The following is a 57,671-nucleotide window of genomic DNA, read 5'->3' on the forward strand; positions in this document are numbered from 1 at the left end:
CCGCTTCTGCACTGCCCAACCGCGCGCTGAGAATGAAGCCCGCCAGTCCTGCCAGACAGCCAATTAACACGTAGACGCTCACCAGCACGCGCTTCACGTTAACCCCTGCCAGACGCGCCGCCTCCGGGTTGCCGCCGATGGCGTACACGAAGCGCCCCCAGCGGGTTTTATGCAGCGCCAGATAACCGCCTACCGCCACCAGCGCGAATATCCAGATTGGAATGGAGATACCGAGCAGTTCGCCGCGTCCCCACCAGCGGTATCCCGCGTCGAAACCGGCAATTGGCGCGCCGTCGTTAATCACCAGCGTCAGGCCGCGCCAGATAGTCATCCCGCCGAGGGTGACGATAAACGGCGGCAGACGCAGGCGGGTCACGCCGAGGCCATGCAGAAAACCAATCGCGGTGCCCATCGCCATACAGATACCAAGGCCAATCAGCCAGCTCATGCCGCCCCAAGCGTTCGGGTCGACGGTGGTGAAGTTGTCGCCCTTAATCACATACGCGGCGGTCATGGCGCACACTGCCAGAATAGAACCTACGGAGAGGTCGATCCCGGCGGTCAGAATGACAAACGTCATACCGACGGCCATGATCCCGTAGATGGAGACTTCGGTCAGAATGTTGAAAATATTGCGTTCAGAAAGAAAATTGCTGTTCTGCAACTGAAAGAAAATCAGCAGCAGGATCATGAAAATCAGTACCCCAAAGCGCTCAAAAAAGGCAATGGGATCAAGACGTCCGCCGCGTTTGGCTGGAACCTGCGTTTTAGAAATAATCTGCGTCATGAATCACTCCGTTATGCCGCATTCAGGGCGTTGTGGTTGATGGCCATCATCGTCATTAGCCGCTCTTCGTTGGCGTCGTCGCCGTGGATCTCGCCGGTCACCCGGCCTTCACTTAGCGTGATGATCCGATCGGAAACCGCCATCACTTCCGGCAGATCGGAGGAGATCACGATCACCGCCACGCCCTTTTTCGCCATATCAAACAGCACCTGATGGACTTCTGATTTGGTGCCAACATCGATGCCGCGCGTTGGTTCATCCACGATCAACACTCGCGGATTAAGCGCCATGCAGCGCGCGAGGATCACTTTTTGCTGGTTCCCGCCGGAGAGCTTGCGCACCTCTTGCGCGCTGTTGACCATTTTGATCTGCAGCGCCTGGCGGTATGACTCGATCAGGGCATCCTCTTTGCGGGTATTCACGAACCAGCGCCAGTGCAGTAGTGACGAGAGGCTGGAGAGCGACAGGTTGTCGCGGATCGACAGCCCAAGCACCGCGCCCTCTTTTTTACGATCTTCCGGTACCAGCGCCAGCCCCTGATCCAGCGCAAACAGCGGATCGCGCGGCTGATATGGCACGCCATCAAGTTCAAAGCTGCCGGAAGTAAAACTGTCGGCGCCAAACAGGCAGCGGGCCACTTCGGTGCGCCCGGCACCCACCAGTCCGGCAATGCCTAACACTTCGCCAGCATGCACGTGGAAGCTAATGTCGTGCAGCGCGATACCATGCGGATCCAGCGGCGGTTTTTCGCGGCTAAGCCCCTTCACCGCCAGACGCACAGGTTTATCTTCATGGTGAGTTTCGCTGGCCGGACGGCGATTAAAGGCCACATCGCGCCCCACCATCAGGCGGATCAGCTGTTCTACGGTGGTCTGTGCAACTGCGCCATTCCCGGTGAATCGTCCATCCTGGAAAACAGTGAACTGGTCGCAGAGTTGAAAAACTTCATGCAGGCGATGGGTGACGTAGATAATGCTCACGCCACGCCCTTTAAGTTCCCGCACCACACGGTGTAGGCTTTCTACTTCGCTGTCGCTCAGCGCGGCGGAAGGTTCATCCATAATGATCAGCTTTGCGTTCAGCGTCAGCGCCCGCGCAATTTCCACCATTTGCTGCTGCGCCACGCTCAGTCGGGCCACGGCCGTGGTTGGCGCAACGTTCAGTTGCAGGTAATCCAGAATCACCTGCGCTTCCTGATTTACCGCCTTTTCGTCAACAATCAGATTGCGTTTGCGCGGTTCGCGACCGAGGAACATATTCTCGGCGACGGTCATATTGGGCAGCAGATTAAATTCCTGATAAATCGTGATAATGCCCTTGTTCTGCCGCTCAACCGGAGAGTCTTCTACCGGCAATGTTTCGCCGTTGAACCAAATATCCCCGCGTGTTTGCGGCTGTGCGCCCGCCAGTGCTTTCAGCAGGGTCGATTTTCCGGCACCGTTCTCACCTAACAGCGCATGAATTTCGCCTGCTCCGACGGTCAGCTGTGCGCTGCTCAGCGCCCAAACGCCGGAAAAGCTTTTCGCCAGGTCGGTCACTTTTAGTAAGGGTTGCGACATCGGTCTGCTCCTCCTCATAGAGAGCCGCCACTTGTGCGGCGGCTGCGGACATATCAGTTACCGGCCTCACTAATACGCTCGGCCTGCTGCAGGTTCTCTTTGGTGATAAGCGTTGGCGGGTAGTCAGCCCCGGTGATCGCCGTCTTCTCACGGACGTTATTCACCAACTGGCTCATGGCCGTTTTCACCGCAAAGCCAGGACGCTGATCCGCCGTCACTGCCAGCCAGCCGTCGCGCACACGCGCCAGTGCTTCCGGCACGGCATCGAAGCCCGTGACCAGAACTTCACCCGGTTTCAGTCCTTGTCCCTGTAACGCTTCAATCGCGCCCAACGCCATATCGTCGTTAGCGGAGAGGATCACCTGCGGACGCTTCGGCAAAGAAGGCAGAACGCTTTCGACAATGCGCATCCCTTCAGAACGCATCCAGTTACCGGTCTGATCAGCAACGATCTTGTACTTTTCACCACCCGCCTTCAGGCTGTCGCGAATGCCTTTAGTACGTTCAATGTTGGAGGAGGAGCCTGGCTGGCCGGTCAGCAGAATAATGTCTGCCCCGTCAGGGAATTTGGTTTTGACAAAGTCGCCAATCGCCTGGCCGCCTTTGTAGTTGTTCGCGCCGAAGTGCGGCACTTTTTTCTGGCTGTCAACGGAGCGGTCGAGGGTAACAACGGGCAGTTTCGCATCCTGAATTTCATCTACCGCGCTGGACACCGCGTTGACATCGTTTGGTGAAACAATAAAGCCCTGTGCACCACGAGTTATGGCGTTTTCCAGGTCAGCGACCTGTTTTGGCGAGCTACCCTGCCCGTCCAGGACCTGTAAATTCACGCCCATCTCTTTTGCGGCTTTCACCGCCGTGCGCTGCATGTGAACTTCAAATGGCATCGCCAGGTTTGGCGTACTGAAAACAATTTGCTCGTTTTCAGCAATGGCTGCCCCGGATGTCATGGCGATGAGGACAGCTAAGATCAGTTTTTTCATTATTATGTCTCTCTGTGTAGGGTAGGTTGTGGTGACAATCAGAGGAGAACTTCACGCTGGCTATGCAGTGACTCCAGCGCTTTATCCGCCAGATACAGCGCACGCTCGCCATCGTCCCCGCTGCAATCAGGGACCGCTTCGCCGCGCAGTACCGCAACAAAGTGTTCCCATTCCGCGGCATAGGCCGATTTATAACGCTGCAGGAAGAAATGTTCAGGTAACGCGCTGGTGCAGCCGGTCTTCGCGTAGTGCTGCACCTGATTTTCGAGAATGTTGCCCGCGCACAGCAGCCCTTCAGAGCCGTGCAGCTCAAGGCGCTGATCGTATCCGTAAGAAGAACGGCGGCTGTTGACGATGGTCGCCATCGCACCGGATGAATATTTCAGTACGATGAACGCGGTATCGATATCGCCCGCTTCGCCAATCGCCGGATCCACCAGATTGCTGCCCTGGGCATACACCGAAACCGGCTCTTCGCCCATGATAAAGCGCGCCATATCAAAATCGTGGATGGTCATATCGCGGAACATACCGCCGGACACACGCACGTATTCCGCAGGAGGCGGAGACGGGTCGCGGGAGATGATCAGCAGCGATTCCGGCTTTCCGATACGCCCGGCCAGTGCGTCAGTTTTCACACGGCGAAACTGTGGATCGAAGCGGCGGTTGAAACCGATAAACAACGGTACGTCGTACTCTTTGACCACTTTCAGGCAGTCGCGTACACGGGCCAGATCCAGGTGGACCGGCTTTTCACAGAAGATGGCTTTGCCGTGGCGGGCGGCCATTTCAATCAGATCCGCGTGGGTATCGGTCGCGGAGGCAATCAGCACGGCGTGAACGTTAGGGTCCGTCATCGCCTCATCCAGGCTTTGCAAACGAGTCTGGTACTGTGTGGCAAGACGGGTGGCAAATTCCTGATTCGGGTCGACGACGGACCAGAGGGTAGTGGCACTGTGACTGGCAATGTTAGCTGCATGTACCTGGCCAATTCGGCCAGCGCCCAGTAAAGCAATGTTAAACATAACGGCTCCCGGTGTTGGTGAATGCGATGAACTAACGACCCTTTAAATAAAACATTTATTTCATTTTTATAAATAGTGAAAATTATATTTTTGGGTGCAAGTTAACACTTTTGAGATGAGTGAGATAAAATTTGTTATCAATATCACAACATAACAACAGGAAAGATGCAGGAATTGGCCCCCTTCCGTTCAGGAAGGAGGCGATGGATGAAGAGAAAGGAAAAATGAAATGAAAATTTCGTTGTCGCAGGTTGCCGGATGACGGCGCTAGCGCCTTATCAGGCCAGAGGGGTGGAATCCGCTGTAGGCCGGATAAGCGCAGCGCCATCCGGCATTAATCGCTTTTAGTACTGACGTGCGTTTTTCACCTGCTCAAACGTCTGCTCAGCCGCTTTTCGCACCGACGGAGATTCTGCCACCTGCGCATCGCCAGTGCGCCACCAGGAGGCATAGTCGTGGGTCATGGTTTTCGGCAGGACTTTGATATCCAGCAGCACAGGCCCCGAATGCGCACGCGAGGCTTCCAGCGCCGCCAGCAGGCTTTGCTCGTCATGTACACGCCATGCCCGACAGCCGTAGCTTTCCGCGTTTTTAGCAAAATCGACCTTCACCAACGGCCCATCCAACCGTCCGGTTTGCGGATTACGGTGACGGTTTTCCGTACCGAAGCTCCCCATCCCATGCCCCATCTGAAGGTTGTTAATACACCCGAAGCTGGCGTTATCAAACAGCAGGATAGTGACTTTTATCCCCTCCTGGACGGCGGTTTGTAGTTCGGAATGCAGCATCATGTACGAGCCATCCCCCACCATGGCATATACCGGCTGCTGCGGCTTCGCCAGCCTGGCTCCAATAGCAGCCGCAATCTCATAGCCCATACAGGAGTAACCGTATTCCAGGTGATAGCTGTCCGGGGTTTTGACCTGCCAGATACGCTGTAAATCGCCAGGTAGCGATCCGGCGGCCCCTACGACGATAGCGTTATCTTCAATGTGCTGATTGATAAGCCCCAGCACCTTCGTCTGGGTCAACCGGGTGTTTAGCGTGTCGCCATATTCCGCCAGTTGAGCGTCAAGATGCCCAGCCACTTCGGGTTCGTCATCGGGACGCCAGTCGCGCTCCCATAAACGTTGGCACTCATCGCGCCAGGCCTCTTGCGCCTGCGCGACCTCCTTCCCCCAATCGCTGCGGTAGTCTTTCAGTGTTTCAGTTAATGCCGTAAGCCCGGTACGGGCGTCGGCGATAAGCGCAGTGGCATCAAGCTTCAGTGCGTCAAACTCCGCCACGTTCAGCAGCAGGAACTCAACCTCCGGATGAGAAAACAGCGCTTTCGAACCGGTGGTAAAGTCGGTGAGGCGCGTACCAATGCCGATCACCAGATCGGCTTGCGGTGCGAGCTGATTCGCTGCCATCCCGCCAGTCACCCCAATGCCTCCGAGGTTAAGTGGGTGGTCACTAACCAGCGCTCCCTTTCCGGCCTGAGTTTCGGCAAATGGCAGTTGCAGCGTTTCAACAAACGTACGAAACGCCTCATGCGCGCCGGAATATCGTACCCCGCCGCCGCATACCACCAGCGGACGGCGTTTGCGGGCAATCAGCGCCCGCGCCATCGCCAGACGCTGCGGGTCGGGTGGTCGACGTTCGATCAAATGAACGCGGCGCGCAAAGAAGCTCTGCGGATAGTCCCAGGCTTCCCCCTGCACATCCTGTGGCAGGCAAATAGTTACGGCACCAGTATCTGCGGGGTCAGTAAGCGTTCGCATCGCGTTTAGCATCGCGCTCATTAACTGCTCCGGTCGGTTAATCCGGTCCCAGTAACGCGAGACCGGGCGGAAGCAGTCGTTGGTACTGATGCCAAGGTCATGGTATTGCTCAATTTGCTGCAATACCGGGTCCGGCTGACGACTGGCGTAGACATCGCCAGGCAACAGCAGCAGCGGAATACGGTTCGCCGTCGCGGTTGCCGCTGCGGTGACCATGTTTGCCGCTCCCGGCCCAACCGATGACGTCACGGCAAAAATACGCTGGCGCCGATGCTGTTTGGCGAATCCGGTCGCCATGTGCGCAATTCCCTGCTCATTACATCCCTGCATCACCTGCAAATGACCGGGTGCCTGCTCCAGCGCCTGGCCAATGCCAAGCACGTTACCATGACCAAAGATGGTGGCGACGCCCTCGACAAAGGGCGTTTCCACGCCATCGACACAGATATATTGTTGATTAAGGAATTTGACCAGCGCCTGAGCCATGGTCATACGTTCGGTTTGCATAAACCCTCCTGTCAGCCCAGCGTTGGCATGGAGAACGCGGCCCCTGTGTCCTGCAGCATCTCCGGCCAGCGTGCGGTGACGGTTTTCATCCGGGTGTAGAAGCGCACGCCATCGTTACCATGAACGTTCAGCGCACCAAAAATGGACCGCTTCCAGCCGCCAAAACTGTGGAACGCCATCGGCACCGGAATAGGCACGTTTACGCCCACCATGCCCGCCTGCACTTCTTCACAGAAGCGACGCGCACAGCCGCCGTCACGTGTGAAAATTGCCGTGCCATTACCATATTCATGACGGTTAATCAGTTCCACCGCGCTGCTGTAATCTGCTACGCGCACCACAGAAAGCACCGGTCCAAAAATCTCTTCTTTATAGATGGTCATCTCCGGCGTGACGTTATCAAACAGGGTCGGCCCGACAAAATAACCCTGCTCATGGCCTTTAACGCTAAAACGTCGACCGTCCACGCGCAGGCTGGCCCCCTGCGATTCCCCACTGTCGATATAACCGAGCACTTTATTACGGTGTACCGAGGAGATAAGCGGCCCCATTTCATTTTCAGGTGTCTGATCAAGCCCCGGCCCGACACGCAACACCGCAATCTGTTTTTCCAGTCGCGAGCACAGCTCGTCTGCCGTTTTGTCTCCTACCGCCAGCACGACCGAAAGCGCCATGCAGCGTTCACCCGCCGCGCCGTAAGCGGCCCCCATAATGGCGTTGGTTGCCATATCCATGTCGGCATCCGGCATTAAAATGCAGTGATTTTTAGCGCCACCTAACGCCTGACAACGCTTACCGTGGGCCGATGCCGTCTGATAAATGTATTCCGCAATCGGCGTAGAGCCGACAAAGCTCACGGCCTGCACGCGCGGGTCAGTTAACAGCACGTCAACGGACTCTTTGTCCCCCTGCACGACGTTGAACACGCCGTCCGGCAATCCGGCTTCTTGCAGCAGTTTCGCCAGTGCCAGAGCGAGAGAAGGGTCTTTTTCTGAGGGTTTCAGCACGAAGGTATTCCCGGTTGCCAGCGCGATGGGGAACATCCACATCGGTACCATTGCCGGAAAGTTAAACGGCGTGATCCCGACGCAAACCCCGAGCGGTTGCATCAGCGAATGGCTATCGACGCCGGTACCTACGTTGGCTGAGTGTTCGCCCTTTTGCAGATGTGGGATGCCACAGGCAAACTCCACCACTTCCAGGCCGCGGGTCAGTTCACCAACTGCGTCAGAGAATACCTTGCCATGCTCTTCGCTGATGATGCGAGCCAGCCTCTCCATGTTTTCTTCCAACAGCGCCTTAAAGCGGAACATCACTCGCGCACGTTTTAACGGAGAATGGCGCGCCCACCCGGGGAATGCGTCGTGCGCTGCCGCAATGGCTTGCTCGGTTTCCTGTGTCGTACTCATCACCACCTGGCGGATCTTCTCGCCGGTGGCCGGGTTGAAGATTGCCTGAACGCGCTGGCCTGAACCGGTGACACATTCGCCGTGGATAAAATTCGCTACTGTCTCCATCCTTAACCTCTCGCTGTTGATACGTGACTGTTACCTGAACACTGTTATCTGTGTACTATATATGAAACAAACATTCCATTTTAAGTTGAAATAAAATAAATAATGATTAATGTGATCAAGGATGGGTTTTTATGTTAACAAGCGGAATCGCATGATTAGCGTGCACTGGCATAACGTTTCAGCGGACGACAAGCCTGAAGCTTTTGTTTCGTTTTTACAGCCAGATGAATGAGTGACATTTCAAAGACGCGGTTTTGCGTTTAGAATCATAAAACTATGTACCAGGAGGTAAAATGACAACAGCAACCAGCCTGAACGAGCTGCAGCAGCAAATCCGCGATCGCTACGATAGCCTGAGTAAGAGGCTGCAGCAGGTGTCCCGCTATGTGCTGGATAATACCAATAGCGTGGCCTTTGATACGGTTGCCGTCATTGCTGAACGTGCCGGAGTGCCGCCCTCTACGCTGATCCGCTTCGCCAACGCCTTTGACTTCACCGGCTTCAACGAAATGAAACAGCTGTTTCGTATGAACCTGGTAGAGGAAACCGCCAGCTACAGCGACCGCGCGCGCATGTTCCGTGAGATGGAAAGCGAAGCCGTACCGGAAACCCCGCTCGATATCCTGCAGGAGTTCGCCCGTTCGAATACCCAGGCGCTCCAGCAGCTGGCAGCCCGTGCCGAACCTGAAATGTTGGAACGCGCCGTACAATTGCTGGCAGAAGCCGACACCATTTACATCGCTGGTCTGCGTCGTTCGTTTAGCGTAGCGGCCTATCTCACCTACGCCCTGAGCCATCTTGAGTGTCGCCCTATTCTGCTCGACGGAATGGGCGGAATGCTGCGCGAGCAGATTAACCGCATCAAAGCGCACGATATTGTGGTGTCGATTAGCTTCTCGCCTTATGCGGAAGAAACCGTGATGGTCAGCGAAACTGCGGCCAATGCCGGCGCGCGCCAGATAGTGATTACCGACAGTCAGATAAGCCCGCTGGCCACGTTCAGCGATCTCTGCTTTGTGGTGAAAGAGGCGCAGGTTGACGCGTTTCGATCCCAGTCTGCGACGCTGTGCCTGGTGCAGTCGCTAGTGGTGGCGCTGGCTTACCGTCTGGGTGACGGGAGTAATGAACGCGGTCATTCTGTCGGGTGATGAGCACCGCAAAAATTGACGATCCGCTTTATTACATTCCCGCCAGCGTGACGTGAAACCGTGATGTCTGCCGTTACTTTTATGGTCGTTGAAAATATCGCCCTTATTCAGCGACCAGATAAAATACAATCCGTTATTACCATAAGCTACAATTATATTAATATTAGATAATCAACAATGCGCATGCTGACAATAATACGCAAAGGTTTACTATAGACCTGTCTTTTTTAAGCAGGAAAGTAAAATGAAAAATACAAAAGGGTTGATGATTATTGCCCTTGCTTTCACCCTGGCATCATGTGCTTCCATTCCTGAGAATATCAAAGGTAATAATCAACCCGATATCCAAAAAAACTTTATCTCCGTGCATAACCAGCCCGGTTTATATACCGGACAGCAGGCCCGCTTTGGCGGTAAAGTCATCAATGTGATTAACACCAAAAAAGATACGTTGCTGGAAATCGCCGTTTTGCCACTGAATGACTCTGCTAAGCCACAAATAGAAGCGAGCTATCAGGGACGTATTCTTGCCCAGCAGAAAGGTTTCCTCGATCCGGTAAACTACAGAAACCATTTCGTGACTATTTTGGGAACAATTCAAGGAGATGAGTCAGGATTCATCAACAAAGTCCCGTACAATTTTGTTAAAGTTGATTTACAAGGAATCCAGGTTTGGCATTTAACTGAGTCTGTCAACACCACCTATAACATGTGGGATTATGGTTACGGCGCATTCTGGCCTGAGCCGATGTGGGGAGCGCCTTACTACGCCAGTACAGTCACTCAGGTAACTCCGGAGCTAGTGAAATAATCCCAGAGGTAAGATGGCGTGACTATATTCCGGAGTCAGGTGTTGGCAAACAACCCTTCTCATCACCCCGCGTTTATCTTATTGCGCCATCCTGCTTCATGGGATCCTACGCTTAACATGCATTCTTCCTGTTACATATAATTTTTAACCGCTAATTCTTTAGCGAAGAAATGGGCTTTACCCTTCTCATGCCTGACCATCTTTTGTTATTTACCGACAACTCCCCCACCCTGCATGCAATAAAAGAACATTTGTGTTTACACATTATTCAGGGATTACTATGAACAGAAAATACTTACTGTTGATACCATTATTCTTTAGCAGCATCATCATCACCGCCTGCGATAATAAACCTGCAGTAAAAACAGCCATGGAGCCCGAGGTCGGCGTTGTTACCTTAGCGCCCTCCTCAGTAAATATTAAAAGTGAACTTCCGGGTCGCGCGCTTGCGTTCGAGATCGCCGAAATCCGCCCTCAGGTTGGTGGGATCATCATAAAACGCAACTTTGTTGAAGGCGATAAAGTCAGCAAAGGAGAATCACTGTATCAAATTGATCCTGCCCCGCTGCAGGCACGACTGGACTCAGCTAAAGGCGCGTTGGCAAAGGCACAGGCTACCGCCAATAATGTTCGTCTGACACTCAATCGGCAGTCAGCATTAATAAAATCTAATTACGTCAGCCGCCAGGACTATGACACGACGCGTTCACAGCTTAATGAAGCGCAAGCCAATGTTGCCGTCGCTAAAGCGGATCTTGAACAAGCCACCATCAATCTTCGATACGCCAATGTTACCTCGCCCATTGATGGCATTAGCGGCAAATCTTCCGTGACCGTGGGTGCCCTGGTTACTGCCAATCAGGAAAACGCGCTGGTCACCGTTCAGAGATTAGATCCGATTTATGTTGATTTAACCCAGTCAGTACAGGACTTCTTACGCCTGAAAGAAGAGAAAGCCAACGGCCAAATCGCCCAGCAACAAGGCAAAATTCCGGTTGAGCTGATGCTGGAAAACGGCAAGCCCTATCGCCATACCGGTACGCTTGAGTTTTCCGATCCCGCTGTTGATGAGACCACCGGTTCGGTAACCCTGCGCGCCGTATTTCCCAATCCTGAAGGTGAAATTTTACCCGGTATGTATGTCACGGCGTTGCTGGACGAAGGCAGTCAACAAAACGTGTTGATGGTCCCCCAGCAAGGAATTACGCATAACGAGCAAGGAAAAGCCACCGCGCTGATCCTTGACCAGGAGAACGTAGTGCAACTGCGTGAAATAGACGCAGTGAAGGCCGTTGGTAATCAATGGTTAGTGACCGCGGGATTACGTCCTGGCGATCGGGTCATTGTGTCCGGATTACAAAGAATTCGTCCGGGAATCAAAGCCCGGGTCCTCCCTTCAAAACTGAACACACCTGACACGGTAGCTGAACAGTAATATTTCAGGCATTAAGGACACTTTCTTCATGGCCAACTTTTTTATTGAGCGCCCGGTTTTCGCCTGGGTGCTCGCTATTATCATGATGTTTACGGGCGGTATCGCGATAATGAACCTGCCTGTCGCCCAATATCCACAAATTGCGCCCCCAACCATTACCATCAGCGCTGCCTACCCAGGGGCTGATGCAAAGACCGTTGAAGACTCCGTCACCCAGGTGATTGAACAGAATATGAATGGTCTTGATGGCCTGATGTATATGTCATCCACCAGCGATGCGGCAGGTAATGCCTCGATTATCCTGACCTTCAAAACGGGTACGTCACCCGATATTGCGCAGGTTCAGGTACAGAATAAACTGCAGCTGGCGATGCCTTCCTTGCCACAGGAAGTACAACAGCAAGGGATCAGCGTTGATAAATCCAGCAGCAATATCTTAATGGTCGCCGGTTTTATCTCTGATAATAACAGCCTGAGCCAATATGATATTGCCGACTATGTGGCCTCGAACATTAAAGATCCGCTAAGCCGCACTGCCGGGGTGGGGAGCGTACAGTTATTCGGTTCGCAATACGCCATGCGCATCTGGTTGGATCCACAAAAGCTCGACAAGTATAACCTCACTCCCGAGGACGTCATTACCCAACTCAAAGTGCAGAATAATCAGATATCTGGCGGGCAGTTGGGGGGCATGCCTCAGTCAGCCGATCAGCAGTTAAATGCGTCGATAATCGTCCAGACGCGTCTGCAAACAACCGATGAATTTGGCAAGATCTTCCTTAAAGTTCAGCAAGATGGTTCTCAGGTTCTGCTGCGCGATGTCGCGCGCATTGAGCTGGGTGCGGAAAATTATGCAACGGTTGCACGTTACAACGGCAAACCCGCCGCCGGGATTGCGATTAAACTTGCCGCTGGCGCCAATGCCCTGGCAACGTCCCAGGCGGTCAAGCAAGAGCTGAACAGATTATCGGCCTGGTTTCCGGCCAGTATGAAAACCGTTTATCCCTATGACACCACGCCGTTTATCGAGATTTCGATTCAGGGTGTTTTTCATACTTTGATCGAGGCAATCATTCTGGTATTCCTCGTCATGTATCTGTTTTTGCAGAGTTTCCGTGCGACGCTTATCCCCACTATCGCCGTTCCGGTGGTTATCCTCGGAACCTTTGCAATACTCGACGTTGCCGGTTTTTCGATTAACACGCTCACGATGTTTGGCATGGTGCTGGCGATAGGGCTGTTAGTCGATGATGCCATCGTGGTGGTTGAGAACGTAGAACGTATTATTGCTGAAGAGCACTTGTCTCCAAAAGCGGCAACGCATAAAGCAATGGGCCAGCTCCAGAGGGCGCTGGTTGGTATTGCCGTCGTGTTATCCGCCGTATTTATGCCGATGGCGTTTATGAGCGGGGCAACGGGTGAAATTTTCCGTCAGTTTTCCATCACCTTGATCTCCTCCATGCTGCTGTCGGTATTTGTGGCAATGAGCCTGACGCCTGCACTTTGCGCTATGTTGTTGAAATCCCACGAAGGAGAAAAGGCAAACACACATTTTCTGTTTACTCGTTTCAATCACTTCATGGAGAAATGCACCCATCACTACACGGACAGCACCCGTAGGCTGTTACGTTGCACCGGCCGTTATATGGTCGTCTATTTAGTCATTGGCGCTGGCATGATGGTGCTGTTTCTCCGTACTCCTACCTCCTTTTTGCCTGAAGAAGATCAGGGCGTATTCATGACCACGGCGCAATTACCTTCCGGTTCAACGATGGTAAACACCAGCAAAGTGCTTGGGGAAATAACGGATTACTATCTGACAAAAGAACAGAAAAATGTCGCGTCTGTTTTTACCGTTGGCGGATTTGGCTTCAGCGGACAGGGGCAAAATAACGGTCTGGCGTTTATCAGCCTGAAACCGTGGTCAGAACGTGTTGGCGAAGAAAACTCGGTTACCGCCATCATTCGCCGGGCAATGATGGCTTTAAGCACCATTAATAATGCCGTCGTTTATCCGTTCAATTTACCCGCAGTCGCGGAATTGGGTACCGCTTCAGGTTTTGATATGGAGCTGCTGGATAACGGTAATCTTGGGCATGAAAAAATGATGCAGGCCCGCAACCAGCTCCTGGCTTTGGCCAGCCAGTCACCCGATGAAGTTAACGGAGTGCGCCCAAATGGGCTGGAAGATACGCCGATGTTCCGCATTCACGTCAACGCCAAAAAGGCTGAAGCTATGGGCGTTGCGTTATCGGATATTAATCAGACCATCTCCACCGCGTTTGGTAGTCGCTATGTCAATGATTTCCTGAACCAAGGGCGCGTAAAAAAAGTGTATGTCCAGGCCGATACACCGTTCCGTATGTTGCCGGACAATATCAACCACTGGTACGTACGTAACGCCTCCGGTTCCATGACGCCGCTCTCCGCCTACTCATCCACCGAGTGGACCTACGGTTCTCCTCGCCTTGAACGCTACAACGGTCAACCAGCAATGGAAATTCTGGGCCAGCCGGTTGAAGGGAAAAGCAGCGGTGATGCGATGAAATTTATGGCATCGCTGATTAATAAACTGCCCGCAGGCGTCGGCTATGCCTGGACCGGTCTGTCTTATCAGGAGGCGCTATCCACAAACCAGGCACCAATGCTGTACGGCATTTCGCTGATCGTCGTGTTTCTGGCGCTGGCGGCACTGTATGAAAGCTGGTCGATCCCGTTCTCGGTGATGCTGGTTGTGCCAATCGGGGTGGTCGGCGCTTTGCTGGCTACCGATCTGCGTGGCCTGAGCAATGATGTTTATTTCCAGGTCGGCCTGCTCACCACCATGGGGCTGTCGGCTAAAAACGCCATTCTGATCGTCGAGTTTGCCGTCGAGATTATGCAGAAAGAAGGGAAAACGCCGCTTGAAGCTGCGGTGGAAGCCGCGCAAATGCGCTTGCGTCCTATTCTGATGACCTCACTGGCCTTCATCCTGGGGGTTATTCCGCTGGCAATAAGCGACGGCGCAGGCTCTGGTGCGCAAAATGCCGTCGGTACGGGGGTTATCGGTGGGATGCTGGCCGCGACGGTACTGGCAATCTATTTTGTTCCTGTGTTCTTTGTCCTCGTTGAAAATACGTTAGCGCGATTTAAAGCTCGACGCTGATCCCCTGCCCTATCCCTGGGTTTAGATTATTAAATTCCCAGGGATGGGGCTTCGTTTGTCAGGTCTACGGTTATTAGCGGGCACGGCTATCCAGCGAGTTTCTCGTGGATAGCAGGGTAAGCATTACGCGGATTTTTTGTAGGGAACAACTGATGGTAGGAACAGAGGTTGTCAATTCTAACTAAAGCCAGGCTATCAAAACGGTTAATCAATAGTGCAGACCGGAACCTTTCAGATTTACAGCCAGTTCACCCAGTTTAGTATTCGGATGCTGATGGCACATTTTAACCATTTTCGGTACAGCTTCCGTTTCCACCTCATGCAGGGGAACATAATCATCGCCTTTAAAGTCAGAATTTTTATTAACAATCACAAAGGCAATTGCCGTCTTGTATTGCTGACTCATATCAACAAATTCTTTACAGGTCATATCTTGTGGCGCAGCTTCCGTTGCCTGAGTAGCCAAAGCACTGGTCATTGGTGCCATAACAGAGGTCACAAGAATAGCCGCAGAAACCATCATTTTAATATTCACTATGCGCTCCAGAGTTAGCATTAATTTTTATCGGCGAGCTTATCAGTTTTAACCAGCGTCGCATTTCTACGCAGGCTGATAAAAGCTAAAGAACTAAAGATCATCTCGACACCAATAAAGATTGAGGTAAATACATACGATCTGTCGGGATCCATATTCAGCCATACGCCGGCAATAAGCAGGTCAAAAATACCAATGAAAATGTTCCATCCATAACCCGGACTACGGAACAGTTTGACCCCAGAGGCGATACGAAAAATCCCCCCCAGAATAAACAGGCAGCAAAATACCATTGCCAGTGAATTCATGCCTATCACAGGATTCACGAGGAAACAGTACCCCAGCAGTAACCACGCGATAGCAAAAAAGGCATAGGTAAATTTGGCTTTCAATTGCTTTTTACCTGAACTAAACAGGCTATAAATAGAATAGAAACCACATACCAGGAACATAAAACCGGTTGCATAGCTTAAATAAACACCTGCAGCAATCGGATAAATCAAGCAGCAGATGCCACAAATCAACATCAACACCGCCATAATCGTCGCGTGCTTTTTATAATGAACGAGTGTTTTTTCATTAAACGCTCTCAGGCTACGCTGATTAAAAACAAACATACATCCTCCGTTATATATAAACGCAATGTAACCTGTTGACACAAGAATTATTACTCACTCAACATATGTTACTTACAGTGGAATGATAAGACTTCCACTAAGGAAGCGTATATAAGAACAAGAGAATGTCGCTATGCGTATATTCCTACACATGTCAGACATCTGACACTTGTAGGATTAAACGGTCATTATTCTATCTTGGCTCTGATTCCTCTCTTTAACATTATTTAATATGCTTATTGCGTTTGGTGACATATACCAAATTTATTCAGGAGAAAGTAATGAAAAAGATTATTCTTGCGGGTGTGCTTGCAACCATGATGGGTTCAGCACCAGTGATGGCTGCTACTGCTACCACAACCACTCCGGCGCAAGCTGCTACCGCAAATGTACAAAAAGAAGCTGCCGATGTTATGCAGGTCGCAGTGCAAGGCGCAAATGCGATGCGTGATATTCAGCTTGCTCGTCTGGCCCTGTTTCATGGACAGCCTGACAGCGCTAAAAAATTAACCGATGACGCGGCTTCCCTGCTGGCAGGCGACAGCAAAGATTGGGCGAAATTTGTAAAAGCTGCGCCTAAAGCCAAGATGATTGACGATCAGTACGTGGTTATTAACGCTACGGTCGCGCTGTCAGAAGACTATATTGCGACTCCGGCCAAAGAATCCGCTATCAAAACAGCGAATGGCAAAATGGCCAAAGGCGACTGGAAAGGTGCAGTGGATACTCTGCAACTGGCTGGTATCAGCGTGCTTCAGACCCAATACCTGATGCCTCTGAATCAGACTCGTAAAGCCGTTGCCAGCGCGCAAAAACTGCTGACTTCCGGTAAATACTATGAAGCAAACCTTGTGTTAAAAGGCGCTGAAGATGGCATTGTGGTCGATAGCGAGATGATCGGCGCAGGCCAGTAGTACTCAGCACTACGGAGTGTTGAACCAGGACTTTCTCTCCTGATCGGGCAGCTACGGCTACCCGATCAGGGGGATTAATGGCTAATCAGACTGTCTATCTCAATCTCAATTTCCCGCATAACAGCAATAATCTTCTGCAATGCCTCCTCGCGTACTGCCAGAGGAAGATCGTCATGTCGTCTGGATTCGAAAGGTTCGCACAGGTTCTGTAGCGCAGTGATACCCAGAATTTGCGCCGAGCCATGCAACCGGTGAAGAGCTCGCAAAAACAGCTGAGGTTCATCTTGCAGAACGGCTTTCTCAGCCGCTTGTATATCATTCAGCGTTGCCTCGCGAAATGTCTCGAGAATCTCGTTCATCAGTGCGCGATCGCCGCCGGTATTTTCCGTCAACACATTGAATTTCAAATGCCGGATTGTACAAGGAGACGAATAACCGGTTTCGATTTTACTCAATTCATGGGTCAGTGTCTGAATCGACACAGGCTTGAACAGGCACAAGTTCATACCATTTTGCAGGCATCGATCGCGTGACTGTGGAAGTGCGCTGGCCGTCAGTCCCCATATTTGTAAATTCGGCTGTTGACGACGTAGCGAAGCCGCGAGATCAAACCCGTCTTTTTTCGGCATATTTACATCGGTTATCAGCAGATCGTACGATTTCTTCGCTAGTTTGGCTTCTGCTTCCTCCCCATCACACGCTTCATCCACGCTGTAGCCAATGGCATTCAACTGTCGCTTGAGCAGCAGGCGATTGGTTGGATTATCGTCAGCTATCAAAATAGACAGACACGGAAGCGGTAACAGAGTACCGGGCGCATCGCCATCCGATACAATCGACTGTCGAGCTGTTTCAACCGGCAGCGTTATGGTAAACGTAGTTCCTTGCAACGGGACGCTCATCAACTCCAGCGTCCCGCCCATCAACGTCACCAATTCTTTGCAGATAAATAACCCCAGTCCAGAACCGGTTTGTTGACGCCCGCAGCGTCCCTGAGCGTAACGCTGGAAGAGCCCCGCCTGCTCCTCTTCACTAATCCCGCAACCGGTGTCGCTAATGGCGATGGTCAGGGTACCGTGATTCTCCCCCTCAGGCATCAAACGGGCCGTCACATGAATGCTGCCCTGCTCGGTAAACTTCAACGCATTACCCACCAGGTTGGTGAGAATTTGCCGCAAAGCCTGCTGATCGACAAATACCCGCTCGTTCGCCGGCAACTGACTAACGCAGGCAAGCGTAATGCCTTTCTGTCTGGCTAAGGCATCGAAAGAGTGGCATTGCAATTCAATGAGCTGCGAGAGATCCGTCCATTGAGGAACTACCTGGTATTTACCAGACTCAATCTTATCCACATCCAGAATCTTACCGATCAGCCCAAGCAATGACTGGGCCGTCGCCCCGGTAAGGGCAATCGCCTCTTTTCGCTGTGCCGGGCTGAGTTCTGAACTCGACAGTAATTCCACAAAGCCAACAATCGAACTTACCGGAGTACGTAACTCATGGCTCATACTCGCCAGAAAGCGGCTTTTGGCCTTGGTTGCTTCAATCGCTTTATTCTTTTCGTTTTCCAGTTCTTGAGATAATGCTTCTTTGAGATGAAGCTGCTCTTCCAGTAGCCGCTGCGATTGTTTCCTTTTATTTACCTCACGGGAGAGTGAGATCCCCCAGATCAGGCTAATTGCTATCAGCAGCAGCGCGAATATCCCCAGTTGATAGAACTGTTTGCTATATCGACTCCAGAAATCGACCTGCGTATTGGAAATTTTCGACCACCTCTCCGTCATCTGCAAAATTTCACGTGGCGGTATGGCCTGAAGCGCTTTATCCATAACAGACTTCAACACCGGCTCGCGGGGAGAGATTGCAAAACTTACCGACGCACCAGGCATATCTGGAAGCCTAAAAAAGTGCATATTTTTCTGGTAGTAATGATCGACCATAAATCTTGCCGACAATTCGGTAGCGATTGCCGCATCAACGCTGCCCTCCTTGACCATGGCCATCGCAACACTGCCAGTATCCGCATTCACCCAGGTGGCCTGCGGATAGCGTTGCTTAAGCTCACTTTCCAGCACATGCCCGGCAGGCAAAGCAATGCGTATCGGCTTCTCCAGTAGCGATTCGGCGGTTTCCTCACGGGAAGTGATCATCACAAATGCCACATTCATCAGCGGATCGCTAAAGGCCGAATTGGGCGGGTTTTGATGAGTTAGCGTGATAGTGGGATACATATCCCACTGTTCGCCGCTTATTTGCTTTGTCTGCTCACTTTTAGAGCTAGCTAAAATGGGTTCAAAATCGAGCCCCGTTTGCAGATGAATAATATTCAGCAAATCACCAATAATACCGCGTAACTCACCACTGCGATCGACCAGCGTATAGGGCGAGTAATCTGGGTTGATTAAAATGCGGATAACATGCTTTTTCTTCAACCACGCTTTTTCCTGATCGGTGAAAGGAATAGGCGCATTCAGATAGGCAAGGTTGCCGCGGTTCAGCCAGTTCTGCATGACTTGCATATGAATTTCATTACTGATTGACGTAATGAAACCATCAAGAATATTTCTTAATACAGGCTGATCTTCGTTAACGACAAAATAATTATATTGTTCTTGCTTATCAAAGTAGTGCGTAATAACCAGTGATTGTGAGAAGTATCGAGAGATACAATGACTGCTGGTGATATTGTTACCAATATAATATTGGTTATCGCCATTCACTACCGACGCCATAGCCTGATACTCGTCGTCATAAAATGAGACTTTAGCCTCAGGAAAAGCCCCCTGGATAACATCGAGAAAAGGGCAATCCCGTACACACGCGACGCTAACCTGATGGTTCGAGGTCAGCGGCAGCAGAGTGTTTTTTAGCGATGTTACAAGCGTCGGCCACGTGGTCAGCAATGCCGAAGTGCGCAACAGATTTCCGCCAACATCCTGGCGTCGGGACAGTTGGGTTATCAGCGTATCAACATCGTTATTGGCGAGCGCGGCCAGCGCCTCTTGCTCATTATCATACTGCTTTATAATGATTTTTAGATTGAGGTTCTTTTGCATTAACGCAAGGTAATCCGCGTTGACGCCTCGATAATATTCACCGCTATTTTGATAAACAATGGGGGAGACTTCCGGTAACCAGGTGCCAACAACCAAGGTTTTTTTATGCGCTAACCAGTTTGTTTCTTCCCTGTTCAAGCCGATATTTTGCACTGAGGTATTATAGTTACTTTTTAGCTCAACTTGCCGAGCTGAGCTTACACCCGTAGACAACCCGATGGTAAAGATGACCATCAAAAAAATAAAAAAGCGTTCCAGCATTACTCTATCCTATTTTATTTCTCTGCGCATAATCATAAATTTCCATTAATGATGAACAATCTAATTTTTCCATCAACCGGCTTTTATAGGTACTTACCGTTTTATTACTGATATTCATTCTGCTGGCAATTGTGCTGTAATCCATGCCATTAAGGATATAACGCAATACTCTCATTTCCTGGTTCGACAACGTATCAAGCTTATCCTGCTCGCTGACGGATGAACCAGTAAAATGCTCAAGGGAAAAGGGAAAATAGCTATAGCCATTTTTTGCTGCTTCGATTGCGGCAAGAATATTATTCATACCTTCTTTTTTACTCACAAATCCGTTAGCACCGTATTCGGCGCTACGTTTGCCGTAAAAAAATTCATTTTTGGCTGAAATGATAATGATTACACCAGCATAGTGCCGCTTTCTCAGCTGCTCCAGCACTTCGATGCCACTGATACCCGGAATATCCACATCGATAATCAACAGCTCCGGTTTGGTTTTTTCAACGGTTTGAACCACTTGATCTCCACTGTCGAGTTCGGTGGTCACAGCGATACCATTGGTATCGAGTAAGTTGCGGATGGCAATGCGAGCCAATGGGTGATCGTCAACGATTATCGCGTTCATTGCGTATAAGAATCCCGATAAATAAAGAGAGGCGATGGCTATAGAGCAGATGAGTCTTCAATATTATGTTTTATAAACGCAAGACTTTAAGAGGAAAATTCTAGCATAGCCACGCGTATATTTTATTATTTTTTCATAATCCGAATGAATAAATCATAAAAATAACATTTCGATTTACAAAAATTAAACTTTAAACCTTTGTAAATCTCAAATCATTAACACAACGTAAAGGAAAATTCCTACACATGTAGGACAGGTCTTTCATTTATTAGGGGTCATTCTTAACAAAGCTATTAATATCAATAGGGTAGTAAGCATTAGAACCGTAAAAATACAAAAAATACCCCTCATCTGACGATCATTCCGTTAGGGTGGCATGGTGGAAAGCCGCTATCAAATAGCCGCTTACGTTGAACATTCCCATGCACATTTCTATGCCAGCAACTTTACATTACAAACAAATATTATTTTTCAATACGTTGCCTACGACCGTTTTTTGTTAATTTTATTTCTATATGAAATTATCCTACACTTGTCTTTATGCTTAAATAAAGCAGAAACAGCGCATTTTCAAATTTCCAGGTTACATCGATGCGCTGCTAAAAAAATAAGATAGAGAATTTTTCATACTTTCGGGTGATAACAATTTTACTAACCTGACTTTTGGAGAAACTGTAAATCCAGAGGGATCGTACACTGGCACAACCTGGCGGGAAGAAAAACCGGCCAACGTTAAAAGCATCACTTTCACATTCTAAGGAGAAAAATAGGTTACCAGAACAGCAAGTTACGCTTCTCTTCTGGTAGTAAGCAAAGCAATTGATTGATGGCGTATAGCAAAATGAATCAAATACGAGAATCATTAAACAATGTTGTATTCCCTGACACAATGCCTGACGTCTGGCCTTATCAATCCTGGTGTTCACCTGAAAATATTGATACCGATATTACATGGTATTCATTTACTGAGCTGGATTTGACGATCGAAGCCTGGCTGGGTAAAGACTCACTCATCCCGGTGAACAAAACCGTATGGGGTTTTGTGAACGAAAATGAACCATTAATCCAGATAGTTATCCACGAAGATATTGCATATATTGCAATTAATCACAGATTCTATTCATGGGTAATTATTGTTGCGGGAGCATACAACTTAAACATCAGTCTCGATCTTGCCTCCATATTTAAACACACAGCCTTAGCCGATACAGCACTATGCATTATAGCCAATCGCGTTGACATACATTCAGTAGAGGTATCTCTTAACACCGCCCGATCTTTTATGAACTTTGTTTTCTTTCATGAATTGGTTCATTTGATGTGTTGCCAGCATCAATACATCAAGATGAATGGCAACCAACTTCCGTATATCAGGACCATGGAGTTTATTGCCGACTTTCTTGCGTACGAACATTCACTCATGCCTGTAACTTACGAATATACCGTACAAAAAGACAACTGGGATCTGCAGATGAGTACCGCTCGATGCCTTGGCTTTGTCATCGCGTCCTATTTCATCATTAAGACGAAACAGATCAACAAGTTAAATCTATATCCATCCATAAATGAAAGAACCACCTTGTTGCTGAGTTATATATTATCGCCATCTTTAACGCGGAGTGAACGGGAGGGATTACTGCTAAAATATGAAGCCAGTGGAATAATGGATGCTTATATCCGGCGAGGAAAGCTAGGATTTAATATTGGCAATAATGATTCCCTCACCTCGACTGAATATTCTGCATGTCGTTGTAATTGCAGCAAATGCAGCGCATTCGCCAACGAGATATGTAACAAGGCCAAACCATTGAACAGCGAAGTATTAAACCATATGAGCATTTATACAGAATGCTTCCCTAAAAATAAGGTTTTTTACCCCTTTCCTGTTATAGATAAAAGAGATAACAAAACATCTCATTTTTGTAGTTTACAAAATCCTATACTGTTTTCCTTAGAGAAAACGATTAAAAGATCCTCTGCATTTCTATCAAACCGATTCCTGAGTTTCTACTAAGAGCCTAATGGGATAGGCTCTTAATCACTTATTTCCGTCATCCTTAATGTGGCTCTGGAACAGCAGAGCCACAAGAGAGAGACATTAATCAGGCTTTACTGGGCAACGCTCCCACTGCGTGCGAGCTTTTGACTGTCAGCGTAACGACAGCTGAGCACAACAGTGCAGCAATCATAAAGATAAAGGCGCTGTTATAGCTTCCGCCACTACTTTGGATAAGCCAGCCGATGATAGGCGCTGATACAACCCCCGCCATCTGGCCGCCAAAGTTAACAATACCGGATGCCCGCCCCATGATGTTGCTCGGGATCGTATCCATCAGAATGCCCCAGAACGTCGCCATGGCAAAGAACATGAACAGGGCTGAGACACACTGATAAACCACCGCCATATCTGCACTGCTCACGCTGAAAGTCAGATACAGGAATCCCGCGGCAATAACAGAGGTTACAACATACAGCGTTTTACGCTGGGGTTTGAATTTGTCTGAGCAATAACCGCCTAATAATGTTCCGCCTGCCCCGAACAGGAAGGGAATGGCTGCCATGACCCCGGTCTTTGCCAGAGAAAACTCTCGTACGGTAATCAGATAGCTTGGTAGCCAGGTTGAAAAACCCCAGAAGGTGATATCAAACAAAAACCAGATGCTGGCCATTTGCCAGAGCACCGGCATTTTGAGTACGTCTTTAAACGCGATAGCACTGGTGTTTTGCAGGCTCCCCTGATCGTCAGCAGCCAGCTCAGCCAGGTCTTGCTGCGTAATGGCAGGGTGATCTTTCGGGTTGTCACGTGTAAATAAGTAGATACCTGCCGCGATAAACAGACCGGGAATACCCAGCACGATAAAAACCATGTGCCAGCCAAATGCCCCGATGATGCTTGCCGCCACAACTACCGCCAGCGCTGGGCCTAAGGTGTTAACCGTTGACTGAATCGCCGTGGCGCGACCACGCTCTTTCGACGGGAAATAGGTTGATATCATCTTCCATGAGGCCGACGGGAAACATCCCTCACCGATACCAAAGAAGAATCGTACTGCTAACATCAGCGGCAGCGTCAGCACAGCGCCGGTTAAGCTGGTGAACACAGACCACCATGCAATACCAATGGCCATGATTTTGCGCGAGCCAAATTTATCCGCCAGTAATCCACCGGGAATTTGAAACGCAGCATAACCAATAAAAAAGGCGCTAATAATTAAACCTTGTTGAGTCGTATCAAGATTTAAATCTTTGCCAATATAAGGGAGCGAAACGCTCATCACCATTCTGTCGAGAAAAGAGAGCAGCCACGCCAGCCAGATCAGGGTCAGGACGGTATATCTTGCTTTCCAGGTCTTGGGTTTACCTGAAGGTAAAGACGTTTGTAGGTTCATTGTGATGTCCTTAGGGTGTAGTGATCTACCGCGGCCATAAATAGTCGCGATAGATCCATGCGTGTTTAGCGTTATTTATTAATATTGTTTTCTAATAACCGTACCGCTACAGGCATAACTTTCCGTGCCATTGATTAAGGCAATGCGCCCATTAACCATGACAATTTCAATCCCTTCCGGGTACTGATTGGGTTCCACAAAAGTACCTTTATCCGTAATTGTGTTCGGATCGAACATCACAATATCCGCTGCATAACCCACCTTCAGCAGTCCGCGATCCTGCAAACCCAATACTTCAGCAGGTTTTCCCGTCATCTTGCGGATTGCCGCTTCCCAGCTCAGACATCCCTCTTCACGGACATATTTACCGAGTACGCGAGGGAATGCGCCAAACACGCGCGGGTGCGGTTTGCCAGCCCCCATTAAGCCGTCGGTACAGACGTTTTGCTCAGGTCGACAGAGAAACTTAATCACGTGCTCTTCGGTACCGTAGAAGTCGACCATCCCCACGGCGTTTTCCTCTTCAAAGAGCAGATCGAAGGTGGCGTTGTACGGATCTTTTCCGCGCAGCTCGCCCAACTGGACGAGGTTCAAACCGACAGCATCCTGATTTTTTGCCGTTTTTACGCTGGTGACAAAAATCTGGTCCAAACCGGCAAAATCGATAAAGTTATCCCAGCCAGGAATACCCTGCTGAATATCATCAATCATTTTGGCGCGCAGTTCGGGCGAGGCGAGACGCTCAAGTAATTTGTCCGTACCACCGGAGTGAACCCAGGGCGGTAGGATCACGCCAAGCATCGTACTGCCCGCCACATACGGATACTGGTCGAAAGAGATACGAATTCCCTCTTCCTGCGCCTGTTCCAGCATGCCCAGCATCTGGTCGATCAGCCCCCAGTTTTTCTTGCCGCAAACCTTCATATGCGAAATATGTAGCCAGACGCCGGTGGCTTTGGCGATATCAATCAGTTCCTGGGTTGAGTTGATAATATCGTCAGCTTCACTGCGCTGATGCACCACAAAGATCCCGTCATATTTCGCAGTGACCTTACACAGTTCAATCATTTCGGCAGTATCACCAAAGGCGCAAGGCATATAGATAAGTCCAGTGGAAAGTCCAAATGCCCCAGCCTTTAGCTCCCGCTCAAGGACTTCACACATCTTCGCCACGTCTTCACGGGTTGAAGGACGCCCATCCAGACCCATCGCTTCCATGCGCACGTTGCCATGAGGAACTAAATACGCGAGGTTTGTCGCCGGATGACGTGATGCCAGCAGATTGAGATAACCGTCTGTATTTTTATACTTCCAGTCAATTTTGTCGGTGTCACCGTCCAGTCCGGCGATATTTTTACGCCAGGCTGGAATATATTCTTCAGGTAGCGGTGCTAAGGCGACGCCGTCCTGGCCCAACAGTTCGGTGGTGATACCCTGACGAATTTTTGCTGACAGCGCGGGGTTAATAATGGCCGACAGGTCAGAGTGCGTATGGGTATCAATAAAGCCAGGGCAAATAATTTTTCCTGTTGCATCAATTACCTGTTCATTGATGCCAACTTCAATTTGACCGATTTCGACAATACGTCCTTCATCAACCATCACATCGGCAATTCTGCCTTCACTGCCTGTCCCATCGATTACATTTCCGTTTTTGAAAATGGTTTTCATCGTTATTCTCCATGGCGGTGCTGCTGAGCGACACCGCCTGTAAGGTAAGAGGTGGTTATCTTTATTTTTATTGGCGATAGAGTGTCTGGATGATGCTGTAATAGCCGCTGGCCGAGCCGGTTAACTGATCGATCTCGATATACTCATCAATGGTGTGTGCCAGGTTTTCTCGTGAAGGACCGAAGCCGATGGTTTTGATTCCCGCTTCGCCCGCATAGTGGCTACCGTTGGTACAAAATGAGTACTGCGTAATGGTTGGATTAAAGCCAGCCTCGCGAACGCCCGCCAACGCTGCCTGCACGAATTCGTCTGACTCGTCGTACACCCAGCCAGGGAAGAAACGCTCTCCCTCAATCGTGGCGCCGGTATAGCAAGACTCCTGACCCACCGCGTAGGACACTCGGGCCTTAAACTGCGGACCCTGAGCAATAAGTTCGGCAAGCGCATTTTCCAGCGGAGCAATCACGCTTTCTTTGGTTTCACCCACCAGCAAACGGCGATCGTAGGTTGCGCGACAGTAATCCGGTACCACCGAGGCTCCCGGGTACGGCGAAGATTTAATGTCGGTCAGTTCCAGAATGCCAGGCCCCAGAACCGGATGCGTCGGCGGCGTGATCGTGCGAATTTTGTCGATCAATTGCGCCATTTTGTACACCGCGTTAATCCCCGCCTGTGGGTTAGCGGAGTGCGCGGGCTTACCAAAGGTTTCGACCACAATCTCAGCACGGCCACGCTGACCAATTTTCAGGTTTAACTCGGAAGCTTCACCGATGATCACGTAGTCTGGCTTATAGCGCTCGCTGACCAGGCGGGCAGCAATACCTTCAAAACACTCTTCGTGCACAATGCACGCAACGTAGATTTTCCCGGCAAAATTTCGCTGATTGTCCTGACCGAAAAAGCCCACGGCGGAGATCATCGCCGCCACGGCGCCTTTCATGTCTGTTGTGCCGCGACCATAAATTTTGCCATCTTCAATATCGCCGCCGTATGGATTGCGGGACCACTTCTCTTCGTTCACCGGCACGGTATCGATATGTCCATCGAGAACCAGCGTTTTCCCCGGCTGGGTGCCGACAATGCCGCCAACAATGTTGCCGTACTTATCAACGTGGATGTCATCGAATTGGTAATGCTGCATCATTGTTTTTATGGCATTAACCACTTCCCCTTCCTGACCGGAATAACTTTTTTGTTGGATCAGCGCCTGACAGTTTTTAATGACTTCTTCAATGCGGTTTGCAGATAACATGGGTTTCTCCGTTATATCTCTCAATCAGGGAATTATTTGTTGATGCCCGGGTACTGACCGCCCCAGACAATATCCAGATATTGTTGCGGGTCGGTATCCCCTTCGGTGCTGACTAACAACACACGAGAGTGCGCATCCAACCCCAGTTGCTCACGCGTTTGCGCCAGTTCAGGCGAGGTCATCAACAGCGCCAGCAGACCGGTAGTAACCGCACCTGACTCACCCGAAATAATCTGTGGATCGCCTGCCAGCGGGTTGCCCAACATGCGCATGCCCAACGCTGCAACTTCATCAGGACAGGAGGCAAATGCGTTGGCATAATCGCGCAGCAGTTTCCAGCCGATACTGTTCGCCTCACCGCAGGCGAGACCGGCCATCACGGTTTGTAAATCACCGCCCACCGCAATGGCATCTCCCTCTTTCGAACGGGCTGAGCGGTAGAGGCAATCGGCAATTAACGCTTCGGCGACGATCACTTTCGGGCGATTCTCCCCCCAGGCTGCCGTCACCATTCCCTGAACCATTCCGGCAAACGAGCCGACGCCTGCCTGCACAAAAATGTGCGTCGGCGCAACCTGATGCAGCTGATCTATCGCCTCCAGCATTAGCGTGCCGTAGCCCTGCATAATCCACTGCGGGATCTTTTCGTATCCTTCCCACGCGGTATCCTGCACCACAATCCAGCCATACTTTTCGGCCTGTTCTGCGGTCATACGAACCGCATCGTCATAGTTCATATCGACGATCTCAGCGGTAGCGCCTTCGTTACGAATAGAGGTCAGACGTTGCTGCGAAGAGCCCTTCGGCATATACACCACGGCGTTTTGCTTCAGTTGGCGCGCCATCCATGCCACGCCGCGACCGTGGTTGCCATCAGTAGTGGTGGCAAACGTGACGGTTTGCAGATCGTGGCGTACCTCTTCGCTGGTCATCACGTCAAACGGCAGTTCGCTGATATCCTTACCAACTAATTCAGCGATATGGCACGCCATCGCATAGGAGCCACCCAGCGCTTTAAAGGCTTTCAGGCCAAAACGCTGAGATTCATCTTTGAGGTAGATATTTTTTACGCCCAGTTTTTGTGAAAGCGCCGGTAGCGTATACAGCGGCGTCGGCGCGTAACCCGGAATAGACCGATGAAAATTCAACGCTTTTACCAGTTCCTGGCGGCTAAACGGTGCCAACGGCGCGTTCGGATGTTCGGTAAACGGTGTCTGGTTAATAAAAAATGATAAGTTTTCCTGCATCATAAAACCTCATTGTCCTGGTATTTCATTCCCTGTAATCGGTGCAATACAGAGATATTTCCGTTATCGGTATTGGCAATAGAGCAAAATGCTTACCAGCTTTTTATTAACCGAGTAAATTCTTATGAATATTTTAATAAAGGCTTTAATTTCAATAAATTAAATAGAAATAAAAATTGACACCAAAAAATATCACTGCGTCAGTTTATCGCCTCATTTTGATAAATTCTCATTATTGATAAATAGTGTGATCGCTGAAGATAAAATAAGAAAAACATCCAAAAACAGCGTGATAGATTGATTTTTCGCAAATCATTTTTGCATTGCTTCGCCTATTTATCATTTTCCTTGAGAAATGCGACACACTGCCGGAGAAGTACCATGATTTCAGTACTCAGCAATATTCAGGATGATATATGCAATTATGCCGACGCTATTTCTGGCATAACGGGCACGGACGTTGAAATCATTGATGAATCTTTAATGCGCATCGCGGGTACCGGGAAATACCGGCATATGCTCAATGAGAACGTGGCCAAAAATGGCTACATCTATCGTCACGTATTGCAGGTGAGAGAAACGGTACTGATCAAAAATCCCGGCGAGCATCCGCTGTGTCAGTTATGTGAAAAACACCACTACTGTTCTGAAATGCTGGATTTGAACGCACCCATTTTTCTCAATAATCGCGTGATTGGCGTGATCGGGATTATTTGCTCAACCCAGGCACAGCGTGACACGTTACTGAGCCAGATTGATAAATTTGTCACCTTTATTGAGCAAATCGCCGTAATGATCTCCAGTAAGGTCTTTGAATGCCTGGAGCGTTTACGCGCGCAGGAAACGCTTGGCGCATTTCGGCGTCTGATCGATGCTATGGACCGCGGCGTGGTGGCAATTGATGGCAAGGGTCTTATCTGGCATGCCAATCATTCAGCCGATCGCATCCTCAACCGTGAGGTTCAGGGATTACCACTGACCATTGAAACAACCGGAGACAGCCTGTACGGCGATGAAGAAGCGTGGCTGACGCTTGAAGGTCAGAAACATCATGTACTGTGCAAACAAATTTCGCTCTCCTCGCAGGATAACGATCGCTTAACCATGGTTATCTTTCGTGATGCACACGACTACCTGAGTAACCTTACTCCATCCCCTTATGAGTCCGATATGCAGGTGCGACTGATTGGTCACTCTCCCTCAATGGAGCAACTCAGAAGCACCATCGGTAAAATCGCCAACAGTTACGCCAGCGTGCTCATCACCGGGGAAAGCGGCTCGGGGAAAGAGGTCGTGGCTTTTGCCATTCACCAAAGCAGTCCACGTAAAGCCGCGCCTTTCGTGACAATCAACTGTGCGGCTATCCCCGAACAACTGCTGGAAAGCGAACTGTTTGGTTATGTTCGTGGCGCATTCAGCGGGGCCGATCCCAAAGGACGAATGGGAAAATTTGAACTGGCCAACGGCGGCAGCCTGTTTCTGGATGAAATTGGCGATATGCCGTTGCACCTGCAGGCCAAGCTGCTCAGGGTATTACAGGAAAAGGCGATCACCCGCGTTGGCTCTAATAACACCATCAATATTGATGTGCGCATTATTGCCGCGACCAACAAAAACATTAATGCGATGGTGGAGAATAATCAGTTTCGCGAAGATCTTTTCTATCGCCTGAACGTGGTCCCTCTGGTACTTCCTTCCCTGCGTGAACGCCGGGCTGATATTGCGGTCCTCGCACAGTATTTTGCCGATGAGTTCTCGGTCAGTTACCAGCGACCACCGCAAAAACTGCCTGATGACGTTATTAACCGCCTTTATGCCTGGCACTGGCCGGGCAACATTCGTGAATTACGCAACGTGATCGAATACATTTTTGTGATGCGCGGAGAAGCCGCCGGGATCAACGCCAGCCATCTTCCCCCTTACCTGCTCACCGCCGCTGACGGTAGGAAAACGACGATGACCGCGCAACCCTGTCAGCTTGCCAGCAAAGGAAAACAGGCGGAAAGAGAAGCTATCGAAAACGTCATCCAGCGGTTCGGCTCAAGCGTTGAGGGGAAAAAACAAGCCGCGACAGAACTGGGGATCAGCATTGCCACGCTCTATAGAAAAATAAAACTGTACGGTTTGTGAGCCCCCCCTCTTAGCGAAGAGGCTCACGTAAAACCATACTGTGCAACCGAATGCGTTACAGGGCCGATTGATTTCGATGCTGCTCGAAATAGCGTCTGGCCTTGTCGTCAGCTTCTTTCAGGTCTGTCGGATTCAGGTTCTTCTGCGCGATATCCAGTCCATTTTGCGCATCAGAATTCCCATTAGCGAAGGCCACCGCACTCCAGATATACGCCTGAGCATAATCCTGAGTTACCCCTTTGCCTTCAAGGTACATGGTTCCCAGCATCCCCTGAGCTTCCGCATTTCCCTTTCTTGCGGCCTGTTCAAACCACTCAGCGGCTTTTTTTTCATCCTGAGCGACGCCATTACCTTCTAAATACATCAAGCCAAGATCTTTCTGCGAGCCTGCATCTCCCTGGGCCGCGGCTTTCTCCAGCCACTCCACCGCTTTTTTACTGTCCAGGGCCGTTCCCTCTCCTTTTGCGTACATCATGCCAAGCATGCCCTCGGCCAGCATATCCCCTTGAAGAGCAGCCTGATTAAACAGCTCAAACGCTTTTTTGTGGTCCTGAGCCACACCAACGCCCTCGCCAAGGTAATACATCGCGCCGAGCATGCTCTGGCCCAGCGCGTCCCCTTTGCTGGCGGACTGTTTAAACAGCGCGAAAGCTTTGTCGGTATCCAGACCGACACCATCACCTTCAAAGTACTTTCTGCCCAGTAATCCCTGCGCTTTGGCATCCCCTCGTTCAGCCGCTTTACTCAATGACTTAACGGTGTTGTAGCCCTCTAATAGCGACGCCTTACTTTCAAGGAAACGCTTTGCGTCAGGATTGCCCTTCTCAACCGCACGATGGAGCCACTCAATGGCATGATAGTTTCCGCGCTCGGCAGCAATGCTTAACCACTCGACGGCCTGCTTATTGCCTTTTCCGACTTCGTTGTCAAACCACTCAATGACCTTACCGTCATACCAGCGCGCGCCCTCACCATCAAAGTAAACTAAGGCGAGCAGATAACGCGCATCGAGATTGCCCTGCCCAGCCGCACGGGTCAGCCATTCAACAGCGTTCTTGTCATTCTGCTGCACGCCCTTACCTTCAAAATACAGCACACCGAGATAGTATTGGGCATCGACATTCCCCTGAGCCGCCGCTTTGCTAAACCATTCGGCCGCTTTCTTGTCATCTTTCAGGCCGCCTTTACCCTCGTAGTACATCAGTGCAAGCAGATGCTGGGCACTCGCATTACCCTGCTCAGCCGATTTGGTCAGCCACTCGCTGCCTTTACTGAAATTCTGCTCTACCTCTTTACCTTTTAAGTACACGGTTGCAAGCACAAACTGCGCCTGCGCATCTCCCGCCTCAGCACCCTGCTGTAAAACAGCCACAGGTTCTTTATTCCACTCTTTTGCTTGTCCCTGTGAAGATCCCGCACCCCACAATATTCCGATGAAAGTGAAGGCGAGGAGAGGCCGAATGTTCATAAAACGTAATCCTTGTTAAGAAAAGGCACATAATGGAGATGCTCCAACGGCAAGCCAACTTATTTAACTGCGATTGTGATCCGTGTCGGAACTATCAGATATTAACTGGGAAATGTGCAAAATATAATTCTTTGACTATGCAGGTGATCCTTAGTGAATAATGCACAACAAAAAGGCCATGTTAATAACATGGCCTTTCGTCTGGACATGGCGTTGAAACTTAATCAAACACACCATTAATAACAGCGGTGACAATCGCCGTGCTCAGTGCAATCAGCACCAGATTATCGCCAATAACCTGCCATTCATAGCCCGGGTAATACGGAAGTTGATTCAACATTGATGGCGGAACGCTCTTCCTGGCGATCCCCGGAGGAAGCGGTTTTCCTCGCGCCAGATTTTTGGCAATACCTGGAGGCAGTGACTTATAGCCCGTTAGACCGTATCTGACGGCATACTGCCTGGCCACGTTATAGCTGATGTCACTATCAACATGGTCCGGCTTACCATAATTTTTACGCTGTTCTGATTGTGCGTTATTTTTTTGGTCCGCGTGTCCTTTCTGGCTATGACCACTATTCCCCTTGTTCCCGCTATTACCATGATTGCCACTGTTACCATTTCCGTTGCCATTACCGGGGTTAGCCAACACAGGAGTAGCACACATCGTCATCGCAGCAACGGCAACTACCGCCGCGGCTAAAGTTTGAAGCCTGGACATGATGATTCCTTAAGCTGTGGATACAAATAAAAATGTACGGTATTCGCTGAATACTGGCTATCGCTTCAACTCCGATTTATGGGCAAATAAACGATGTTGTTTTGCCATGGACTCCCCAGATTGAGCGTTTTTGAGATTACAGCTCGCCATTCCCGCTATCTCAGATCGGCAAGCGACAGGCACAGGATCTGAGTTTTTGGGAATAACTTCGCGAAAATGGAGAGAAAACGACGTTTTTTTTCGGTTAAGCTATGTTCATGCTTTGGCGTTACCCCATGGCCGGAATCACTATCCAGGAACCCAACCATAATGGCAAAAAGTACCCCGCAGCTGCCGCTCGACCCCCATATGTGTCGCAGCTATGAGAAAAAGTCGCGAAGTCCGCTGGCGCTCTATTCCGAGTATCAGCGTATGGATGTCGAACTGCGGGCGCCGCTGGCTATGACCTACAGCCACTGGCACGGCCAGGTTGAGGTGAACGTGCCATTTGATGGTGATGTGGAGTATCTTTTTAATGACGAAGTGGTGAAGAGCAAACAGGGTTTTATCACCTTGTTCTGGGCCTGTACTCCCCATCAACTCACGGATGCCGGACACTGTAAACAGATGGCCATCTTCAACTTACCGATGCATCTGTTTTTATCCTGGCCGCTGGACAGGGAGCTGATTAATCACGTGACCCACGGGATGGTGATTACTTCGTTGGCTTCACAGCAGCTGAGCGCGTTTGAAGTACAGCGTTGGCAGAATGAACTCAATAGCGATAACGAACAAATTCGCCAGTTAGCCATTGATGAAATCGCGCTAATGCTCAAGCGCTTTAGCCTCGCTGGCTGGCGGCCGGTACTGGGTAACAAAACGTCGCGCACCCAGAAAAACAGTATTTCACGGCATTCACAGTTTTACGTCAGCCAGATGCTGGAGTTTATTGCCGCCAACTGCGACAAACAGCTTACGGTTGATGCTATTGCCGAACACGTTAAGCTCAATCCCAATTATGCGATGGGTATTTTTCACCGGGTGATGCAACTGACGATGAAACAGTATATTACCGCGATGCGCATTAACCATGTGCGGGCTTTACTCAGTGATACGGATAAAACAATTCTGGATATCGCTACAATTGCAGGATTTCGCTCCAGCAGTCGATTTTACAGCTCGTTCCATAAATACGTCGGCATGCCGCCACAGCAGTATCGAAAATTGAGTCAACAACGCCGACATCATTCACCTTATGCCGAGGGGTAATTTATTCACCAAACGTTCTCTTACCTTACTACTAAAATATAAGCACCAGAATAGCAGGTCAAAAAAGATAATCTGCAGCAGTTAATAAAATAGGGTTCAGCCATGAGCTCTGGCAACTATGTTGCTCAGACATGAGTGACCTGTAGCAGGTATTTATTTGACGTGTTCAACCATTAATGATTGGGATGGAATTATGGAATTAAATAACTGCACCGCCAACAACAGAAAGCCATTGTCTTTCTTTTGGTCAGTTTTACCCATGGTAGTCATGCTGGGCGGGATTAGCATCGGATATTTTATCTTCAATATTCGTGCTGAACCCATGATCCTGATGGGAACGGCAGCCGCCTCGTTTATCGCCATCGCTCACGGCTACACGTGGGATGACATTCTACAATCTATTTGCAATAAAATATCTGAAGCGCTGCCGGTCATATTAATTGTCGCCAGTATCGGTTTCTTAATTGGCGCATGGATGGTGTCAGGCACTATTCCAATGATGATTTATTATGGTTTGAAGTGGATTAACCCGCAGTATTTCTATATTTCGGCATTTATGCTGGGGGCACTAATCTCAGTATGCACCGGTACCTCCTGGGGTTCTATCGGGACCGTTGGTATTGCCATGATTGGCGTAGCGATTGGTCTGAATGTCTCGCTGCCCATTGCCGCTGGTGCCATTGTTTCAGGCTGCTGGTTTGGTGATAAGCTCTCACCGGTTTCTGATTCAACCAACATGGCTGCACTGGCTGCCGGGGTAAACTTGTACTCGCATATCGGCCACCTGCTGTGGACTACCGGCCCGGGTTTTATTATTTGCTGCGTCGTTTACAGCTATATGGGCATGGGCATTGATGCCTCGTCCAGCGCGCCAGAAAACATTACCAACTTGATGAATTCTATTGGTCAGATTTATCACTTCAATATTCTGCTGCTACTCCCGCCGATCATCGTTTTATATGGCTCACTGTCAAAAAGACCGCCCATTCCGATGCTCTTTTTATCTACGATAGTCTCAATGATTTTGGCATTAGTCTTTCAGCAATTCACGGCATCCTCTGTCGGCGAATCCGTGGTCAGTGGCTTTAAGCTCGCAATGCTTACCGGAGATAATCTGCCGACACTGTCTTCCGATGTTTCCCGCTTACTGGAGCGAGGCGGCGCTATTTCAATGTTTAGCAGCTTCGTTACCGTTTTCAGCGCCTTCAGCTTTGCCGGGGCAATGAGCGCGACAGGCTCTCTGCACACCGTGATAAACGCGCTGACAAAAGGCGTTAAATCCACATTCCGCCTGGTGGCTACCACGATTGTGACGACATTTACCATCTGTGCCTGCACGGCAAATGGGACCTTACCGTTGCTGCTGTGCGGTGATGCCTTTAAAGAGGAGTACAAAAAGCGAGGTCTTGCGGCAAAAAACCTCTCGCGAACCACTGAAGATGCCGGAACCGTTGTCGAACCGATTATCCCCTGGTCTGCCTCAGGCGTTTATTGCGCCACTATGCTGGGTGTTGCCACGCTTGATTACTTGCCCTGGGCAATCCTCTGTTACAGCGGCGTCATCTTTGCCCTACTGTGGGCGGCAACCGGTATTGGCATTGCTAAATATGAGCCCAATGAAGCCACTGAGAATATGGTTGAGCAAAAATCGTAGACTACTAAATAGCTAAATATTAGCTATCACCAGGGTAAATTAAATATATCCATTAGATATACATAAACATTCTTCGCTTTTGCGTTGCTTACACTATTTTCAGAGACTTTCCAGGAGTCAACAATGTCTTTGTTTGATGATATTGTCACAAGGGATATTAATTGTCGTAAATACGGGCAATTACAACAGATGTACGGTACCACCGATGTATTACCGCTGTGGATTGCAGATATGGATTTTGCGACACCAGAGCCAATCATGAGCACGCTGCGTTCGGTGGTGTCAAAGCCTGTGCAAGGCTATAACCTGGATTATCCACAATGGAAAGAATCTGTTATTCATTGGTATGCACAACAGTATGATGCCGATATCAAGGCACACTGGTTACATTTTATTCCCGGTGTTATAAAAACTATCGTACTCTCTTTAATGGCGCTTACCCGTCCAGGCGATAATATTTTAACCTGTACGCCAATCTATGATCCCTATCCTAATCTGGTAAACACCAGCGGTAGGAATTTGATTCAGACGCGCCTCATTGAGAAAAACGGGCACTATGAATTTGACTGGTATGATTTCAGCGAGAAACTCAAGCAGTGCAAAATGTTTTTGTTCCCTTCACCGCATAATCCAGGTGGAATGGTGTGGTCGCGAGAAACGTTGGAAAAAATAAGCCACTATTGCCAGCAGGCTGGCATCATCATTCTGTCTGATGAAGTGCATAGTGATTTAACCCTGCCAGGAAAGCGCCATTTGCCGTTTTTTACTGTTAATGAAGCGCCAGATAGTCGGTCAATCGTGCTTACTTCCATCAGCAAGACCTTCAATACGGCGGCGATCCAGGGCGGAATCGCCATTATTAAGAATGATGAATTACGCCATCAGTTCTACCACTTTCTGGATAACTGCTACCTTGCCGAGACGCATTCATTGCAGCAGGCGGCCATTTATAGCGCTTTTACCCATTGTGCCGACTGGCACCAGAAATTATTGGCCTATCTGGCCGACAATGTAGCGTTTGTGAAAAGTGAAATTGAAAAGCACTGTCCTTTGATCTCAATAGTGTATGGCGGCGCGTCGTATCTTCTGTTTCTGAATGCGGAAAAAATGGATCTCAGCGATGAGCAGCTAAGCGCTTTTTTTGTGCATGACGCCAGGCTTGGCCTGTCACCTGGGGCGCAATACGGTCCCGGTGGAGAGGGGCATATGAGACTCAACGTTGGCTGCCCGCGCCCGGTACTGGTAGACGCGATGAACAGGCTAAAAGCGGCATGCCAGAAATGGCAGAACGCATAGCGTACATCACACGATTTGCCCTGCCACGGTGGGGCAAAATTATCCAAAGATGTTGCTGAACTGCTATAAAGTCTTTCCCTTCTGTCGGCTGGTGTTAAACTGGAAAGTGTGATCTTCATCATAACCTGCTTAAACAGAGACAAGAGACACTGCTATGCAACATATCATCGAGGGCTTCCTCAACTTCCAAAAAGAGATTTTCCCTCAACGCAAGGAACTCTTCCGCAGCCTGGCATCCAGCCAGAATCCTAAGGCACTTTTCATCTCCTGTTCCGATAGCCGCCTGGTACCAGAACTCGTTACTCAGCAAGATCCAGGACAGCTTTTCGTTATCCGCAACGCCGGTAATATTGTACCGTCATTTGGTCCGGAACCGGGTGGTGTATCCGCAACCATCGAATACGCGGTTGTCGCACTTGGCGTAACGGATATCGTCATCTGCGGTCACTCTAATTGTGGCGCGATGAAAGCCATTGCCGATAGCCAGCCCCTGGATCCGATGCCCGCTGTCGCTCACTGGCTGCACTATGCCGATGCCGCGAAAGCCGTGGTCGATAAAAAAACCTGGGATAACCCAATCGATAAAGTTAACGCCATGGTGGAAGAGAACGTTATCGCACAGCTTAACAACATTAAAACGCATCCTTGTGTCGCGGTTGGGCTGCGCAATAATGCGCTTCGTCTGCACGGTTGGGTGTATGACATCGAAAGCGGTGAAATCCGTACCCTGGATAAAAACAGCAAAACCTACGTTTCCCTTGCAGATAACCCGCAGGTGCATTTCGAGTAATTCCCCCACTGGAGCAAGGATGCTCTGGATAGCTTTTACCTACTTTTGTGCTATAGACAAAGCACAGACTTGCGACTAGCTTTAAAATAGCTACTGGTGTTCCTACATCGGATTTCGCACATTTATAAAATATTGCGACAGGTCTCATGCACAGAGTACAGACAGCTGTTCATACATGGTGCAGGCGATAAAAAGGAGCCGGTACGAATGCAAGCAAAAATAAAAAAAATAATAAATATGATATTTTATCATGAGTCGTGGGATATCATGCTTATTAAGGATAATGGTACACACTTATTCCCTGACAACACTCTGGAGATATTAAGCAAATCCACTGCGCAGCAGTTAAAAAAGAAATATACATTTCAGGCCGATCCTTTTCTGATTGAAAAAGACGATAAACTGTATGTTTTCTATGAAGCTTTTAGCTTCCGTAACTCAAAAGGCACGCTACGATGTCGCGTTCTTGACCGTGATCTGGTTGAACTTGAAGATATTAGCCTTGAAGGCTTTGACGACTTAAAGTGTCATTTGTCATTCCCTTATCTGATACATATCAACGATCAACTCTTCATGATCCCCGAGTCTTCAGAAAGAAAAGAGGTAATACTGTTTCAGTCAATTGAGTTCCCTGCACGCTGGAAGCAAGTTAAAGTTTTAATCTCTGATACCGAATTAACTGACAACATATTTATCTCAGTTAATGAAACCTGTTATCTGTTGTCCACCACGATGGATAATGAAATAATTATTCATTCGGCAGATCATCTTTACGGACAGTGGCAGCGAATTAATCCGGCGTTGAAGGTGAGCAATCCTCATCATCGAGGCGCAGGAGCCTCCTATCAGGTCGAAAATAAAATGTACTTCCTTACTCAGGAGTGCACGCCGGAAACTTATGGAAAATCAATCTATATCAAAGAATTAGTGACACTGAACGACGCTAATTTTGCTGAGAGTCTGATCGAACAAATCAATTCGTCGATCAACCACAGTGATGGCGTCCACACGCTGAACTTCTCAAATAATTATATTGTTTATGATACAAAAATAAACAAATTTAGCTTTTTATCTATACTTAAAAAAATATCTTATAAATGCATGGTGAGGTATCGCAACTATTACCTTACCAAACGTAACCAATAACGCGTTCTCTATGGTACTGGCGTGAATCAATCCCCGTTTATCTGGAGTCTGTATGGCAATTCTTGTCACTGGTGGTGCAGGTTATATTGGTTCACATACTGTGTTAACGCTACTGGAAAGAGGCGATGATGTCGTAGTCATCGATAATCTGGCGAACGCCAGCAGAATTTCGCTGGACAGGGTCGCGGAACTCACCGGAAGAGAGCCCATTGTCTATATCGCCGATGTTCTCGACAGGCAGGCATTAAAAAACATTTTCGCCGACCATAACATCACCGATGTCATTCATTTTGCGGGACTCAAATCGGTTTCAGAGTCGATAAAAGAGCCCCTCGCCTACTATGAAAACAACGTCACCGGTACGCTGGTTTTACTGGATGAGATGCTGGCCGCTGGCGTTAATCGTTTCATTTTTAGCTCATCTGCGACGGTATATGGTAATCCAGAAAGCGTACCGCTGAGCGAGCAATCACCTACGGGCGGCACCACCAATCCGTACGGTACGTCTAAGTTGATGGTCGAACAAATTCTGGCCGATTTCTCACGTGCACAACCCGATTTTCGCATTACCTGCCTGCGCTATTTCAACCCGGTTGGCGCCCATCCATCAGGTCGGATTGGTGAAGATCCTAACGGTATCCCTAATAACCTGGTTCCGTATATCTCCCAGGTCGCGATTGGTAAGCTGGAAACCGTGTCGGTGTACGGTAATGATTATCCAACCCCTGATGGTACCGGTGTGCGTGATTATATTCACGTCATGGATCTGGCGACCGGTCATTTAGCCGCACTGGATTGCCAGAACAAAGGCGCGGCTTACAAAGTGATTAATCTCGGTACTGGAGTCGGGTATTCCGTACTTGACCTCATTGAGGCATTTGAAAAAGCGGCACAGACAAAAATTAATTATCAGTTTGTCGCCAGAAGACCCGGAGATATTGCCGAATGTTGGTCTGACCCGTCGCTGGCATACAAAGAGCTAGGTTGGAAGGCCATCTATAACCTTGATGAAATGATGCGTGACACCTGGAACTGGCAAAAAAATAACCCGAATGGGTATCAAATTTAATGTTCTCAGCAGCGAGCCTGACCGTCAGGCTCGCTGCTGTGTCTGACTAGCGTACCGTTATTGTTGATACCTGGTACCAGCCGCTGCTCTGTTTCCCTTCATTGGCAAAGTTGATTCTCGCGACACCGGATTTATCCAGCATTGCAACCTCAATCGCGTATTGCCCTTTCGCCAGTCGGCCTGGCATAGATAACGCATAACTGACCTGATACTTACCGGGGAGCCAGCGGCGAATATCCTCCGCGGAATTCCCCTGTGCCACCACCTTATTGGCGCTGTCTACGACCCGGAATGCCAGCATGTAAGGCAGATAAATCGGTGCGACACCCTCATTGTACCAGGTACTGTTTAATGTCAGCGTTTGTCCGCTGTCCCACACGGACTCATGGCTCAGGGACGCAAGGCGAAATCGATAGCCCAATTTGGTCAGCGCATCGTCGACAATCGGTCGATAGTCGCTGGGTATCGTTCTCGATTTCAGGTTAATGGTACTGGCGTGCTGCTTGACCGCCCAGTCAAAAATCCCCTGCACTTCAGCACGTGTATAGTGAAAGGTGTTCTTCCAGTCCTGCATATACGAGCAGATCTCCAGACTCACCGGCGCACGTTTCCAGACGTCGTTGAACCCTGAATAACTCTGCTGCGCAGCCAGCAATCGCTGCGGGTAATCATCAGCCATATGGTTCCAGGTGTCCGAAAATACGCGCAGGTCCCCCCAACAGTCCGCACGCCACCCAGCCCCACGCGCCACCGCATTCGCCAGACTTTGACCGCCGCTTATCAACATTATTTTTGGTGTCACCGGGAAAGCAGAAAAGTGCATCGCGACGTAGCGATCCAGTTGCGCCGTGGTGTATCGCTCCAGTAATGGCTTCAGGTTCGGGAAGTTGCTGTTATGCCATTCTCCCCACGACCCCACCATGCCAATATCAACAAACGCGAGATTCTCATTACCATCGTAGCGCTTACCAAATGCGTTCAACAGACGCTGGCTGTATTGAATAAACAGAGGATCGTCTAAATCCGGTATAAACGTCTTATTATCAGACGTCCAGGTTCCTTTTACGCCTTTTTTAATCAGCCAGTCGGGAATTTTAGTGCCATCCGCCGGGTCGGCAAGCGCCATAAATCGTAGCCCGACATTCATCGCAGGACGATGTGCCGCCGCGTATTTGAAGGCATCATCCACCAATGCAAAATTGTACTGGCCTTCGACTGGCTCCAGGCCCCGCCAGTAAAAACGCTCGTATTCAAATCCGGTATTGGGATAGTCCGCCAGCCCCAGCGTTTCACCGTATCCCTGATGAAAACTTGCCACGCCAATCCCCGGATTGGTTAACGGGCCCGTCAATGCTTTGGGGGTAACGGTCGTCAATGCGGCCATAACCGTCAGCGGGAAAAACATGCACAACAACGCACAAACCCATTTACGCTTCATCGCAATGACGTCCTCCACCAATTTGTTAACGCTAGCGGTCTTTCAGGCTTAACCACCAGTCCCAGATACCTACGTGAAAATTTTGGAACACATCAATACCTAACGCGGATTTGATCATATACAGCGTCAGCAATATGCAGCAGGTGACGAATAGCACGGCAATCAGCAGCAAAAAAGTGAGCAACATTCTCGACAGGGTTGATTCCTGGCGATGCTGGCGGCGTAAATCTCTGCCAAACAAAAAAACCAGATAATAACGCTTACTGAAAAAAGGAAAGCTTCTGCGAATATCGATCTGATGCCGCGAAGTCAGGGTTGTAGCAAGGAGCGCTTTTTCCACCCCTTCTTTTTGTTCAGGGGTCAATTCCTGCGCTATCCGCTCATCAAGGTGAGCGTAAAACCGTTCGATGGCAGGAGGACGATTTTGAGGACTGGTCAAAATTAACCTATATCTTTATCAATGGAATGGTAGACGTTAACCGTCTTTTTGGCGATTTCATGCCAATTGTAGTTTTGCAAATATACACCATAGTCCACGCTATTTGCTGTTGCCCCTTGGCCTAATTTTTCAGCCAGACCGGTTACATCTCCCACCTTAAAATAGGCCTCGGCGGGCAGTTGAACTTCAAGGTTAGCCGGAATATCACTGACGACGGCCGGAAGAGAAAATGACATTGCCTCCAGCAGCGCAATGGGCAATCCTTCATGGTATGAGGGCATCACAAACAATTTAGCCTGCGAAAACACCGCCTGAAGTTCGTCACCACGTAAAAAACCAGTCATCACAACACCTGGCGTGTCGGCGGCAAGCTTTTTGAGGCGCACGCTGTATTCGGTCGGATGATCCGCATCGCCAATTAACACTAACGGTATGGTCAAACCACTGTGTTGATAAGCGGCGATGGCATCATGCATCCCTTTTTCTTCCACAAACCGCCCAACCACCACGAGGTAGTTTTTCGGCTGCAGCCCAAAGCGGGAGAGCGTATTGTCGATGGTGAGCTCTGATAATAACCGCGGCTCGTTTACGCCATTGTGAATTAAATGCGCATCATAGCGACCGTGTTTTTTCTGGATCAGTTGATTAATAACTTCAGAAATCACAATCACCTCGTTGGCATATCTCACCGCCCAACGCTCACCCAGCAGCAGTATTTTTTTGGCAACGAAACCCCATTTTTGACGATCGTAATCGGGCCCGTGGTGGGTAAAAACTACCTTCTTACCCATCACACGTAAGAGTGGGATCACAAGGCCAGGGCCAATGGCATGGACATGCACAATATCCGAATGGTCAAAACGAGTCCTAAACGCCGCTAAAACGGAATGGACAATAGCTTCCAGCGAGCGCTTTTTGGGTGCCCACAACGCATAGGTTTCGACTTTTTTATAGACCGACCGTTTGTAATTTACATATGGCGAGCGAGCAATTACGCAAATATCCACGTCGAACTGCTGTTTAATGGCAGGATAAAGATTCTGACAGTGTGTCTCCACACCGCCCAGTACATCAGGAATACCACGCGTTCCAAAAACCGTTATTTTTTTACTCATACTATGGCCTGCTCAGCAGTTCTTTATACAGCGCCTGTAAGGTATCCATATGTTTACTCAGCGCATATTTTTCACTCAACCGCGCACGGCCATGTAAGCCCATATCCCGCGCCTTCTCTGGCGAGTCGGCCAGGGCGTCCATCGCATTTGCCAGCTCCTGCGCATTACCCGGTTCGAATAAAATCCCTTCAATACCGTCACGAATTTGTTCCGGGATACCGCCAATGCGCGACCCGATAACAGGCTTGCCTAAGGACATCGCCTCTAATATCGCCATTGAACAGTTTTCATAGCATTCTGAAGGCAGGATCACCGCTCGCGCATGCTTAATAAGCTTGTCGAGGGCTTCCCCTTGTTGCACATAACCTAAAAATTCAACATCAGGGTATTTGGCGGCTAACTCATCGTGCAACGGACCGTGCCCCACAACTTTCAGCGGCGCGCTGTTCCGCATTTTTTTATGCGCTGCCAACAACGTTGCCACGCCCTTTTCACGGCTCAGACGGCCGAAGTACAGCATATAGCCTTCATCGCTTACTTCGGCCAGGGGACGGCTGTCATCAACGCCATTGACGATGACATCAATGCGCGAATTTGGCAGCGTGCGCAGCAAAACACCGCGTAAAAAAACGCTTGGTGAAACAATCACATCCAGTGCCTGATAGTTTTGTGCAATGTACTGCCAGGTTGCCTCCAGGGAGAGCAGTAAACTTTTTGAGGCTGAACCTTCCTGACAACGATACCTGAAGGCATTGAAAACCGTTCCGGTAATACAGGAATCACACACCTTGCCGTCGCGCAGCATGGAATACGCGGGGCACACAATCTTATAGTCATGCGCAGTCAGCACCGTTTTGCAGCCAAAATTGCGCGCAACTTTAATCAACGCCGGTGTTAACTGATGGTAGATGTTGTGAAAGTGGACAATATCCGGGCGCTCTTTTTCTAATAACGCCAGCATTTTTTTGCAGGCCTGCGAATTATGAATAAAGTTAACCGCCGTTTTGATACCACCCAGCAGATTGCTCGCTTTGTGGTAGTCCACATTACTTACGAAATAATCCGTATAGTCCGAGGGGAAATTATTCTCATGAAGCATAGAGAAATCAATAACCTGCACTCCGGCCTGTTTCAGCATATCGCGTTCTTGAAAATAAACCGTTTCCGCGCCGCCTTTGATGAAAAAAAACTTATTCACGAGTAAAACTTTCATTACGCCAGCCTTAGTTATTCATGAATGATTTTGCTGTCAGGCGGAGTCAACGGATCGCGTACTGGTTTAGTCACCCCTTTAACCAGCCCGGCTGAAAGCACGGCCAGGTTCATTACGCTTTGCAGGCCGTTTAATAACGATCGATTCTGTACGGTTTTCAGGGCAATAAATGCAAGTAAAGGCAGAAATGCAATGTCGAAAAGTTCGAGATTGAAGGTCACCGCCGCAATGAACAAAGCAATCAGGTAAACAGAAAAAATCGCTTCGTTCCTGACCATTTTTAACGCTTTGCCAAAATAAGGTTTTCCCCAGGCACAACGTAAAAGCTCGCCTGGGGCCTGATAGTATCCGCTTTTCCAGCGGTGTTTCAGCATCTGAAAGGTCGGCATAGTATGGGAAGTATGAATAAAATACGGAATATTCAGACGACGCAGTTTATAACCCGCATCGCGCAAACGCAGGCCCAGTTCGGCTTCTTCATAAGCATGCAAATTACGGTTGGTAAGATAACCAATTTTTTCAATTGCAGATCGGCGATATAACCCGCCACCACCTAAATGGTCACTATCCCCGAGCGGATAAATTTTATTAATACGCTGCTTACGCGATTTAAATTCATAGTTAACAGCATCGTCCATTTCAACCGTTCCCGCGACGCCTGCATATTCCGGCTCAGCCTGCAAAAATGCGACAGCTTGATCCACAAAGCCCTCTTCCAACTCCATGTCACCATCCATCAGTAGCAGATATTCCCCTTCACTATACAGATAACCTAACTGATGCCCGACGCCGCAGCAGCGATCGTCTGGGTCAGTTAAGGACACTACGGTCACGCCTTTATCGATCGCAAGCTGTTGGGTGTTATCCGTTGACAGACTATCTGCCACAATAATTTTGTGTGGATAATCAATAAGCTGATTACGGATACTGTCAATCGTCTTCTCAATACATTTAGATTCATTGAGTGTTTTAATACTCACTGAAATAAACGGTTTTTGGTCCATACCATTACCCTACGCAGCGAAGGACGGTTCGACGAATCACTAAACTTGATCCTAGTGATAAATAGAACAGGAATTGTAACATCGGTGTAATCATCAGTATCTGGCTATAAGGTAAGCTAATTAAGCAACCAATCGCAAAAGCGTTAAACGCCGGTGCAAAGCTCAACAACTGAAGATCCTGCTGGTCCAATTGCTCAAGCATCAGTAATGGCTTTGGCTGACAAACCTTCAGGATATAAATGAATAAGCTAATAAAGAGCAACGTGCCGATCACCCCCACTTCCCACAGCAGCATACTCAGGGAAGTCGAGTCGAGAATTAAGTTGTAGATAATATTCAAAAAGCCCGGCGACACCGTACTACCACTGTTAGTTGCATTGAGTCCGTAGCCAAATAACGTTCCTGAAAGCCCCCACAGATCGTTATTTTTCAACCAGAACAGGAACGTCGTAAAGCGCCCTAACTCACCGGTAGACATAATGTAGTTCGGATCAAAGATATAGCTTAAGGAGTCGATAAAAATGCTTAACGAGCTTTTCGACGGATCGCCGCCGAACGCCGTAGAATAATAGTATGCGAGGATCACAATCGACAGGCTAATAAGCAACAGCATTCCCGCCACAATTACCAACAACGTCTTCAGATTGACCTTACTAACGTCTTTGACGTAGCTCGGTGAAAGCCACACCCACGCCAGGAATATAGGCGATAGCAGGATGACAAACTTCACTTCACCAATGATGCATAACCCGATACCGAGAACAATATGCAGCGCCATGGACTTGAACGTGGTGAGCCCATGCTTATATTCGGAGACTTTTAACAACATAATTAACAGGCAAAACAAGCCCATTGCGGCAGTATTCCCGCCTCCCATTGGGTCACCGCCAAACGTGCCAACCACGGAGTCCCATTTCTCATCTTCGCCGCGCACCGCGACGCGCTGGGGAACGACCAGTAAAACCTGATAAATCATTACCGGAATCTGCGCGTAAAACACCCAATACAGATAGCGCGTTGCGCGGTAAATCTGTGATTCCCGGCAAAAGCCCAGCAGCAAACAGATCATCACCAGCGACAGCGCTATTTCGTTTTTGAATGCCACAATCGCTACGGTGATCCCGCCCTGAATCAGCGTCGATGCTCCAGCCAGCACCAGAAACGAAAAGTACAACGCCAGGACAATCGTCTCCTGGGCATCCAGATGTAAGGAGCCATCACGCGTCTGCATCACCAATAATCCCACCATCAATAAGGTGAGGAAAAAAGGTATCCACAGCACTGACTGCATGCCGGTAAAGTATTGCACCAGGCCACACAGGATCAGCGTGACAAAGGTATAAATCTGTAAATAGTATCCGGTATTCAGCGTCATAGTATCACCGGCTTGTCTTTCAGGAGATTGGCTCGCTTATTCATTTTTAGATAAATGAAGGCGTAGCGAATAAATGTCAGTGAAGAAAACAAGATGACCGACGTTGCATAATCTTTATAAAAATAGGGCGTCACAACAAAAGCGAAGAGTACAATCGCCAGCTGTTCCAGTTGGATGCGCAGAAAATAGCGATGGGAACCAAAAATAAGTTCTATCACCGTCAGAGGGCTTATCGCCAGCGCCGGGAATAAATAGGGCAACATGTAGCGTGATGTCTCAATGGAGTTTATCCAGTCTTCGCTAAAACCAAGGCGCATCACAATCGGGTAGAAAATAAACACGCCAAGAGTACAGATAACCCCCAGCACCAATAACAGCATCCGTACCCGGGTATATTCCTGATAATTAAAGGTGTTATTTCTAAAATCGATAGACCACTTGGAAAAAATAGTATTACGCACCGCATTCCCGATGATCACCACCGGAGCCAGGCAAAAGCGGCTAACCACGGAAAAATAACCCGCCGTCAGCGCCGAGAACCAAAAGTTAATCAGCATAATAGGCAAATTGCTGCTGGCCATCGCCAACACTTCCGCGCTGCCCACTTTGGTAATGTGATGAATATTCTGTTTGAAAAAATGCCAATTACTGGCGGGTCGCAGATGTCTGGCCGCCACCAAACGAATATCAAACGAATGCAAAATACAGCTTATGGTCAGCACCATCGTCACGCAGGCCCACGACCAATAAAATAGTTGTACATGGTGCGTAAGAAGGACGGAAAGTACAACGACCACAGAAACAGAAATGCGCTGGAAGATCAGAAAACGAAAGTTAGCCGTGCGTAGCGATAGGTTTTCCGAGATTAAAACCCACGCCGTTGCCAGCGTCAGTAAATAGAGGAACAGGATGTTCTGGTGAAACAGCCACGCGGTGAGTACGGCGTAAGGTAAGGCAATGATCGTGCTTTGTATTAGGCAAAACACGACATTCTGCACCAGTTCATCATCCTGCTGTTTAGGAATTAACAGCTGTGATGCAAAGGTACACACCTGAGCGCCCACCACGGCGATGCTGTAGTTGAGCGCATAAAGTCCCACTTCAGCCATATCGTACTTGTGTGAAATCAACCAAATAGACAGTGCACCAATCAACTGCGAGATGACTGATGAACCGGCTATCGTGGAAGCGCTCTTCAGTAGACTCATACGCGGCCTGGCGTTGCCATCAGTTGGTCGGTACTGAAGTTCAGTGAACGCAGACCCTCTTGCGTCTCAAGATCCTTTTCTTCAACTGCATTGAGCACCGCACCAATCACCACGCCGTTATTTTCCTCGATCTTATCCAGCGCGTTGGCGATTTGTCCCGCCGACCCCGCCCCGGCTTTCACAATGAAAACAACGCCATCGACGGCACGTTTGATCAGTTGAACATCCTGGCTCTGATTCACAGCAGCAACATCAATAATGATGCGCTGATAATGCGATTTCAACTCGCGCATTAAGAGTTCAACATGCTCCGACGACAGCATCAGTAAAGATGAGATGGTGTTCTTGCCGTGTGGAATAAAGTCGAGATTATCACTGAGTTTGATCCTCGCCTGTTCAAGCTCTGTCTCCCCGCGCAGCAGTTCCGCTAAGCCTGCGGATGTAGCTGAAGCCAGCTCGGATGTGAGCCCACCAGTGTTAAAGAAATCTGCATCAATAAGCAGTGTTTTCTGGTCGAAACTAAAAGAGTTCGCTAACAGATTCGCCAACAAAGAACGCCCATCGCCGTGCTCCGTCGACGCCACGGCGAGCGTCTGTAAAGGTCGATTATCCAGCATAATCCGGGTACGGATACCGTGCACAATATCGGCATTAAGCGGGTTCTTCATGATCATGTCCCGCACCTGTGCGCGCCCTGAGGTTCCGCTAAAACGACGAATTTCACCCAACGGAACAACATTGAGCCGTTTTTTCATGCGACTGAGGGTACCGATTGAGTTATCCATTGCCGCTTTGACAATGAAATACATGATGCTGAACACCACCACCAGCATGACCACCATCAGCAACAATAAAGATTTATTCGGTTTCGCCGGTTTTAACGCGGGTACCGCAGGGTCGTATAACACCGCATCGGCATTCACGCCGGACAGCGACAGCTCCTGAGTACGTTGATAAAGCGATTTATACAGGTCTTCCATTTTATCTAACGACAGCTTTTGACTGTTCCAGGCATCCCGTTTTGACGCCATTTTCTGGAAGATCTCTTTCTGCTCAATCACTTGCTGTTGATAGTTTTTTTCGTCCGCCAGCGCCGCCAGATATTGCTGACGTAAACCGACTTTCAGCTCGCCCAACACTCGTCCGGTCTGGCTTTGGATCGATTGAACATCGGCCTCGGCTTTTAAAATAGCGGGATTTTTTGGCCCATAGACTTTACGCTGTTCGGACAACGTTCGTTGCGCCTGAATCAACGCAATGCGCAAATCCTGGATCTGAGCGTGGTTAGAGACCGAAGGCAGCGAGATAACGCTCTCAAGGGACTTACCTCCCCCGTTCACCTCGTTATAGACGGATTCAGCGGCAACCCGACGCTGGGTCGCATCGGCCAGGCGATTAGTTACGATACTTAACTGCTCGGTTTCAAAACCATCGATACCGCGGAAGGTCAGCAGCCCGGCATTTTTCAGATAGCTGTCCATCTCGTCTTTTTGCTTAGCTATCGACTTCTGAATCTCTTCCATTTTTTCAAAATTCAGTTCGCGAGCTTTCTCCACCTTCAGACGTTTCTGCTCCACCGTGTAGTTGATGAAAGCCTGCGCGACGCCATTCGCAATGTCAGCCGCTACCTGTGGGGACGTTGATTCATAGGTAATAGACGCCAGGTTCGTCGTACGAATACCAATGACATTCAGATTTTTCGCCAGCGTTTTCAGCGCTTGCTCCATTCTCAGTTGCCGACTTTCATTGCTATCAACTCCCTGAGCACCGGCTTTTTCCCCGGTAAACTCCGGGTTTTCATCCAACTTCATATCACGTACGGCTTGCTCCAGCACAATACGTGAATGCATCAACGCATATTGTGTTTCGTAGTAACCACTTCGTGTTGAATCGAAACCATCAACCTGTGGAAACGGAGAAACGTTATCAGCCTGCGCCTTAATCAGCACCGTCGCCGTTGAAACATACTTTGAGGACATCATGCTGATTAACGGATACGCGACGACCCCGGCAACGATACCGGCCAGCGCGATTTTCCAGGCGTTCTTTTTCAGCTCTTTGGCAAAACGGGAGAATTCGACACTGCTTTCTCGTTTTTTGCCGTTTTCCACTATTGATAGTTTCATCGTCAGAAGAACCCCATGCCAATAATCACGACATCCCCAGGATGAACAGAGTGCGTTAAATCGACATTCTCAAGCAGCTGATTGCTCCCTGACAGGCGAATGTTGATATCTTTTCGGTCAGCACGATCTGTAAATCCACCCGCCTGCGCAATAGATTTCTCGACGGTAAGCCCTGGCTCATAAGCGAAGCCATTTGGACTTTTTACCTCACCTGAAACATAGTATTTGCGGAACTCAGCAATACTCACCGTCACCATTGGAGATGTAAAATAATCTCCGGTCAGGCGTTGAGTTAATTCTTTAGTCACTTGATCAACGGTTTTATCTTGTAATTTAAGAGCACCAACAAACGGGAAATTAATTTCCCCGCTCTTATCCAAAATAAACCGCATCGTCATATCGGGTTGACCATGAACAGCGATATTGACCGTATCCCCCGCCCCAAGTCGGTAATCCTGCTGAACAGTAGCAGGATCGTCCATTAATCGCGGGCTGGACGCTGTGCATCCGACCAACAGGATACTGAATAGCAAAACCGCGCACAGTTCTATTATTTTCATTTTAGATCTGAACCTTAGCTTTAAGCATAATCATAGAATTATCATAACCCAACGTTCTAATGACTTCCTGATTGTCGTTGGGACCGATATAAAACGAGTCAGTATCCTTATTCGAATTTAATGTATCTATCTGATATTTAATCTCAAAATTAACCGACGGTGTGTAGTCATAGCTCATGGTGACGCTAAACACGCCATCTTTATCATGTCGATCCTTGTTCTGTTTTTTATAGTCTTCCGAAGTGAATGAGTAGTCCAATAAAGTAGAAAAACGAGTGCCTAACCAGAAATGCTGGTAAGAAAGGCCATACTGGGTCACTAAAATATATCCCCCAACTTCCGATGGGTCTTTAATGCTTTGCGCAGAGTGGGCCGTGAAAACAGACTGTTGTAACGGCTTCCACTCCGCTTTTATGTCCCAGTTTAGACCATTAAAATCATGCGAGTTTGCGTTGTTTTCAAATGTTTTATACAACCATGAAATATTCATGTCGACATTGGTTTTCCCCGTCAACTGCGACTTCAGGCCATACAGTAAATAATACTCATTAGTGTCTTTTTCTGAGTTGTTATCATAGTGACGCTGGTTAGTAATAAAGCTATAGCGAAAGCGCGTTCTGGATGAGTATTGGTCAAAAACTTCCGCTATCAGGCTATTTTCATGCCATTCCTGTTCCTGAATATAATTGTAGAAGTCCTCACTGCTGTCCCGAACATCAGAAGTGTTACCGAAAGTCAGTTTTTTGTATAACAACGCCAGTTCCGCTTTGCCGCGACCATCAGGCGCACCGTAGCTGTAGCGTAATTCACTATTGATAAAATTCGTCGTCAGCGGAGATTTAATCCCATACTGCTCGAACTGACTAGGTAAAAAACCCTCGGTGATGTCACGACCGCGGGATTCATGCCCAAGCGAATCCTCCAGATTGAGGGTTAAGCCATGCTTGAGCCCATACCGCCAGGCACCGTTAAAACGGAAAAAATGATCGTTGTAGTTATCAGCAGAATCGCTTGAGTAGTTACGATAATCCCCAGAGTACATCAGCAAATACTTATCCTGACCACGCTCTCCAATCATACTCAGAACGGGCGCCGCACTCTGAAACGAGGAACCGATAGCATCGCTGCTATGTGGCTGATAAGACACGTTATCATTATAACCATAGTCCACAGCGACCTTGCCCTGGAAGTCTATCCCCGCAAAGCCAATGTGTGATTTCGGTGTTAAATCAGCCCATGCGGACTGCGATATCACGATTCCGGTGATAACGAGTAATTTAGTATGCATTCTTACCGACAAATCCTTTGAAAATAGTTTTAATAATAATTTTTATATCCAGCCATAACGACCAGTTTTGAATGTACTCAATATCGTACTGAACCCTTTTTTCCATCTTATAAAGCGCATCGATCTCCCCGCGGAACCCGTTGATCTGCGCAAGCCCAGTAATCCCTGGCTTAACTTTATGGCGAATCATGTAATTTTCGACCTGTTTTCGGTACTGCTCATTATGCGTAACCGCATGAGGCCTGGGACCGACAATCGACATACTTCCCTGCAAAACATTAATAAATTGCGGAAGTTCATCCAGCGAAGTGCGGCGCAAAAAGCTCCCGAATTTGGTTACCCGCGGATCGTTTTTAGTGGCCTGAATAACCGTATCGGAATTCTCCATGACGCGCATAGAACGAAATTTCCAGACCTTAATTTTTTGCCCACTCAAGCCATAGCGGTCCTGTTTGAAAAAAACCGGCCCACGGGACGTGAGTTTGATACCAATGGCAATCGCCAGCATCAGGGAGGAAATCATCACCATAATGATGCTGCCAAGAACCAAATCTTCCGCCCGCTTAATAAACGAGCCCGCCCCTTCGAACGGTGAACTGAAAATACCGATAGTTTGCAGATTGTGGATGGAGCGTAACTTGGACATGTTGTTACTGTAGGTATAAAAGTCAGGAACAATATAGGTATCTACGGTGGTGTCTGACATCATGGCCAAAAAGTGACGAATGCGATGTAAAGCAACCATCGGTAAAGCAATATAGATTTCGTCTATGTTTCCCTTCTTGGCTTCCTCGACCAGATTGATCACCGGACCACGAAAGGGGCTTTTAACCTTATCAACGACATCGCCACAGCGAGATAAGGCGCGCTCATCATAAAAGGCCAGATCTAATGTGATATTGGCGTATTCATTCATTAGCGCGGTTTCTGCGGCCAGACCATTGTCGGTCAGACCAATAATCGCCACACGGATACTCTTTTTCGTTGAATACTTAAAAATAAAAAAACGAATGTAGTAAAGAAAAGGTAATGGAATGAAGTACCAGTAAATAATGGCTGAATAAAAAGGGGAAGGCAGTCTGTCTAAGTAGCCCAGTGACTCAGGTTCAGCCACCGTCATACTGACCAGTTCGTTAAAAAAAATCGCCAGCAGCGTACAAAAAACCAAGCGCTTTTGATTACGTAAACCGATCGTCTTAATCTTTTGCTGGTACATTTTAATGTATTCAGCAAACAGCAAGAAAAAGATTGAGAAGAGAAGACTCAAAATGGCAATGGTGTTAAAGGGCACCAAACCCAGCAGATGGGCGCTAAAAATTAACGTCACATTGATAACAATGAAATCGACCAGTTTTAAAAAGACTGGATATCCTTGGCTGCTAATCTTTAGCGATTTTTTAAGCATATCTCAGCCCATTATTTATTGATCTTTAATTGTTTTTTTCTCATTTCATGTTGCTAATTATATCACAAGTCTAAAAAACGCAATGGTACATTGTCAGTAAATGTAAAAAATAATACTCATTACTGTGACAATACTCCCCAGTGAAATCGTATCTATATGATTTTAATGCAGATGATATCAATAGAAGTTTTATCTACCTCAGCAAAAAAGATAACCTTTAACAACATTTTCGCTATTGACAGATAACATCCCATGGTCTATGAAAAAGTGTTTTATGTATGATAAATTGCACAAAAGTATTGTTTCAGTGACGTTGAATCACCTTAGAGGTGCTGTTTAATACAGTAATTAAAATAAAAACAGCTGCCTTACGACAACATTTCAAATGATATTAATAATACAATTAATTACCTTTTATTATAATTAAACAACAAATATCATCATCATGAATACCTCATACGGTAACGCTTAAAAAGCGTACCCGAACCCTCAGCCCACCTAATGTCTCACTACTCGTTAGCTGAGGATGCGTGCGATGCAGACGAGCAATATCATTGACCAGCGCCAGGCCGATCCCGGCGCCTGGGACATTGCCTACGTTATCAAGACGATGAAACGGTAGCAGGGCCTGATGAACCATCTGCTCATCTATGCCCGGCCCGCTATCTTCGACCACCAGCACCACGGCCTCTCCTTCTCGTTGCAGCCGGGCAGTCACCATCCCCTGCGACGGCGTGTATTTCAGTGCGTTATCCAGCAGATTCCCACACAGTTCACCGAGCAGCACTTCATCTCCCTCGACCCACACCGCGTCCTGTTCCCCCTCATAGCCCAGATCGATCCCTTTACTACGCGACTGCGCCAGTCGGGTAAAACAGCTGGTTTGCACCACCTCATACAGATTAACCGGCGAGAAATGCCTTTCCCCCTGCTCCTTACGCTTCACCGCAGACAGCTGCAACAGCCTCTCCGTCAGTTGAATGGTATTATCGAGCGTGCTACTCATGGCTTGTAAACTCTCATACCATTGCCGCGGTTCGACGCTGGCGAGAGCCACCGATGCCTGAGTTTTCAGTACCGCCAACGGCGTTTTGAGCTGATGGGAAGCATCCGCGCTGAAGCGCTCCTGACGAGAGATCAGACCGCGAAGTCGGTCCAGATAACGGTTGAAAGCCACAATCAGCAGACGGGTTTCCGACCATGGCAGCAGCTCCGGCAGCGGCGTCAGTAGGCCTGGCTCACGACGCACCATCAGCGATGACAGCTGGCGCATCGGGCGTAGCACCCGGCGCAGCAGCCAGCCAACCAGCACCAGAGTCAGTAGCACCAGCAACCCTTGCGAAACCCACGAGGAAAACAGCAGCTGTCGCGCCAGATAACGCCGCGATTGCAGCGTTTCGGCAACATAAATCTCCGCCATGCCGACAATACCGCCTTCATTGACGGGCTGCAGAAGACGTGCCACGCGGATTGCCTCACCGCGATATTCGGTGTGATAAAACCATGCCAGCGCCGGGTAAAGACGCGTGCGCGAGGTGGCAGGCGGCATCGCCGGTAAATCGTCATAACCAGAGATAACCTTCCCCGCCGGATCAACCACTTTGTAATACAGTCGGTCGTTCATATTCAGTTCAAAGCTGTCCAGCACCACCCATGGCACGTTCACTTCCAGCTGTTTATTGCGCACCTCCAGCCGCTCGGAGACGGTCCTGGCGGATGAGAGTAGTGTCCGGTCATACGCCTGGGTCGCCGCCTGTAGCGCACTGACATAGCTGTTAAATGCCGACAGGCCCCACAGCAACATTAGCGGCAGGCCCAGAAACATCAGCAGTTGCAGGTACAACGATTGGGGTTTAACCCACTTCATCGCTACGCTCCAGCACATAGCCCAGACCACGCAGCGTAGCAATACGCACATCGCTTCCCTGTAGCTTTTTACGTAAGCGATGGATATACAGCTCAATGCTTTCGGGACTAACCTCATCACTCAGGCTGAAGACCTGCTCAAACAACTGCTGACGTGAAACCGGCCGCAACCGACGGTACATCAGCACCGTCAACAGCGCCTGTTCACGTGGCGTGAGCGCCAACGGCTGCCCCTGCAACAGAAAATAGCCTTCATCGTGAAACGCCAGCTCCCCCAGTTGCTGTATGCCTTGCACCTGTCCCGCACTGCGACGCAGCAAGGCCCGCAGTCGGGCATCCAGTTCCTCGATTTCAAACGGCTTTGCCAGATAATCATCGGCTCCGACGTTCAACCCTTTCACCCTATCGGCCACCGCGCTACGCGCCGTCAGCAGCAGGACAGGAAGCGTCTGCCCGCGCTTGCGCAGCCGCTGAACGACTTCCAGGCCATCCAGCCCCGGCATATTGATGTCCAGCACCGCCAGCGCATACGTTTCGCTATGTAAAAGATGGTCGGCTGCCAGGCCATCAAACACGCAGTCAACGGCAAAACCGTTTTGCACTAGCGCTTTCTCCAGCCAGTGAGCTAACTCACGGTTATCTTCCGCTAATAAGAGACGCATATCACATCCTGTAAAGTTTCTGCCGCATTGAAAGGGAATTGAAAGGTTAATGTTTTAACAATCACGCAACCGAACTGCTACACATCGGCTCACATAATCACAAAAATCTTCTTCCGTACCTGAAAATCCGGTTTTCCGGTGTGAGGATAAACAATGAAAAAACAGTTATTTCGTACCCTTACTGCAAGCATTTTATTGATGAGTACCTCTGTACTGGCGGAACAAGCGCCGTCGCGCACTGAATGTATCGCTCCTGCTAAACCCGGCGGCGGTTTCGATCTCACCTGTAAGCTGATTCAGGTGAGTTTGATGGAAACCGGCGCTATCGAAAAACCGATGCGCGTAACCTACATGCCCGGCGGCGTTGGCGCTGTGGCCTATAACGCGATTGTTGCCCAACGCCCGGCTGAAGCAGGCACCGTGGTGGCCTTCTCCGGCGGCTCCTTGCTGAATCTGTCACAGGGCAAGTTTGGTCGCTACGGCGTGGATGATGTCCGCTGGCTGGCCAGTGTGGGTACCGACTACGGCATGATTGCCGTACGTCAGGACGCGCCATGGAAGACGCTGAAAGATCTGCTGACAGCAATGGAAAAAGATCCCAACAGCGTGGTCATTGGCGCAGGTGCCTCTATCGGTAGCCAGGACTGGATGAAGTCGGCGCTGCTGGCGCAAAAAGCCAATGTCGATCCGCACAAGATGCGCTACGTGGCCTTTGAAGGCGGTGGCGAACCGGTTACCGCATTGATGGGAAATCACGTACAGGTGGTTTCCGGCGATCTCAGTGAGATGGTGCCTTACCTCAGCGGCGACAAAATACGCGTGCTCGCGGTGTTCTCTGAAGAACGCCTGCCGGGTCAGTTAGCCAATGTGCCAACCGCCAAAGAGCAGGGTTACGACCTGGTGTGGCCGATCATTCGTGGCTTCTACGTTGGACCAAAAGTCAGCGATGCCGAATACCAGTGGTGGGTTGATGCCTTTAACAAACTCCAGCAGACCGATGAGTTTAAAAAGCAGCGCGATCTACGCGGTCTGTTTGAGTTCAACATGAGCGGCAAACAGCTCGACGACTACGTGAAAAAGCAGGTCACGGATTATCGTGAGCAGGCTAAAGCCTTCGGTCTGGCGAAGTAAACGCAGAGGCAAAGATGATGAGCGATCGTATTTTCGCAGGTATCTGGCTGTTGCTCTGCATAGCCGGGCTGTTCGTAGCCTGGCAAATCAGCAGCGAATACAGCTATGAGCCGGTTGGCCCGCGTCCCTTCCCGCTTGGCATTATCAGTCTGATGCTGGTCTGCGCCGTGGCGCTGCTGTTGCGCCATCCGGACACCATCAGTTGGCCCCGTCGCCACGTGCTGCAAAAGCTGCTGACGATGGTGATTGTTCTGTTGATGTACGCCTGGGGTTTTGAGTGGCTCGGTTTTCCCATCGCCACCGCCATTCTCACCGTGGTGATTGGCATGCTGTTCGGCGCAACCATCCCGGCTGCAGGAATTTCCGGCGCGGTGCTAGGCATTCTGCTGTGGTATGCCTTTGACAGACTGCTTGACGTCACCTTACCACTCGGCGCCTGGCTGGGTTAACGGAGAAACGATGGATACCTGGATTTATCTTTCTCAGGGTTTCGCGGTGGCAATGACGCCGGAAAACCTGGTCATCGCCTTGATAGGCTGTTTTGTCGGCACCATTGTGGGTTTGTTGCCTGGCCTTGGGCCGATCAACGGCGTGGCGATTCTGCTGCCGTTGGCCTTTGCGCTGCATCTGCCCGCAGAATCCGCGCTGATCCTGCTGGCTACGGTCTACATTGGCTGTGAATATGGCGGGCGCATCTCCTCCATCCTGCTGAACGTGCCCGGCGATGCGGCAGCAATTATGACCGCGCTGGATGGCTACCCGATGGCGCAGCAAGGGCGCGGTGGCGTGGCGCTCTCTATCTCGGCGGTCAGCTCTTTCTTTGGTTCGCTTATCGCCATCGGCGGCATCATTCTGTTTGCCCCAGCGCTAGCCCAATGGTCGCTGGCCTTCGGTCCGGCGGAATACTTTGCCTTAATGGTTTTCGCCATTGCCTGTCTCGGCAGCATGATGGCGCAAAATCCGCTGAAATCATTTCTGGCAGCGCTTATCGGTCTCGGACTTGCGACCGTCGGCGTAGACGCCAACACCGGGGTTTATCGCTTTACTTTTGACAGTGTCCATCTCTCCGACGGTGTGC

45 protein-coding genes (2 of these 45 cut by a window edge) are annotated in these 57,671 nt (G+C 49.3%); 16 read left to right on the forward strand and 29 right to left on the reverse strand.

Translation table 11 applies throughout. The features are described from left to right. The 6 genes from OGX86_RS18885 to OGX86_RS18910 form a co-directional block, all read right to left on the reverse strand. Positions 1-787, reverse strand: partial view of an ABC transporter permease gene (locus tag OGX86_RS18885; RefSeq protein ID WP_003826102.1) — the 5' portion only. The gene continues 242 nt to the left of window position 1, outside the view; only the first 787 of its 1,029 coding nucleotides appear in the window; its start codon is at positions 785-787; the stop codon falls past the left edge of the window. A gap of 11 nt (positions 788-798) precedes the next feature. Beyond that, the gene (locus tag OGX86_RS18890; protein ID WP_008785559.1) at positions 799-2,346 is read right to left on the reverse strand and encodes a sugar ABC transporter ATP-binding protein; all 1,548 of its coding nucleotides are present in this window, start codon (positions 2,344-2,346) and stop codon (positions 799-801) included. Between the two features lie 53 nt (positions 2,347-2,399). After that, positions 2,400-3,329 carry a sugar ABC transporter substrate-binding protein gene (locus tag OGX86_RS18895; protein WP_003839787.1) on the reverse strand — a complete coding sequence of 310 codons (930 nt, stop codon included), beginning with the start codon at positions 3,327-3,329 and terminating at the stop codon, positions 2,400-2,402. Positions 3,330-3,367: 38 nt separating this feature from the next. Further along, a complete protein-coding gene (gene iolG / locus OGX86_RS18900; RefSeq protein WP_286640380.1) occupies positions 3,368-4,354 on the reverse strand; it encodes an inositol 2-dehydrogenase in 987 nt (328 codons plus the stop codon). A gap of 344 nt (positions 4,355-4,698) precedes the next feature. Then, positions 4,699-6,624, reverse strand: coding sequence for a 3D-(3,5/4)-trihydroxycyclohexane-1,2-dione acylhydrolase (decyclizing) (gene iolD / locus OGX86_RS18905; RefSeq protein ID WP_020996282.1), 1,926 nt, complete (start codon positions 6,622-6,624; stop codon positions 4,699-4,701). Between the two features lie 11 nt (positions 6,625-6,635). Continuing rightward, positions 6,636-8,141, reverse strand: coding sequence for a CoA-acylating methylmalonate-semialdehyde dehydrogenase (locus OGX86_RS18910; RefSeq protein ID WP_286640382.1), 1,506 nt, complete (start codon positions 8,139-8,141; stop codon positions 6,636-6,638). Positions 8,142-8,434: 293 nt separating this feature from the next. On the opposite strand from OGX86_RS18910, the gene OGX86_RS18915 reads away from it, so the two are divergent. The 4 genes from OGX86_RS18915 to OGX86_RS18930 all read left to right on the forward strand — a co-directional run bounded on the left by OGX86_RS18915 (position 8,435) and on the right by OGX86_RS18930 (position 14,680). After that, the gene (locus OGX86_RS18915; protein WP_048225153.1) at positions 8,435-9,289 is read left to right on the forward strand and encodes a MurR/RpiR family transcriptional regulator; all 855 of its coding nucleotides are present in this window, start codon (positions 8,435-8,437) and stop codon (positions 9,287-9,289) included. A gap of 244 nt (positions 9,290-9,533) precedes the next feature. Continuing rightward, a complete protein-coding gene (locus OGX86_RS18920; RefSeq protein ID WP_286640385.1) occupies positions 9,534-10,100 on the forward strand; it encodes a Slp family lipoprotein in 567 nt (188 codons plus the stop codon). 280 nt (positions 10,101-10,380) lie between these two features. Beyond that, entirely contained in the window at positions 10,381-11,535 is a 1,155-nt protein-coding gene (locus tag OGX86_RS18925) for an efflux RND transporter periplasmic adaptor subunit (protein WP_286640386.1), read from the forward strand. A gap of 28 nt (positions 11,536-11,563) precedes the next feature. Then, positions 11,564-14,680: an efflux RND transporter permease subunit gene (locus OGX86_RS18930; RefSeq protein WP_286640387.1), complete on the forward strand. Its 3,117-nt coding sequence runs from the start codon at positions 11,564-11,566 to the stop codon at positions 14,678-14,680. Between the two features lie 208 nt (positions 14,681-14,888). Here the strand turns inward: OGX86_RS18930 and OGX86_RS18935 are convergent, their stop codons facing one another. Both OGX86_RS18935 and OGX86_RS18940 read right to left on the reverse strand, forming a co-directional pair. Then, positions 14,889-15,236 (reverse strand): HdeA/HdeB family chaperone, encoded by a 348-nt coding sequence (locus tag OGX86_RS18935; RefSeq protein ID WP_060683356.1) that lies wholly within the window; start codon positions 15,234-15,236, stop codon positions 14,889-14,891. Further along, complete coding sequence (locus tag OGX86_RS18940; RefSeq protein WP_003826082.1) at positions 15,236-15,832, reverse strand: DUF308 domain-containing protein; 597 nt, start codon at positions 15,830-15,832, stop codon at positions 15,236-15,238. Before OGX86_RS18940 ends, OGX86_RS18935 begins: the two co-directional genes overlap by 1 nt. Before the next feature lie 281 nt (positions 15,833-16,113). Between OGX86_RS18940 and OGX86_RS18945 the strand changes: the two genes are divergently transcribed. Beyond that, the gene (locus tag OGX86_RS18945) at positions 16,114-16,746 is read left to right on the forward strand and encodes a YfdX family protein (protein WP_003826081.1); all 633 of its coding nucleotides are present in this window, start codon (positions 16,114-16,116) and stop codon (positions 16,744-16,746) included. A 74-nt stretch (positions 16,747-16,820) separates the two neighbouring features. On the opposite strand, the gene OGX86_RS18950 is transcribed toward OGX86_RS18945, so the two are convergent. After that, positions 16,821-20,063: an ATP-binding protein gene (locus OGX86_RS18950; protein WP_286640392.1), complete on the reverse strand. Its 3,243-nt coding sequence runs from the start codon at positions 20,061-20,063 to the stop codon at positions 16,821-16,823. Positions 20,064-20,067: 4 nt separating this feature from the next. Beyond that, positions 20,068-20,682: an acid-sensing system DNA-binding response regulator EvgA gene (gene evgA, locus OGX86_RS18955; RefSeq protein ID WP_048225165.1), complete on the reverse strand. Its 615-nt coding sequence runs from the start codon at positions 20,680-20,682 to the stop codon at positions 20,068-20,070. A gap of 841 nt (positions 20,683-21,523) precedes the next feature. On the opposite strand from evgA, the gene OGX86_RS18960 reads away from it, so the two are divergent. Beyond that, a complete protein-coding gene (locus OGX86_RS18960) occupies positions 21,524-22,696 on the forward strand; it encodes a hypothetical protein (protein ID WP_131820860.1) in 1,173 nt (390 codons plus the stop codon). A gap of 88 nt (positions 22,697-22,784) precedes the next feature. Here the strand turns inward: OGX86_RS18960 and OGX86_RS18965 are convergent, their stop codons facing one another. The 4 genes from OGX86_RS18965 to dpaL form a co-directional block, all read right to left on the reverse strand. Then, positions 22,785-24,071, reverse strand: a complete 1,287-nt coding sequence (locus OGX86_RS18965; RefSeq protein WP_003826074.1) for an MFS transporter — start codon at positions 24,069-24,071, stop codon at positions 22,785-22,787. Between the two features lie 78 nt (positions 24,072-24,149). Then, complete coding sequence (locus OGX86_RS18970) at positions 24,150-25,742, reverse strand: N-acyl-D-amino-acid deacylase family protein (protein ID WP_008785573.1); 1,593 nt, start codon at positions 25,740-25,742, stop codon at positions 24,150-24,152. A 67-nt stretch (positions 25,743-25,809) separates the two neighbouring features. Next, positions 25,810-26,994, reverse strand: coding sequence for a YgeY family selenium metabolism-linked hydrolase (locus OGX86_RS18975; RefSeq protein ID WP_286640395.1), 1,185 nt, complete (start codon positions 26,992-26,994; stop codon positions 25,810-25,812). A 32-nt stretch (positions 26,995-27,026) separates the two neighbouring features. Continuing rightward, positions 27,027-28,241 carry a diaminopropionate ammonia-lyase gene (dpaL, locus tag OGX86_RS18980; protein ID WP_020996285.1) on the reverse strand — a complete coding sequence of 405 codons (1,215 nt, stop codon included), beginning with the start codon at positions 28,239-28,241 and terminating at the stop codon, positions 27,027-27,029. Between the two features lie 381 nt (positions 28,242-28,622). Between dpaL and OGX86_RS18985 the strand changes: the two genes are divergently transcribed. Then, positions 28,623-30,371: a sigma-54 interaction domain-containing protein gene (locus tag OGX86_RS18985; protein ID WP_048225174.1), complete on the forward strand. Its 1,749-nt coding sequence runs from the start codon at positions 28,623-28,625 to the stop codon at positions 30,369-30,371. Positions 30,372-30,426: 55 nt separating this feature from the next. Here the strand turns inward: OGX86_RS18985 and OGX86_RS18990 are convergent, their stop codons facing one another. Continuing rightward, entirely contained in the window at positions 30,427-31,839 is a 1,413-nt protein-coding gene (locus tag OGX86_RS18990) for a tetratricopeptide repeat protein (RefSeq protein WP_286562423.1), read from the reverse strand. A gap of 220 nt (positions 31,840-32,059) precedes the next feature. Next, positions 32,060-32,560 (reverse strand): anti-virulence regulator CigR family protein, encoded by a 501-nt coding sequence (locus OGX86_RS18995; protein ID WP_048225177.1) that lies wholly within the window; start codon positions 32,558-32,560, stop codon positions 32,060-32,062. Between the two features lie 309 nt (positions 32,561-32,869). On the opposite strand from OGX86_RS18995, the gene melR reads away from it, so the two are divergent. The 6 genes from melR to galE all read left to right on the forward strand — a co-directional run bounded on the left by melR (position 32,870) and on the right by galE (position 39,763). Continuing rightward, positions 32,870-33,808, forward strand: coding sequence for a transcriptional regulator MelR (gene melR, locus OGX86_RS19000; protein WP_003826064.1), 939 nt, complete (start codon positions 32,870-32,872; stop codon positions 33,806-33,808). Positions 33,809-34,001: 193 nt separating this feature from the next. Further along, positions 34,002-35,462, forward strand: coding sequence for a Na+/H+ antiporter NhaC (gene nhaC / locus OGX86_RS19005; protein WP_103285663.1), 1,461 nt, complete (start codon positions 34,002-34,004; stop codon positions 35,460-35,462). Positions 35,463-35,585: 123 nt separating this feature from the next. After that, positions 35,586-36,758 (forward strand): MalY/PatB family protein, encoded by a 1,173-nt coding sequence (locus OGX86_RS19010; protein ID WP_286640396.1) that lies wholly within the window; start codon positions 35,586-35,588, stop codon positions 36,756-36,758. A 154-nt stretch (positions 36,759-36,912) separates the two neighbouring features. Further along, positions 36,913-37,548 (forward strand): carbonic anhydrase, encoded by a 636-nt coding sequence (locus OGX86_RS19015; protein WP_003826059.1) that lies wholly within the window; start codon positions 36,913-36,915, stop codon positions 37,546-37,548. A gap of 207 nt (positions 37,549-37,755) precedes the next feature. Further along, positions 37,756-38,694, forward strand: a complete 939-nt coding sequence (locus tag OGX86_RS19020; protein WP_267428869.1) for a glucosamine inositolphosphorylceramide transferase family protein — start codon at positions 37,756-37,758, stop codon at positions 38,692-38,694. A 52-nt stretch (positions 38,695-38,746) separates the two neighbouring features. Beyond that, complete coding sequence (gene galE, locus OGX86_RS19025; RefSeq protein WP_048215721.1) at positions 38,747-39,763, forward strand: UDP-glucose 4-epimerase GalE; 1,017 nt, start codon at positions 38,747-38,749, stop codon at positions 39,761-39,763. A gap of 46 nt (positions 39,764-39,809) precedes the next feature. Here galE and OGX86_RS19030 read toward each other — a convergent pair whose 3' ends face one another. The 13 genes from OGX86_RS19030 to tctD form a co-directional block, all read right to left on the reverse strand. Further along, complete coding sequence (locus tag OGX86_RS19030; protein WP_286640402.1) at positions 39,810-41,201, reverse strand: DUF4832 domain-containing protein; 1,392 nt, start codon at positions 41,199-41,201, stop codon at positions 39,810-39,812. Positions 41,202-41,232: 31 nt separating this feature from the next. After that, positions 41,233-41,640, reverse strand: coding sequence for a hypothetical protein (locus tag OGX86_RS19035; protein WP_048225193.1), 408 nt, complete (start codon positions 41,638-41,640; stop codon positions 41,233-41,235). A gap of 2 nt (positions 41,641-41,642) precedes the next feature. Then, positions 41,643-42,755, reverse strand: coding sequence for a glycosyltransferase family 4 protein (locus OGX86_RS19040; protein WP_286640404.1), 1,113 nt, complete (start codon positions 42,753-42,755; stop codon positions 41,643-41,645). A gap of 1 nt (position 42,756) precedes the next feature. Beyond that, on the reverse strand, positions 42,757-43,968 hold the full coding sequence (locus OGX86_RS19045; RefSeq protein WP_286640406.1) for a glycosyltransferase family 4 protein: 1,212 nt from the start codon (positions 43,966-43,968) through the stop codon (positions 42,757-42,759). Positions 43,969-43,982: 14 nt separating this feature from the next. Then, on the reverse strand, positions 43,983-44,972 hold the full coding sequence (locus OGX86_RS19050) for a glycosyltransferase family 2 protein (RefSeq protein WP_048215716.1): 990 nt from the start codon (positions 44,970-44,972) through the stop codon (positions 43,983-43,985). 4 nt (positions 44,973-44,976) lie between these two features. Then, on the reverse strand, positions 44,977-46,347 hold the full coding sequence (locus OGX86_RS19055; protein WP_048225201.1) for a hypothetical protein: 1,371 nt from the start codon (positions 46,345-46,347) through the stop codon (positions 44,977-44,979). Further along, positions 46,344-47,555, reverse strand: coding sequence for a lipopolysaccharide biosynthesis protein (locus OGX86_RS19060; RefSeq protein WP_286640409.1), 1,212 nt, complete (start codon positions 47,553-47,555; stop codon positions 46,344-46,346). The genes OGX86_RS19055 and OGX86_RS19060 overlap by 4 nt, the downstream gene beginning before the upstream one ends. Continuing rightward, positions 47,552-49,681, reverse strand: a complete 2,130-nt coding sequence (locus tag OGX86_RS19065; RefSeq protein ID WP_168978955.1) for a GumC family protein — start codon at positions 49,679-49,681, stop codon at positions 47,552-47,554. Before OGX86_RS19065 ends, OGX86_RS19060 begins: the two co-directional genes overlap by 4 nt. A gap of 2 nt (positions 49,682-49,683) precedes the next feature. Further along, entirely contained in the window at positions 49,684-50,241 is a 558-nt protein-coding gene (locus tag OGX86_RS19070; protein WP_003826038.1) for a polysaccharide biosynthesis/export family protein, read from the reverse strand. Position 50,242: 1 nt separating this feature from the next. After that, positions 50,243-51,529, reverse strand: a complete 1,287-nt coding sequence (locus OGX86_RS19075) for an outer membrane beta-barrel protein (protein WP_267448844.1) — start codon at positions 51,527-51,529, stop codon at positions 50,243-50,245. Further along, positions 51,519-52,934: an undecaprenyl-phosphate glucose phosphotransferase gene (locus OGX86_RS19080; protein WP_008785590.1), complete on the reverse strand. Its 1,416-nt coding sequence runs from the start codon at positions 52,932-52,934 to the stop codon at positions 51,519-51,521. Before OGX86_RS19080 ends, OGX86_RS19075 begins: the two co-directional genes overlap by 11 nt. A gap of 454 nt (positions 52,935-53,388) precedes the next feature. Further along, entirely contained in the window at positions 53,389-54,801 is a 1,413-nt protein-coding gene (locus tag OGX86_RS19085) for a sensor histidine kinase (RefSeq protein WP_286640412.1), read from the reverse strand. Further along, positions 54,788-55,462 carry a transcriptional regulator TctD gene (gene tctD, locus OGX86_RS19090; protein ID WP_003826032.1) on the reverse strand — a complete coding sequence of 225 codons (675 nt, stop codon included), beginning with the start codon at positions 55,460-55,462 and terminating at the stop codon, positions 54,788-54,790. The genes OGX86_RS19085 and tctD overlap by 14 nt, the downstream gene beginning before the upstream one ends. Before the next feature lie 153 nt (positions 55,463-55,615). On the opposite strand from tctD, the gene OGX86_RS19095 reads away from it, so the two are divergent. The 3 genes in view from OGX86_RS19095 to OGX86_RS19105 are tightly spaced (at most 14 nt apart) and all read left to right on the forward strand, a layout consistent with a single transcriptional unit that may run on beyond the window. Then, positions 55,616-56,593 (forward strand): Bug family tripartite tricarboxylate transporter substrate binding protein, encoded by a 978-nt coding sequence (locus tag OGX86_RS19095; RefSeq protein ID WP_048225211.1) that lies wholly within the window; start codon positions 55,616-55,618, stop codon positions 56,591-56,593. 14 nt (positions 56,594-56,607) lie between these two features. Further along, a complete protein-coding gene (locus OGX86_RS19100; protein ID WP_008321484.1) occupies positions 56,608-57,042 on the forward strand; it encodes a tripartite tricarboxylate transporter TctB family protein in 435 nt (144 codons plus the stop codon). 10 nt (positions 57,043-57,052) lie between these two features. Further along, a protein-coding gene (locus tag OGX86_RS19105; protein WP_003846009.1) for a tripartite tricarboxylate transporter permease crosses the window boundary here: on the forward strand, positions 57,053-57,671 show its 5' end (the start). It continues 896 nt past the right edge of the window; 619 of the gene's 1,515 nt are visible here — the first part of the coding sequence; its start codon is at positions 57,053-57,055; its stop codon lies off the right edge, out of view.

This window comes from Citrobacter sp. Cpo040 (genome assembly GCF_030332915.1).
In the GTDB taxonomy this organism is placed as follows: Bacteria; Pseudomonadota; Gammaproteobacteria; order Enterobacterales; family Enterobacteriaceae; genus Citrobacter; species Citrobacter portucalensis.

Bases quoted from the DNA above. Each gene is read 5' to 3' on its own strand.
- OGX86_RS18890 (WP_008785559.1), bottom strand. From the start codon at position 2,346: ATGTCGCAACCCTTACTAAAAGTGACCGACCTGGCGAAAAGCTTTTCC.
- OGX86_RS18895 (WP_003839787.1), bottom strand. From the start codon at position 3,329: ATGAAAAAACTGATCTTAGCTGTCCTCATCGCCATGACATCCGGGGCA.
- iolG (WP_286640380.1), bottom strand. From the start codon at position 4,354: ATGTTTAACATTGCTTTACTGGGCGCTGGCCGAATTGGCCAGGTACAT.
- iolD (WP_020996282.1), bottom strand. From the start codon at position 6,624: ATGCAAACCGAACGTATGACCATGGCTCAGGCGCTGGTCAAATTCCTT.
- OGX86_RS18910 (WP_286640382.1), bottom strand. From the start codon at position 8,141: ATGGAGACAGTAGCGAATTTTATCCACGGCGAATGTGTCACCGGTTCA.
- OGX86_RS18915 (WP_048225153.1), top strand. From the start codon at position 8,435: ATGACAACAGCAACCAGCCTGAACGAGCTGCAGCAGCAAATCCGCGAT.
- OGX86_RS18920 (WP_286640385.1), top strand. From the start codon at position 9,534: ATGAAAAATACAAAAGGGTTGATGATTATTGCCCTTGCTTTCACCCTG.
- OGX86_RS18925 (WP_286640386.1), top strand. From the start codon at position 10,381: ATGAACAGAAAATACTTACTGTTGATACCATTATTCTTTAGCAGCATC.
- OGX86_RS18930 (WP_286640387.1), top strand. From the start codon at position 11,564: ATGGCCAACTTTTTTATTGAGCGCCCGGTTTTCGCCTGGGTGCTCGCT.
- OGX86_RS18935 (WP_060683356.1), bottom strand. From the start codon at position 15,236: ATGCTAACTCTGGAGCGCATAGTGAATATTAAAATGATGGTTTCTGCG.
- OGX86_RS18940 (WP_003826082.1), bottom strand. From the start codon at position 15,832: ATGTTTGTTTTTAATCAGCGTAGCCTGAGAGCGTTTAATGAAAAAACA.
- OGX86_RS18945 (WP_003826081.1), top strand. From the start codon at position 16,114: ATGAAAAAGATTATTCTTGCGGGTGTGCTTGCAACCATGATGGGTTCA.
- OGX86_RS18950 (WP_286640392.1), bottom strand. From the start codon at position 20,063: ATGCTGGAACGCTTTTTTATTTTTTTGATGGTCATCTTTACCATCGGG.
- evgA (WP_048225165.1), bottom strand. From the start codon at position 20,682: ATGAACGCGATAATCGTTGACGATCACCCATTGGCTCGCATTGCCATC.
- OGX86_RS18960 (WP_131820860.1), top strand. From the start codon at position 21,524: ATGAATCAAATACGAGAATCATTAAACAATGTTGTATTCCCTGACACA.
- OGX86_RS18965 (WP_003826074.1), bottom strand. From the start codon at position 24,071: ATGAACCTACAAACGTCTTTACCTTCAGGTAAACCCAAGACCTGGAAA.
- OGX86_RS18970 (WP_008785573.1), bottom strand. From the start codon at position 25,742: ATGAAAACCATTTTCAAAAACGGAAATGTAATCGATGGGACAGGCAGT.
- OGX86_RS18975 (WP_286640395.1), bottom strand. From the start codon at position 26,994: ATGTTATCTGCAAACCGCATTGAAGAAGTCATTAAAAACTGTCAGGCG.
- dpaL (WP_020996285.1), bottom strand. From the start codon at position 28,241: ATGCAGGAAAACTTATCATTTTTTATTAACCAGACACCGTTTACCGAA.
- OGX86_RS18985 (WP_048225174.1), top strand. From the start codon at position 28,623: ATGATTTCAGTACTCAGCAATATTCAGGATGATATATGCAATTATGCC.
- OGX86_RS18990 (WP_286562423.1), bottom strand. From the start codon at position 31,839: ATGAACATTCGGCCTCTCCTCGCCTTCACTTTCATCGGAATATTGTGG.
- OGX86_RS18995 (WP_048225177.1), bottom strand. From the start codon at position 32,560: ATGTCCAGGCTTCAAACTTTAGCCGCGGCGGTAGTTGCCGTTGCTGCG.
- melR (WP_003826064.1), top strand. From the start codon at position 32,870: ATGGCAAAAAGTACCCCGCAGCTGCCGCTCGACCCCCATATGTGTCGC.
- nhaC (WP_103285663.1), top strand. From the start codon at position 34,002: ATGGAATTAAATAACTGCACCGCCAACAACAGAAAGCCATTGTCTTTC.
- OGX86_RS19010 (WP_286640396.1), top strand. From the start codon at position 35,586: ATGTCTTTGTTTGATGATATTGTCACAAGGGATATTAATTGTCGTAAA.
- OGX86_RS19015 (WP_003826059.1), top strand. From the start codon at position 36,913: ATGCAACATATCATCGAGGGCTTCCTCAACTTCCAAAAAGAGATTTTC.
- OGX86_RS19020 (WP_267428869.1), top strand. From the start codon at position 37,756: ATGCAAGCAAAAATAAAAAAAATAATAAATATGATATTTTATCATGAG.
- galE (WP_048215721.1), top strand. From the start codon at position 38,747: ATGGCAATTCTTGTCACTGGTGGTGCAGGTTATATTGGTTCACATACT.
- OGX86_RS19030 (WP_286640402.1), bottom strand. From the start codon at position 41,201: ATGAAGCGTAAATGGGTTTGTGCGTTGTTGTGCATGTTTTTCCCGCTG.
- OGX86_RS19040 (WP_286640404.1), bottom strand. From the start codon at position 42,755: ATGAGTAAAAAAATAACGGTTTTTGGAACGCGTGGTATTCCTGATGTA.
- OGX86_RS19045 (WP_286640406.1), bottom strand. From the start codon at position 43,968: ATGAAAGTTTTACTCGTGAATAAGTTTTTTTTCATCAAAGGCGGCGCG.
- OGX86_RS19050 (WP_048215716.1), bottom strand. From the start codon at position 44,972: ATGGACCAAAAACCGTTTATTTCAGTGAGTATTAAAACACTCAATGAA.
- OGX86_RS19055 (WP_048225201.1), bottom strand. From the start codon at position 46,347: ATGACGCTGAATACCGGATACTATTTACAGATTTATACCTTTGTCACG.
- OGX86_RS19060 (WP_286640409.1), bottom strand. From the start codon at position 47,555: ATGAGTCTACTGAAGAGCGCTTCCACGATAGCCGGTTCATCAGTCATC.
- OGX86_RS19065 (WP_168978955.1), bottom strand. From the start codon at position 49,681: ATGAAACTATCAATAGTGGAAAACGGCAAAAAACGAGAAAGCAGTGTC.
- OGX86_RS19070 (WP_003826038.1), bottom strand. From the start codon at position 50,241: ATGAAAATAATAGAACTGTGCGCGGTTTTGCTATTCAGTATCCTGTTG.
- OGX86_RS19075 (WP_267448844.1), bottom strand. From the start codon at position 51,529: ATGCATACTAAATTACTCGTTATCACCGGAATCGTGATATCGCAGTCC.
- OGX86_RS19080 (WP_008785590.1), bottom strand. From the start codon at position 52,934: ATGCTTAAAAAATCGCTAAAGATTAGCAGCCAAGGATATCCAGTCTTT.
- OGX86_RS19085 (WP_286640412.1), bottom strand. From the start codon at position 54,801: ATGAAGTGGGTTAAACCCCAATCGTTGTACCTGCAACTGCTGATGTTT.
- tctD (WP_003826032.1), bottom strand. From the start codon at position 55,462: ATGCGTCTCTTATTAGCGGAAGATAACCGTGAGTTAGCTCACTGGCTG.
- OGX86_RS19095 (WP_048225211.1), top strand. From the start codon at position 55,616: ATGAAAAAACAGTTATTTCGTACCCTTACTGCAAGCATTTTATTGATG.
- OGX86_RS19100 (WP_008321484.1), top strand. From the start codon at position 56,608: ATGATGAGCGATCGTATTTTCGCAGGTATCTGGCTGTTGCTCTGCATA.